The organism is Oceanobacillus sp. NCCP-135 (assembly GCF_059698015.1).
Window position 1 is genome coordinate 1 of record NZ_BAAKSZ010000014.1, and the last position, 57,351, is coordinate 57,351.

63 protein-coding genes (1 of these 63 only partly in view) are annotated in these 57,351 nt (G+C 37.3%); 25 read left to right on the forward strand and 38 right to left on the reverse strand.

Features of this window, described 5'->3' with window-relative positions; all coding sequences use genetic code 11:
- Positions 1–640: 640 nt before the first annotated feature.
- On the reverse strand, positions 641–1,522 hold the full coding sequence (locus tag AC6HVZ_RS11085; RefSeq protein WP_497558228.1) for a nucleotidyltransferase-like protein: 882 nt from the start codon (positions 1,520–1,522) through the stop codon (positions 641–643).
- Positions 1,523–1,685: 163 nt separating this feature from the next.
- Here AC6HVZ_RS11085 and AC6HVZ_RS11090 point away from each other — a divergent pair, with 163 nt between their 5' ends.
- Positions 1,686–2,078 carry a YgzB family protein gene (locus AC6HVZ_RS11090; protein ID WP_497558229.1) on the forward strand — a complete coding sequence of 131 codons (393 nt, stop codon included), beginning with the start codon at positions 1,686–1,688 and terminating at the stop codon, positions 2,076–2,078.
- A gap of 110 nt (positions 2,079–2,188) precedes the next feature.
- On the forward strand, positions 2,189–3,910 hold the full coding sequence (gene pabB / locus AC6HVZ_RS11095; RefSeq protein WP_497558230.1) for an aminodeoxychorismate synthase component I: 1,722 nt from the start codon (positions 2,189–2,191) through the stop codon (positions 3,908–3,910).
- A 61-nt stretch (positions 3,911–3,971) separates the two neighbouring features.
- Here pabB and perR read toward each other — a convergent pair whose 3' ends face one another.
- The 6 genes from perR to AC6HVZ_RS11125 form a co-directional block, all read right to left on the reverse strand.
- Positions 3,972–4,415 carry a peroxide-responsive transcriptional repressor PerR gene (gene perR, locus AC6HVZ_RS11100; protein ID WP_497558231.1) on the reverse strand — a complete coding sequence of 148 codons (444 nt, stop codon included), beginning with the start codon at positions 4,413–4,415 and terminating at the stop codon, positions 3,972–3,974.
- Positions 4,416–4,604: 189 nt separating this feature from the next.
- Positions 4,605–5,162 carry a cob(I)yrinic acid a,c-diamide adenosyltransferase gene (locus tag AC6HVZ_RS11105; RefSeq protein ID WP_497558232.1) on the reverse strand — a complete coding sequence of 186 codons (558 nt, stop codon included), beginning with the start codon at positions 5,160–5,162 and terminating at the stop codon, positions 4,605–4,607.
- Between the two features lie 2 nt (positions 5,163–5,164).
- On the reverse strand, positions 5,165–6,112 hold the full coding sequence (locus AC6HVZ_RS11110; RefSeq protein ID WP_497558233.1) for a D-2-hydroxyacid dehydrogenase: 948 nt from the start codon (positions 6,110–6,112) through the stop codon (positions 5,165–5,167).
- 149 nt (positions 6,113–6,261) lie between these two features.
- Complete coding sequence (locus AC6HVZ_RS11115; RefSeq protein ID WP_497558234.1) at positions 6,262–6,921, reverse strand: sugar transferase; 660 nt, start codon at positions 6,919–6,921, stop codon at positions 6,262–6,264.
- A gap of 114 nt (positions 6,922–7,035) precedes the next feature.
- Positions 7,036–7,503, reverse strand: a complete 468-nt coding sequence (gene bcp, locus AC6HVZ_RS11120; protein ID WP_497558235.1) for a thioredoxin-dependent thiol peroxidase — start codon at positions 7,501–7,503, stop codon at positions 7,036–7,038.
- A gap of 56 nt (positions 7,504–7,559) precedes the next feature.
- The gene (locus tag AC6HVZ_RS11125; protein ID WP_497558236.1) at positions 7,560–7,997 is read right to left on the reverse strand and encodes a potassium channel family protein; all 438 of its coding nucleotides are present in this window, start codon (positions 7,995–7,997) and stop codon (positions 7,560–7,562) included.
- A 169-nt stretch (positions 7,998–8,166) separates the two neighbouring features.
- On the opposite strand from AC6HVZ_RS11125, the gene AC6HVZ_RS11130 reads away from it, so the two are divergent.
- The 6 genes from AC6HVZ_RS11130 (at position 8,167) to AC6HVZ_RS11155 (ending at position 14,287) form a co-directional block, all read left to right on the forward strand.
- Positions 8,167–8,868 (forward strand): response regulator transcription factor, encoded by a 702-nt coding sequence (locus tag AC6HVZ_RS11130; RefSeq protein WP_497558237.1) that lies wholly within the window; start codon positions 8,167–8,169, stop codon positions 8,866–8,868.
- Entirely contained in the window at positions 8,865–9,860 is a 996-nt protein-coding gene (locus tag AC6HVZ_RS11135; RefSeq protein ID WP_497558238.1) for a sensor histidine kinase, read from the forward strand. Before AC6HVZ_RS11130 ends, AC6HVZ_RS11135 begins: the two co-directional genes overlap by 4 nt.
- 155 nt (positions 9,861–10,015) lie before the next feature.
- The gene (locus AC6HVZ_RS11140; RefSeq protein ID WP_497558239.1) at positions 10,016–10,792 is read left to right on the forward strand and encodes an ABC transporter ATP-binding protein; all 777 of its coding nucleotides are present in this window, start codon (positions 10,016–10,018) and stop codon (positions 10,790–10,792) included.
- Entirely contained in the window at positions 10,767–12,686 is a 1,920-nt protein-coding gene (locus AC6HVZ_RS11145) for an FtsX-like permease family protein (RefSeq protein ID WP_497558240.1), read from the forward strand. Before AC6HVZ_RS11140 ends, AC6HVZ_RS11145 begins: the two co-directional genes overlap by 26 nt.
- The gene (locus tag AC6HVZ_RS11150; RefSeq protein WP_497558241.1) at positions 12,683–12,940 is read left to right on the forward strand and encodes a hypothetical protein; all 258 of its coding nucleotides are present in this window, start codon (positions 12,683–12,685) and stop codon (positions 12,938–12,940) included. The genes AC6HVZ_RS11145 and AC6HVZ_RS11150 overlap by 4 nt, the downstream gene beginning before the upstream one ends.
- A 54-nt stretch (positions 12,941–12,994) precedes the next feature.
- Positions 12,995–14,287, forward strand: coding sequence for a glutamate-1-semialdehyde 2,1-aminomutase (locus AC6HVZ_RS11155; RefSeq protein WP_497558242.1), 1,293 nt, complete (start codon positions 12,995–12,997; stop codon positions 14,285–14,287).
- Positions 14,288–14,504: 217 nt separating this feature from the next.
- Here the strand turns inward: AC6HVZ_RS11155 and AC6HVZ_RS11160 are convergent, their stop codons facing one another.
- Positions 14,505–15,020, reverse strand: a complete 516-nt coding sequence (locus AC6HVZ_RS11160; protein WP_497558243.1) for a GNAT family N-acetyltransferase — start codon at positions 15,018–15,020, stop codon at positions 14,505–14,507.
- 514 nt (positions 15,021–15,534) lie between these two features.
- On the opposite strand from AC6HVZ_RS11160, the gene AC6HVZ_RS11165 reads away from it, so the two are divergent.
- Together AC6HVZ_RS11165 and AC6HVZ_RS11170 are read left to right on the forward strand one after the other, a co-directional pair.
- Positions 15,535–16,110, forward strand: a complete 576-nt coding sequence (locus AC6HVZ_RS11165) for a DUF4256 domain-containing protein (protein WP_497558324.1) — start codon at positions 15,535–15,537, stop codon at positions 16,108–16,110.
- 128 nt (positions 16,111–16,238) lie between these two features.
- Positions 16,239–16,496 carry a hypothetical protein gene (locus AC6HVZ_RS11170; RefSeq protein ID WP_497558244.1) on the forward strand — a complete coding sequence of 86 codons (258 nt, stop codon included), beginning with the start codon at positions 16,239–16,241 and terminating at the stop codon, positions 16,494–16,496.
- Between the two features lie 233 nt (positions 16,497–16,729).
- Here AC6HVZ_RS11170 and AC6HVZ_RS11175 read toward each other — a convergent pair whose 3' ends face one another.
- The 3 genes from AC6HVZ_RS11175 to AC6HVZ_RS11185 form a co-directional block, all read right to left on the reverse strand.
- On the reverse strand, positions 16,730–18,502 hold the full coding sequence (locus tag AC6HVZ_RS11175; RefSeq protein ID WP_497558245.1) for an ABC transporter ATP-binding protein: 1,773 nt from the start codon (positions 18,500–18,502) through the stop codon (positions 16,730–16,732).
- Between the two features lie 142 nt (positions 18,503–18,644).
- Entirely contained in the window at positions 18,645–19,172 is a 528-nt protein-coding gene (gene ntdP / locus AC6HVZ_RS11180) for a nucleoside tri-diphosphate phosphatase (RefSeq protein ID WP_497558246.1), read from the reverse strand.
- An 879-nt stretch (positions 19,173–20,051) separates the two neighbouring features.
- The gene (locus tag AC6HVZ_RS11185) at positions 20,052–20,222 is read right to left on the reverse strand and encodes a gamma-type small acid-soluble spore protein (RefSeq protein WP_497558247.1); all 171 of its coding nucleotides are present in this window, start codon (positions 20,220–20,222) and stop codon (positions 20,052–20,054) included.
- A 148-nt stretch (positions 20,223–20,370) separates the two neighbouring features.
- Here AC6HVZ_RS11185 and yfhS point away from each other — a divergent pair, with 148 nt between their 5' ends.
- The gene (yfhS, locus tag AC6HVZ_RS11190) at positions 20,371–20,538 is read left to right on the forward strand and encodes a mother cell protein YfhS (RefSeq protein ID WP_497558248.1); all 168 of its coding nucleotides are present in this window, start codon (positions 20,371–20,373) and stop codon (positions 20,536–20,538) included.
- A gap of 17 nt (positions 20,539–20,555) precedes the next feature.
- Here the strand turns inward: yfhS and mutY are convergent, their stop codons facing one another.
- On the reverse strand, positions 20,556–21,632 hold the full coding sequence (gene mutY, locus AC6HVZ_RS11195) for an A/G-specific adenine glycosylase (RefSeq protein WP_497558249.1): 1,077 nt from the start codon (positions 21,630–21,632) through the stop codon (positions 20,556–20,558).
- 95 nt (positions 21,633–21,727) lie between these two features.
- Between mutY and AC6HVZ_RS11200 the strand changes: the two genes are divergently transcribed.
- Positions 21,728–22,714 carry a metal-dependent hydrolase gene (locus AC6HVZ_RS11200; RefSeq protein ID WP_497558250.1) on the forward strand — a complete coding sequence of 329 codons (987 nt, stop codon included), beginning with the start codon at positions 21,728–21,730 and terminating at the stop codon, positions 22,712–22,714.
- A gap of 142 nt (positions 22,715–22,856) precedes the next feature.
- On the opposite strand, the gene AC6HVZ_RS11205 is transcribed toward AC6HVZ_RS11200, so the two are convergent.
- Positions 22,857–23,192 carry a YfhH family protein gene (locus tag AC6HVZ_RS11205; RefSeq protein ID WP_497558251.1) on the reverse strand — a complete coding sequence of 112 codons (336 nt, stop codon included), beginning with the start codon at positions 23,190–23,192 and terminating at the stop codon, positions 22,857–22,859.
- Between the two features lie 112 nt (positions 23,193–23,304).
- Here AC6HVZ_RS11205 and AC6HVZ_RS11210 point away from each other — a divergent pair, with 112 nt between their 5' ends.
- Positions 23,305–23,964, forward strand: a complete 660-nt coding sequence (locus AC6HVZ_RS11210) for an SDR family NAD(P)-dependent oxidoreductase (RefSeq protein ID WP_497558252.1) — start codon at positions 23,305–23,307, stop codon at positions 23,962–23,964.
- A gap of 179 nt (positions 23,965–24,143) precedes the next feature.
- On the opposite strand, the gene AC6HVZ_RS11215 is transcribed toward AC6HVZ_RS11210, so the two are convergent.
- Positions 24,144–24,419 (reverse strand): hypothetical protein, encoded by a 276-nt coding sequence (locus AC6HVZ_RS11215; RefSeq protein ID WP_497558253.1) that lies wholly within the window; start codon positions 24,417–24,419, stop codon positions 24,144–24,146.
- 110 nt (positions 24,420–24,529) lie between these two features.
- Complete coding sequence (recX, locus tag AC6HVZ_RS11220; RefSeq protein WP_497558254.1) at positions 24,530–25,333, reverse strand: recombination regulator RecX; 804 nt, start codon at positions 25,331–25,333, stop codon at positions 24,530–24,532.
- A gap of 176 nt (positions 25,334–25,509) precedes the next feature.
- Between recX and AC6HVZ_RS11225 the strand changes: the two genes are divergently transcribed.
- The 8 genes from AC6HVZ_RS11225 to AC6HVZ_RS11260 all read left to right on the forward strand — a co-directional run bounded on the left by AC6HVZ_RS11225 (position 25,510) and on the right by AC6HVZ_RS11260 (position 31,311).
- Entirely contained in the window at positions 25,510–26,409 is a 900-nt protein-coding gene (locus AC6HVZ_RS11225; protein WP_497558255.1) for a TIGR01777 family oxidoreductase, read from the forward strand.
- 303 nt (positions 26,410–26,712) lie between these two features.
- On the forward strand, positions 26,713–27,270 hold the full coding sequence (locus AC6HVZ_RS11230) for a GNAT family N-acetyltransferase (protein WP_497558256.1): 558 nt from the start codon (positions 26,713–26,715) through the stop codon (positions 27,268–27,270).
- Positions 27,271–27,329: 59 nt separating this feature from the next.
- Complete coding sequence (locus AC6HVZ_RS11235; RefSeq protein WP_497558257.1) at positions 27,330–27,461, forward strand: YfhE family protein; 132 nt, start codon at positions 27,330–27,332, stop codon at positions 27,459–27,461.
- 435 nt (positions 27,462–27,896) lie between these two features.
- Positions 27,897–28,292 (forward strand): GntR family transcriptional regulator, encoded by a 396-nt coding sequence (locus tag AC6HVZ_RS11240; protein ID WP_497558325.1) that lies wholly within the window; start codon positions 27,897–27,899, stop codon positions 28,290–28,292.
- Entirely contained in the window at positions 28,293–29,402 is a 1,110-nt protein-coding gene (locus AC6HVZ_RS11245) for a DUF1648 domain-containing protein (RefSeq protein ID WP_497558258.1), read from the forward strand.
- A 21-nt stretch (positions 29,403–29,423) separates the two neighbouring features.
- On the forward strand, positions 29,424–29,627 hold the full coding sequence (locus AC6HVZ_RS11250) for a PLDc N-terminal domain-containing protein (RefSeq protein WP_497558259.1): 204 nt from the start codon (positions 29,424–29,426) through the stop codon (positions 29,625–29,627).
- On the forward strand, positions 29,627–30,535 hold the full coding sequence (locus AC6HVZ_RS11255) for an ABC transporter ATP-binding protein (RefSeq protein ID WP_497558260.1): 909 nt from the start codon (positions 29,627–29,629) through the stop codon (positions 30,533–30,535). The genes AC6HVZ_RS11250 and AC6HVZ_RS11255 overlap by 1 nt, the downstream gene beginning before the upstream one ends.
- Positions 30,535–31,311 (forward strand): ABC transporter permease, encoded by a 777-nt coding sequence (locus AC6HVZ_RS11260; protein WP_497558261.1) that lies wholly within the window; start codon positions 30,535–30,537, stop codon positions 31,309–31,311. The genes AC6HVZ_RS11255 and AC6HVZ_RS11260 overlap by 1 nt, the downstream gene beginning before the upstream one ends.
- A 40-nt stretch (positions 31,312–31,351) precedes the next feature.
- On the opposite strand, the gene AC6HVZ_RS11265 is transcribed toward AC6HVZ_RS11260, so the two are convergent.
- The 7 genes from AC6HVZ_RS11265 to AC6HVZ_RS11295 form a co-directional block, all read right to left on the reverse strand.
- A complete protein-coding gene (locus AC6HVZ_RS11265) occupies positions 31,352–32,053 on the reverse strand; it encodes a hypothetical protein (protein WP_497558262.1) in 702 nt (233 codons plus the stop codon).
- A 3-nt stretch (positions 32,054–32,056) separates the two neighbouring features.
- A complete protein-coding gene (locus AC6HVZ_RS11270; protein WP_497558263.1) occupies positions 32,057–32,914 on the reverse strand; it encodes an ABC transporter ATP-binding protein in 858 nt (285 codons plus the stop codon).
- Positions 32,911–33,279 (reverse strand): GntR family transcriptional regulator, encoded by a 369-nt coding sequence (locus AC6HVZ_RS11275; RefSeq protein WP_497558264.1) that lies wholly within the window; start codon positions 33,277–33,279, stop codon positions 32,911–32,913. The genes AC6HVZ_RS11270 and AC6HVZ_RS11275 overlap by 4 nt, the downstream gene beginning before the upstream one ends.
- A gap of 762 nt (positions 33,280–34,041) precedes the next feature.
- Positions 34,042–34,221 (reverse strand): type II toxin-antitoxin system antitoxin, encoded by a 180-nt coding sequence (locus AC6HVZ_RS11280; RefSeq protein ID WP_497558265.1) that lies wholly within the window; start codon positions 34,219–34,221, stop codon positions 34,042–34,044.
- Between the two features lie 14 nt (positions 34,222–34,235).
- Entirely contained in the window at positions 34,236–35,084 is an 849-nt protein-coding gene (locus tag AC6HVZ_RS11285; RefSeq protein WP_497558266.1) for an SPFH domain-containing protein, read from the reverse strand.
- A gap of 69 nt (positions 35,085–35,153) precedes the next feature.
- Positions 35,154–35,585: a DUF4064 domain-containing protein gene (locus AC6HVZ_RS11290; protein WP_497558326.1), complete on the reverse strand. Its 432-nt coding sequence runs from the start codon at positions 35,583–35,585 to the stop codon at positions 35,154–35,156.
- Between the two features lie 100 nt (positions 35,586–35,685).
- Complete coding sequence (locus AC6HVZ_RS11295) at positions 35,686–36,558, reverse strand: ComEC/Rec2 family competence protein (protein ID WP_497558267.1); 873 nt, start codon at positions 36,556–36,558, stop codon at positions 35,686–35,688.
- Between the two features lie 260 nt (positions 36,559–36,818).
- On the opposite strand from AC6HVZ_RS11295, the gene AC6HVZ_RS11300 reads away from it, so the two are divergent.
- On the forward strand, positions 36,819–37,127 hold the full coding sequence (locus tag AC6HVZ_RS11300) for a hypothetical protein (protein ID WP_497558268.1): 309 nt from the start codon (positions 36,819–36,821) through the stop codon (positions 37,125–37,127).
- Positions 37,128–37,558: 431 nt separating this feature from the next.
- Here AC6HVZ_RS11300 and AC6HVZ_RS11305 read toward each other — a convergent pair whose 3' ends face one another.
- The 6 genes from AC6HVZ_RS11305 to AC6HVZ_RS11330 form a co-directional block, all read right to left on the reverse strand.
- Positions 37,559–39,703, reverse strand: coding sequence for an ATP-dependent Clp protease ATP-binding subunit (locus tag AC6HVZ_RS11305; RefSeq protein WP_497558269.1), 2,145 nt, complete (start codon positions 39,701–39,703; stop codon positions 37,559–37,561).
- A 315-nt stretch (positions 39,704–40,018) separates the two neighbouring features.
- Complete coding sequence (mbcS, locus tag AC6HVZ_RS11310) at positions 40,019–41,599, reverse strand: acyl-CoA synthetase MbcS (RefSeq protein ID WP_497558270.1); 1,581 nt, start codon at positions 41,597–41,599, stop codon at positions 40,019–40,021.
- A gap of 145 nt (positions 41,600–41,744) precedes the next feature.
- On the reverse strand, positions 41,745–42,539 hold the full coding sequence (gene pdaA / locus AC6HVZ_RS11315; protein WP_497558271.1) for a delta-lactam-biosynthetic de-N-acetylase: 795 nt from the start codon (positions 42,537–42,539) through the stop codon (positions 41,745–41,747).
- Positions 42,540–42,591: 52 nt separating this feature from the next.
- Positions 42,592–43,902, reverse strand: a complete 1,311-nt coding sequence (locus tag AC6HVZ_RS11320; protein ID WP_497558272.1) for a Na+/H+ antiporter family protein — start codon at positions 43,900–43,902, stop codon at positions 42,592–42,594.
- 258 nt (positions 43,903–44,160) lie between these two features.
- Positions 44,161–44,961 carry a YfkD family protein gene (locus tag AC6HVZ_RS11325; protein WP_497558273.1) on the reverse strand — a complete coding sequence of 267 codons (801 nt, stop codon included), beginning with the start codon at positions 44,959–44,961 and terminating at the stop codon, positions 44,161–44,163.
- A 79-nt stretch (positions 44,962–45,040) separates the two neighbouring features.
- Entirely contained in the window at positions 45,041–45,433 is a 393-nt protein-coding gene (locus AC6HVZ_RS11330) for an OsmC family protein (protein WP_497558274.1), read from the reverse strand.
- Between the two features lie 138 nt (positions 45,434–45,571).
- Here AC6HVZ_RS11330 and AC6HVZ_RS11335 point away from each other — a divergent pair, with 138 nt between their 5' ends.
- The gene (locus AC6HVZ_RS11335) at positions 45,572–46,738 is read left to right on the forward strand and encodes an MFS transporter (RefSeq protein WP_497558275.1); all 1,167 of its coding nucleotides are present in this window, start codon (positions 45,572–45,574) and stop codon (positions 46,736–46,738) included.
- On the opposite strand, the gene AC6HVZ_RS11340 is transcribed toward AC6HVZ_RS11335, so the two are convergent.
- The 4 genes from AC6HVZ_RS11340 to AC6HVZ_RS11355 all read right to left on the reverse strand — a co-directional run bounded on the left by AC6HVZ_RS11340 (position 46,661) and on the right by AC6HVZ_RS11355 (position 49,287).
- Positions 46,661–47,068 carry a hypothetical protein gene (locus AC6HVZ_RS11340; protein WP_497558276.1) on the reverse strand — a complete coding sequence of 136 codons (408 nt, stop codon included), beginning with the start codon at positions 47,066–47,068 and terminating at the stop codon, positions 46,661–46,663. The genes AC6HVZ_RS11335 and AC6HVZ_RS11340 overlap by 78 nt on opposite strands.
- On the reverse strand, positions 47,065–47,229 hold the full coding sequence (locus tag AC6HVZ_RS11345; RefSeq protein WP_497558277.1) for a hypothetical protein: 165 nt from the start codon (positions 47,227–47,229) through the stop codon (positions 47,065–47,067). The genes AC6HVZ_RS11340 and AC6HVZ_RS11345 overlap by 4 nt, the downstream gene beginning before the upstream one ends.
- A 27-nt stretch (positions 47,230–47,256) precedes the next feature.
- A complete protein-coding gene (locus tag AC6HVZ_RS11350) occupies positions 47,257–47,940 on the reverse strand; it encodes an amino acid ABC transporter permease (RefSeq protein ID WP_497558278.1) in 684 nt (227 codons plus the stop codon).
- 450 nt (positions 47,941–48,390) lie between these two features.
- Positions 48,391–49,287 (reverse strand): transporter substrate-binding domain-containing protein, encoded by an 897-nt coding sequence (locus tag AC6HVZ_RS11355; protein ID WP_497558279.1) that lies wholly within the window; start codon positions 49,285–49,287, stop codon positions 48,391–48,393.
- Positions 49,288–49,551: 264 nt separating this feature from the next.
- On the opposite strand from AC6HVZ_RS11355, the gene AC6HVZ_RS11360 reads away from it, so the two are divergent.
- On the forward strand, positions 49,552–51,498 hold the full coding sequence (locus AC6HVZ_RS11360; RefSeq protein ID WP_497558280.1) for a heavy metal translocating P-type ATPase: 1,947 nt from the start codon (positions 49,552–49,554) through the stop codon (positions 51,496–51,498).
- Positions 51,499–51,524: 26 nt separating this feature from the next.
- On the opposite strand, the gene AC6HVZ_RS11365 is transcribed toward AC6HVZ_RS11360, so the two are convergent.
- Genes AC6HVZ_RS11365 through AC6HVZ_RS11375 form a run of 3 tightly spaced genes read right to left on the reverse strand, consistent with a single transcriptional unit; the run spans position 51,525 to position 53,178 of the window.
- Positions 51,525–52,343, reverse strand: coding sequence for a YihY/virulence factor BrkB family protein (locus AC6HVZ_RS11365; RefSeq protein ID WP_497558327.1), 819 nt, complete (start codon positions 52,341–52,343; stop codon positions 51,525–51,527).
- A gap of 49 nt (positions 52,344–52,392) precedes the next feature.
- Positions 52,393–52,689 carry a YtxH domain-containing protein gene (locus AC6HVZ_RS11370; RefSeq protein WP_497558281.1) on the reverse strand — a complete coding sequence of 99 codons (297 nt, stop codon included), beginning with the start codon at positions 52,687–52,689 and terminating at the stop codon, positions 52,393–52,395.
- On the reverse strand, positions 52,690–53,178 hold the full coding sequence (locus tag AC6HVZ_RS11375; protein WP_497558282.1) for a low molecular weight protein-tyrosine-phosphatase: 489 nt from the start codon (positions 53,176–53,178) through the stop codon (positions 52,690–52,692). It abuts the gene before it with no gap.
- 221 nt (positions 53,179–53,399) lie between these two features.
- On the opposite strand from AC6HVZ_RS11375, the gene AC6HVZ_RS11380 reads away from it, so the two are divergent.
- On the forward strand, positions 53,400–54,752 hold the full coding sequence (locus tag AC6HVZ_RS11380; RefSeq protein WP_497558283.1) for an alanine/glycine:cation symporter family protein: 1,353 nt from the start codon (positions 53,400–53,402) through the stop codon (positions 54,750–54,752).
- A 134-nt stretch (positions 54,753–54,886) separates the two neighbouring features.
- On the opposite strand, the gene AC6HVZ_RS11385 is transcribed toward AC6HVZ_RS11380, so the two are convergent.
- From AC6HVZ_RS11385 to AC6HVZ_RS11395, 3 genes are all read right to left on the reverse strand, one after another.
- On the reverse strand, positions 54,887–55,555 hold the full coding sequence (locus AC6HVZ_RS11385; RefSeq protein ID WP_497558284.1) for an SOS response-associated peptidase: 669 nt from the start codon (positions 55,553–55,555) through the stop codon (positions 54,887–54,889).
- A gap of 19 nt (positions 55,556–55,574) precedes the next feature.
- Entirely contained in the window at positions 55,575–56,570 is a 996-nt protein-coding gene (locus AC6HVZ_RS11390; protein WP_497558285.1) for a glutaminase, read from the reverse strand.
- A 422-nt stretch (positions 56,571–56,992) separates the two neighbouring features.
- Positions 56,993–57,351 carry the 3' end of a CAP domain-containing protein gene (locus tag AC6HVZ_RS11395; protein ID WP_497558286.1) on the reverse strand. Its footprint extends 538 nt past the window's final position, so the window shows 359 of its 897 coding nt (coding positions 539–897); its start codon lies beyond the right edge, outside the window — the gene reads right to left on this strand; its stop codon occupies positions 56,993–56,995.

Sequence of the window (57,351 nt, forward strand, 5' to 3'; positions counted from 1 at the left end):
GAAAATAAAATTTGCCTTGTCCTTAACACCTTGGGACACTTGCACTTTGAGACTTCGCAATTAGCTCTACAAATAATTTACATTCCATATTTCCAGAACTTAAAGAAACCAATGATAACAAGGAAGATCTAATAAATTTTAAGCTTCCTTACCAACATTGGAAACACAAACTACACACAATAGCGTTCAAAACTGACTAAAAGAGGCTATTCAAAAAAGCCGATAAAAACAACATTTCGAGATAGGAGATCTTCGACTAAGTACCGATGCGTCCTGAGTCGAACATTGAAATCATCACATTACAAGAGAAGTTAGTTAACGATCGTGGATCTTCTACTTAGACCTACCACATCCCGGAACTGCGGCTATGGCTCGCCCGACCGAAAGCCACTGCGGGCAACGCTGCAGTCAGCACAACACGCAGAAGTCCGTTCCACTCATATTAATTGCATACGTTCCGATCCCTGGTAATGAAGATCACCTTTCATGCGAGCGACGTGAGTTCGGGGAATCTTTCCTTGTACTTAAAGCGCTGGATAGAGCTTCGACGCACAGGACGTGCTAGTGTCGGTGCCTGAATACAGGACTTTATCGACTTTATCCGACCTTGATCCTTTTTATTCCCCTTTTTAAATATGCACTAAAAAGATGCTTCATTATTTACGATATATTTCCGATGATACACACCGCCCCCTTTCGTTTCTTGCTTTTCAATTTGAATAATATCCTTCTCCACTAAGTATGAAATTATCGCTGTTAGATCTAATGAATAGGGAGCTATCGAAGGCAAGGTCTTTAATTCTGCATAGAACCAAGACGTATCTTTTGATTGCATAATATCCAATAAATGCTTAACGGATGTCTTTGCCCTGTTCTTTATAACAAAATCCATTGCAATCAGCATCAATTGAATGCGTTTATCCATTTCTTCAGTACTCTCAATAAACTCTTCATATAATTTATAAATTTCGAGATCAATTTGTTTCACTTGTCTCCATACTGTTACTTCAGGATAATAGCCTTTTTCAATCACTGCTAATCGAGCTAAATAATGCAATGAATACAGTATTTTACTATTTGCATCTTTATATTCATTTGAATCAAATAGCTCTTTCGCTTCACTATAGCTTTTAACGAGTTTTCCAAATTCAATTACTTTACGTAAATCTCGTTTACTAGAAGGAAAATCTCTAAGCTGATCCTTTAAGTTTTTAATATATTCATTACGATCAAAAATTGCTTTTCCATAAATTATCCATTCTACAGCTCTGCGATATCCACTTGTATCAATCCACTTCATTAATAAATCCTCTGTAACCACATGCAGTGCTGCAGTTTTCTCATCAAATTCATAATGCTTCACACGCCAGGATTGATCCGCTCCTTTAACTATAATAAGTAATATCACATCAAAGTTATCTGTAATAGGACTGGTTGGTTTTGTTTTTTCCATTATTAAAACACCTAGTGTATTTGAGTCACTTGCATGTTCCTGATAGATAGGTCTTAGGAAATTTTCCATTAATGATTTCCTCCATTTATCCAAGTTTCGTTTATATTTGGGCAAATACCATTTTTTCATTCAATAGTATATATTTCGTTACATTTACGTGAAATCCTTTTTCTTCAACGAATATTTTCGAATAATATGCTATACTACCTATGTATTATTAAGGAGGACGAATATGGCTCAACTAATGTATTCAAGTAAAATAAATAAAATAAGATCCTTTGCATTGATTTTAATATTTGCTGGAATTCTTTTGATGTATGGAGGAATATTATCAAGAGGTATTGAATGGCTAGTGGTTATATTTTTTATACTCGGCATCCTAATGATTCTTTTTAGTCTAGTGGTGTACGTCTGGATAGGGACATTGTCACTAAAAGCAATACCAATTATATGTCCAAATTGCGAGAAACCAACAAAAATGCTTGGGCGTGTTGATGCATGTATGCACTGCAAACAAACGTTGACACTAGATAAAAACTTAGAAGGTAAAGAGTTTGATGAAAAATACAATACTCGAAAATATAGAAGAAAATTGAAAGAAAAACAAAAAAATGCTAAAAAATAAAATCCGTCAACTATTGATGGATTTTTTTTGCTATAATTACACGAATAGAGATCATTTTAGCTCTTGAAAAAGCTCAATATATTCACCAATCAATGAGGGAGGCAATCTATTTGAATCCAATACTGCAATTTGATTTCGCTAATAAAAAAAAGCCAATTATCTTTAAAAATCCGCAAGCTATAATAACTGCATCGGCAATAGATGAAGTTATTCCTGCATTAAAAAAAGTACAGGAAGCAGTCAATTCTGGTTTTTACGCTGCTGGTTATGTTTCCTATGAAGCATCACCAGCATTCGATCATAAATTTCAGGTTAAGTCAAATCCCAGTATGCCCCTGCTCTGGTTCGGAATTTTCGATAACCCTCTTGAAGATTCATTAACAAGCGTAGAAGCCTTTCAAACTACTGAATGGATTCCAAAAACAAATGAAGATCAATACAATTCCAGTATTGATAAAATCAAAAATTATATAGAACAAGGAGATACAAACCAAGTAAATTATACGATCCGTATGCAGTCACATTTTTGTGGGGATACAATTTCGTATTACAATCAATTGCAAAAGCTTGGATCAGCTAATTACTCAGCCTATCTTGCTATTGACAAATTCACTATATTGTCTGCTTCCCCAGAATTATTCTTTCATTTAAAGAATAAAAAAATTACTACAAAACCAATGAAAGGAACGATTGGCCGCGGGGTAAATGATGAAGAAGATAGAGCAAATGCCGAGTGGCTCTACCTTTCTGAGAAAAACAGGACAGAAAATACCATGATAGTCGATCTAATGCGTGATGATTTAAGAATAATTGCCAAACCTGGCACAGTTGAAATTCCACATTTATTCACGATTGAAAAATACCCAACTGTCTATCAGATGACTTCAACAGTTACTGCTGAAATTTCAGCAAATAGTGGGATAGCAGAAATTTTCAAAGCCCTTTTCCCATGTGGTTCAATAACTGGTGCGCCTAAGATTAGTACGATGAGTATAATTGATGAGCTGGAAGATGATCCGCGTGAAGTATATTGTGGAGCAATCGGCTATATTACACCGGATCAGGAGGCAATATTCAATGTGCCGATTCGAACTGTCTTGATAGATAATAATAGGAATATAGCACAATATGGTGTAGGTGGTGGCATAACCAAGGGATCGAATAAGAAGGAAGAGTATGAAGAGGTTTTAACAAAGACAAAAGTATTAAATGTCAGGCATGAAGATTTTCAACTATTGGAATCCCTTGGGCTACACGAAGGAAAATATTTGCTGCTTGACAATCATTTAAAACGATTGCAGCAGTCTGCGGCATACTTTCAATTTGATATTGACTTGGATGCAATCAAGGAAAAACTGCTGATTTTCGCAAAAAAGCATGCAGATAACCAATGGAAAATTCGTATACTCGTTAATAAAAATGGAAGCTGTAAAATTGAGGGCAATGAAACCCTCCCTTTTCAACATCCATTGGAAATAACCATAGCGAATACGCCAATAGATAAGGAGGATATATTTCTATATCATAAAACGACAAACAGGGAAGTATACAAAAACAGACTTGAGCAGCATCCAGGGGTTTTCGATGTCCTTCTGTGGAATCAGAATCATGAAATAACTGAATTTACTATGGGGAATGTAGTAGTAGAAATGAATAACAAGCTTTTTACTCCACCAGTTGAATGTGGATTATTAGCTGGAACATACAGAGAAGAATTACTACAAAATGGAATCATTACCGAAAGAAAAATAATGCTGGAAGAGCTTGAATTAAGTTCTGGAATCTGGCTGATTAACAGTGTGAGAAAATGGGTTCCCGTACAAATTCAATAAGGTCAATTATTTGTACTAAAAAAATCCAAATGCCTAATTAACCGCATTTGGATTTTTATAATTAATGCTTTATTGTTTCCATATTCTGACATTCCTCACATGTGCCGTATATTTCCATTCGGTGACGACTGACGTCAAAGCCGGTTACCTGTTCAGCTAGTGATTCCACTTCTTCTAATGACGGATAGTGAAAATCAACTATTTTTCCACATTCATCACAAATAATATGATAATGTTCTGTCGTGTTACAATCAAATCGGCTCGAGGAATCGCCATAGGTCAATTCGCGAACAAGTCCAATTTCACGTAACACACGCAGATTATTATAAACTGTAGCAACGCTCATGTTAGGGAATTTCCCTTCAAGTGCTTTATAAATTTCATCAGCTGTAGGATGAACACCCGCGTTAAGAAGATATTCAAGAACCGCATGACGTTGTGGTGTGATCCGGACGCCTGATTCTTTAAGTGTGTGAATAGCATCATTTAAACGTTTTTCAGACATCATCAACACCTCACTTTCAATAGTTTATCTAAGTCAAATAGTGTTATTATCTTATAATCTCTATAATTAGTTTACTTTGTTTCAAGGCATTGTGTCAATATAAGTATATTATCATCCTTGTTTATTTATAACCTGCTATTTATCATATAAAATGAAAATGCCCCTAAACGAGAGGAGCATCTTAGTTTCTTATATATCTGCTTTCAATGGAATTTCTTCTCCATTCAGCTTTTGATTTACATATCGCGCGGCTACAAACAAGAAATCCGATAGCCTGTTCAAATAGGAGACAACCAATGGATTCACCACGTCCTCCCCAAGTCCAACGGCAGTTCGCTCCGCTCTTCTTGCAACCGTGCGCGCTGCATGCAGTGCACTTGACGCACTATGCCCGGATGGTAAAATAAAGTTTCTTAAAGGGGACAAATGCCCATCCCATGCATCGATTTGTTCTTCCAATTCCTGGATATGTTCTTTTTTCAGCTTCCAGGTTACTTCTTTATCACTTGGTGTAGCCAGTTCAGCACCAACATGAAATAAAATGGTTTGCACACGGTGCATTTTTTCCATAAATTCTTCCTTTTCTTCCCATTGCTCTTGTTCAAGAAAGCTTAGTGCCAATCCAATCATCGAGTTTGCTTCATCACATGTGCCATATGCTTCGACACGTAAATCATTTTTCGCAACACGCTTTCCATAGATTAAAGATGTTTTCCCCTTATCACCTGATCGTGTGTAAATACGCATATTTAATACCCCCTGGATAAATCTATTTTATTCACCATTTCATCTTTTCCTTGCACATACCTATCCAGATTTTTCTTAAAGATTTCCAATGCACGAGTCGTATACAATTTGGACATACCTGATAAATGTGGCGTTATGGTAATATTCTCTTCCTGCCAAAATGAATGATCCTCCGGCAATGGCTCTTCTTCAAAAACATCCAGAACTGCATGAGAGATCTCCTTTTCACGTATCGCCATTAATAAATCCTCGCTATGCATTAAATCTCCCCGACCCATATTTAAAAATACAGCATTACCTGGCAGCAATTCAAAATGTTCATATGTGAAAAGTCCTCTTGTTTCATTCGTGCTTGGTAATACGGATACAACGAAATCTGCATGTGGCAATACATTTTTCATATCGCTTACCTTATGAGTCTCATCAAAATATCTTACTTCCCTACCACTTCTTGATACACCAATTGTCCGCATCTGAAATGCTTTTGCCAATCGCGCTACTTCCTGCCCGATAGAACCTGTTCCAAGCACTAGCATAGTCTTCCCAGTAATTTCCTGCATATGGACAGAACGATCCCAGTGTTGTTGCGCTTCACTTTTATATAACGCTTTTGCCTGACGATATACTTGCAAAAGCATGCCAATCGCATATTCAGCCATTGGAACTTTATGAATTCCCCTTGCGTTTGTGACAACAATATTCTTTTCCTCAATCGCCTGAAGCGGCATTTTTTCAAGTCCTGCAGACATCACCATGATCCATTTCAATTTGACTGCATGTTGCACTAATTCAGCTGTTAGATCATTTCCATACGTTACTAAAATCTCTGCATGAGGTAAATGTTCTTTGGCCTCATCCATGTTATTGCAAAATATAAAAGTTTGCTTCGAATGATTTGCTATTAATATTTCCTGGTGTTTTTTGGCTATTTTTGCAGAAAAAAGAATCAAGTAGATTCCCTCCCTCTTCTAATTCTTACTTCTATCGGACGTTCGAAAAGTCTCCATTTTCATATATAGAATATGAGAAGACATGGAGGTTTTGAACACGTACTTCTATAGTAAACGTTTTTATAATTTTTGAACAATGAAAAGGAAACTTAATATGATTTTGTTAATCGTTTCAGGATGATTTTTAGATCCATCCAATAGGAGCAATTATCAATATAATAAAGATCATCATGTATTTTAATCCTATAATTCTTAGAAGGATTTGGTTTTATTTGTGCATAACCCGTAATGCCCGGCTTTACTTTTAACCGCTCGATTTGCCGCTTATTATAATAATCGGCAATTTCCGGAAGCTCGGGCTCTGGACCTACCAAACTCATATCTCCTTTTAATACATTCCATAATATTGGTAATTTCTGTAGCTTATACTTCCTAAGAAACATTCCTGTAGGTGTTACCGTACGATTCACATCTCTTTGGAAAACAAAATTATCGGGTACACCATTTCTCCAATAGACAGGGATTGGATGTGGTGGTAATGCGTATATGACTCGTGATGGATTTGTCATTGTCCGAAAGCGATACATTATAAATGTATGATTATTCCTGCCGACACGTATTTCACGGTAAAAGATTGGTTTCCCTTCTTTTTTGTATAGTTGAAAACCTATAATAAACAAAAGCGGCATGAGCAGCAGCAACGCCATAAAACTCACCACTATATCAGACAGTCGCTTCACAAAATGATATAATTTACGTTGGCTGATTGACTTAGCACCTGTCCTTGTTATATTTTCCTCAAGCTTCATCGTAAGCACCTCATTTAATAGAATTGATAGTAATCAGATACTACAATCTATTCATAAATGAGAGAATCTAGAACGAAAAAAACAGCCCTATGAATAGGACTGCTTCATGCCTAATTATAATTCTTCCCGAATGAATTCTAAAGCTTCTTCCACATGCCCTTTTACACGTACTTTTCGGAATTCCTTTTGCAGCTTACCCTCTTTATCGATGATGAATGTTGACCGTTCAATTCCGTAATACTCTTTTCCGAAATTCTTTTTCAATTTCCATACACCAAAATCCTCAGCTACTTTATGGTCTTCATCTGCTAATAGTAAGAATGGCAGATCATGCTTATCGATGAATTTCTGATGCTGCTTTACTGGATCCGGGCTAACGCCAATAATCACTGCATCCAGATCGCCAAATTTTTCATGATTATCTCTGAAGTCACAAGCCTCTGTCGTACAACCTGGTGTCATGTCTTTCGGATAAAAATATAAAACAACATGCTTCCCTTGAAAATCTGACAGGCTCACCTTCTCTCCCTTTTGACTAGGTAATGTAAAATCCGCTACGTGTTTTCCAACTTCTATTGTCATTCATCCTACCTCCAAACAATTATTCTATCTTTACTATATCATATGAAAGTCAATAATCATTCCTCATTGTTTCTCTGGCCAGATTGAACGAGCTTTAATACAAATGCAGTTGGCAGAATATATCCAATAAGTGCTTGAATTAAGGCGATCAACCGCCCAATTCCAATTGGTGTAATATCACCATAGCCAATCGTTAATAAAGTAACTCCACTAAAATACATCGAATGAATCATGGAACCTAACACATTGACCTGCCTTAATTCACCATCCTCCACCAAAATAATCCCTTGAAACGAAAGAATAAAATAAATTAACCCAAATCCGATAATAACGATACTGTATAGGATCAATAATATATAAAAAAGCTCAACAGAAAAACGGCTGTCACGCATCTCCATACGTATTCGGATTTTCCCACTGCGAATAAATTCACTCAAACTCTTTAGGACAATAAAGCATATGACAGCAATAATAATCCATGGAATGATATTCATCTGCTCCTTTTCCTCAAAATTCTCTATAAGCCTGTTTAAAACGGCGGATTAACCTTTTTTTGAACATCTACTTTATCTATTTATATGCTTCTTTATAGACAAGCTTGCCATTTATTTTTCCAGTAGAATACGATAGGATAAAACGAGAGTGAAAAAGGCGGTGGATTAGTTGAAAAGAATTTACCTGATTGAAGATGATGCAAAAATTGCTCAGCTATTAAAAGACGATCTGGAGCGCTATGAATACAAGGTTAAGCTTGTTGATGCGTTTGATAAAATCATGAATGAATTTAAAGAAATAGAGCCACACCTTGTATTAATGGATATAAATCTGCCTCGCTATGATGGATTTTATTGGTGCAGGCAAATCCGCAGCATTTCAAATTGCCCAATTATTTTTATTTCTGCCCGTGATTCCGGGATGGATCAGGTCATGGCAATTGAGAATGGCGGTGATGATTATATAACAAAACCGTTTAATTTTGATGTGGTACAAGCCAAAATCAAAGGAATTATGCGTAGGATTTACGGGGAATATGCCGTCAGTAAACAAGCTGACTTTCTTGAAATAAACGGCTTTTACCTGCATCTCACTGCAATGGAAGCAGAATACGATGGCAAGACAGTCCCCCTTACTAAAAATGAATTTGTTTTACTCAAGGCCTTTACAGACCGACTAAACCAGGTTTTATCTAGAACCTACTTATTGGAAATATTATGGGATGATGAGCAGTTTGTTGATGATAATACACTTTCTGTAAATATTACGCGACTACGAAAAAAACTGGAAGAAATCTGCATCCAGAAAAGCATCCAAACAGTTAGAGGTGCCGGCTATAAAATGATTGATACATGGAGCAGTACAAAATGAGAGATTTTTTAAAGGACAGCCTGCCATTTATTTTATTCTTTTATACCCAATGCCTGCTAATTATCGGTATAGCTCAGCTGGGGGCTGTTATTGCTGAAGCGACACTTGGTATGGATATTATTATTTATTTGATCGTGCTTCCCACAAGCTGTCTGATCATTTTTCTGTTGTTTCGATACTATAAACTGCGTGAGTTTTATAATGTGTTTCATCAAACAGGCACGAGCCTGCCCGAATCACCAAATCGACTTTTGGATAATGTAACAGCACAGTATGAACTACAAACGAAACTCTATGAAGATGAAATTGAGCAGCTGGAGCAGCAAAAGCAGTTGGAATTTAATTTTATGCAGCAATGGGTTCACCAAATGAAAACCCCTGTATCTGTTATCGATTTAACTTTACAGAAGGAGAAGGAGAAGCTGCCTGAGGATTTTCTTCACAGTATGCAGGAAGAAATGGAACGGATTCAGCAGGGCTTGGATCTCGCCTTGTACCAGTCCCGCCTGCAAAAATTTGACCGTGATTTTTATGTGCAGCAGGTTTCCCTAAAAGAATTGGTTAAAGATGTAATTACAGAATTTAAGTCAAGCTTTATACGAAATAATGTTTTTCCGAAAGTGGCCATTGATGAGAAAGTAATCATAGCAACTGACCCGAAATGGTTTCGTTTTGTACTCATGCAAATTGTTTCCAATGCGATTAAGTATTCAAAGAAAACATCGGACACCATTTATTTTGAAGCAAGCGAAGAATATAAATTGCTCACTTTAAGAATTCAGGATACTGGGCATGGAATACCAACACAAGATGTGCCCAGGGTGTTTGATCCATTTTTTACTGGTATCAATGGGCGCACATTTCGTGAATCAACAGGAATGGGACTCTATTTATCAATGGAAATATGCGAGAAATTAGGACATGGTCTAAAAATAAATTCGGAAAAAGATGTTGGGACAACTGTCTCTATCATCATTGAAAAGGCGTTGTAGCTTACAATATTCTAAGCTTGATTCTTCATTTTGCAAGTAAAGACAATTGAAATCAGATGAATTCGCAGGGTGTACCCACTGTACAAGCAATTGGAATGAGATGGATTTGCAGGGTATACTCCTTGTACAAGTAAGAAAGCTCAGGAGGAATAAACATGACAGTATTAACAGCTGAAAATCTAACCAAGGTTTATGGGAGTAAACGAGGCGTTCAATATGAAGCACTGCAGCATTTTAATCTTACTGTAAATAAAAATGAATTCATTGGGATAATGGGGCCATCCGGCAGTGGGAAAACAACGATATTAAACCTTTTATCAACCATCGACTCCCCTACATCAGGGAAAGTGCGGATCAACAATCAGACGGTAACAGCTTTATCCAAACATAAGCTTGCCCTATTTCGACGCAGGCAAATGGGGTTTATTTTTCAGGATTATAATCTTCTGGAAACATTGACAATTGGAGAAAACATCCTGCTCCCGCTCACATTAAATAAAGTAAAAATAAAGGAAATGGATAAAAAGCTTGTAGCTGTTACAAAGCAATTAGGGATTGATCAACTAATCCACAAACGCATATTTGAAGTATCCGGCGGACAAATGCAGCGTGCTGCAATCGCCCGTGCCATCATTCATGATCCAACCATCATATTTGCTGATGAACCGACCGGGAATCTTGACTCCAAGGCCTCCCTTCAGGTGCTGGAGGCGCTAAGCAGTTTGCAGGAATCAGAGAAAACCACGATATTGATGGTTACGCATGATCCTTTTGCTGCAAGTTATTGTGGACGAGTTATTTTTATTAAAGACGGAAAATTATTTAATGAAATACACCGTGGGGATAATCGTCAGTCCTTTTTCCAGGACATCTTGAATGTACAGTCACTGCTGGGAGGAAATATGGATGACTTTCACTCAGTTCGCATTTAACAATGTAAAACGAAATACACGTGCCTATTTAAGCTACTTTTTAAGCTGCATGTTTTCTGTTATGGTATTTTTTATGTATGCAGTGGCGGTTTTTCATCCGAATATTGCCGATTATGAGTTCCGTGATATTGTTCAGCGTGGAATCGTTTCTTCTGAGGTGATCATTTACGGATTCTCTTTTTTATTTGTGTTATATTCCACAGGCTCCTTTATAAAATCCCGCAAAAAAGAATATGGCTTGCTAACAACACTGGGAATCAGCAGGACACAGTTGAATGTTATGCTGATTTTAGAAAATACGATTATTGGGATAGCTTCGATTATTGCCGGCATTATCGCTGGTGCATTATTTACAAAGGCTTTTTTAATGTTTTTCTCTGTTGCACTTGGACTCGATGACGTATTGCCATTTTATTTATCCTTAAAAGCGATAGGTCTTACCGCAGTACTATTCTTCATTATGTTCGAACTGAATACACTTGCTGTCATATGGACACTTCGGACTAAATCAATTATGGAAGTCTTTTGCGGATCTAAATCACCAAAAAATGTGCCGCAATTTTCCTGGATTTTAAGTATTCTTTCTCTCGCAGCAATTGGAACAGCCTATTATTTAGCTTATACCGCAAACTGGTTAACGATTTTCACGCGTATGTTTACGATACTGCTGTTTATTATTCCGGGCACTTATTTTCTTTTCACCCAGTTCAGTATCGCTTTTACCAATGGTTTGAAACGAAGGAAAACTTATTACTACCAGAAATTAAATTTGCTAACAACATCGGATTTAACCTTCAAATTACGTGATAATGCCAGACTGCTGTTTTTTGTTACTATCCTGAGTGCAGTAGCCTTTACTTCATCCGGTGTAATGTATGGATTATTTCAAGGTGCGGCAATGGAAGCAGAGCAATTCTCCCCACAGGATGCCACATTGATCAGTAAGGGGGCAGAAAATAAGCAAGCTTTTTTGGATGAAGTTAATGATGTCGAAGAACACTTTGAAAATGAAAACATTTCATATCAGTCGATAATGGTAAATTCAGTCGGTGTGCAGATCTACTCAGATGTTAGTGAGTGGAATGATTTAGAATTATTAATTTATGCTTATTCCGATTATAAAAAAATGCTAGAAATGAACGGTGAAAGGATTGGATTCGCACCATCTGAACAAGCAGTATATTTATTACTACCTGAGATGGTGCATGCTGAAAATGAAATGAATTCACCCAAAACAATTACATTTGATTCAAAAAACAATAGCAAGCATTACACTGTGAAGACTGCTGAATCCAAATTAAACAGCAATATATATACTTCCTCACCCGTCATCGTACCGGATAAGGAGTTTGAAAAGTTTTATCAAACTTCTAATGGTGATGATATTTATTACAATTATATAATGGATATTGCAAATTGGATTACCCATGCAGAGGAAATTACAGAAATTATGTCTCATGAAAATTTTACAACCGCTCATCCCGATTCACAGGCTGATTTCTATATCGCAACAAAGGAAGGCATGTCATATTTGTTCTTTTTTGGTATATTTATTAGTGTTCTATTCTTTTTAGCTGCTGGATCTATACTCTATTTTCGGATGTATCAAGACATCGACAAGGATTTGAAGCATTTTCACTCCCTTTACCGGATTGGCCTGACGGATAAGGAAATGAAAAAAATTGCTACAAGAGAATTGGGTCTATTATTTTTCATTCCATTTTTGGTGGCGGTAATTCATGCAGGTTTTGCATTTAAAGCCCTGCAAAACTTACTCTCATCATCGGTTATATTACCTACAATCATTGTGATCGGTATTTATTTTATCATTCACTTTGCAAATTTCATCTTTATCCGGAATATCTATACGGCAAAGCTAAAGAAGGTGATGTGAAGGCTATTTCCTGGGAAGTTGAGAGAGAATGGGAAAACTTGAGAGAGAATGCGCCTAAGTTGAGAGAGAAACCAGATATTCTTTATTATCTCTCAACTTCAAGAAAGTATCTCTTAACTTTAGGAAATATCTCTCAACTTCAGGAAATATCTCTCAACTTTAGAAGATATCTCTCAACTTTAGGAAATATCTCTCAACTTCAGGAAACATCTCAAGGGCACAGGCGGATTTTTCAACTGTATCATCCCAATTGATGAAAATTACAAGATCTTAACCAAACAAAGCAAAAATAAGGAGGCAATTTTTCCATGAATTTTACAAAATCAGAAGAACTCCATAAAGAAGCACTTGAACATATTGTTGGGGGTGTCAATTCACCATCCCGCGCCTATAAAGCAGTTGGTGGAGGATCGCCGATTTATATGGAACGTGGACAAGGGGCTTATTTCTGGGACGTTGATGGAAATAAATACATTGATTATTTAGCCGCATATGGTCCGATTATTACAGGGCATGCACATCCTCACATTGCTAAAGCGATTGCTAATGCAGCGTCAACCGGTGTGTTATACGGTACTCCAACACGGCTGGAAAATCAATTTGCAATGATGCTGAAAGAAGCGATTCCTTCCCTGGAAAAAGTTCGCTTCACCAACTCTGGTACGGAAGCTGTAATGACGACAATTCGGGTTGCAAGAGCATATACAGATCGCACAAAAATAATCAAATTTGCCGGAAGCTATCACGGACACTTTGATGCCGTGCTGGTTCAGGCTGGGTCAGGTCCTGCAACTCTAGGCACACCAGATTCCGCCGGTATCCCGCGTTCTGTTGCAGAAGATGTAATTACAGTGCCGTTCAATGATTTGCATGCTTTCAAGGAAGCTTTGGATCATTGGGGAGACCAGATTGCTGCCGTTCTAGTTGAACCAATTGTTGGGAACTTTGGCATTGTTGAGCCGCATGAAGGATTTCTAAAGTCTGTTAACGACGCAACCCATGATGCTGGAGCTTTAGTTATTTATGATGAAGTGATAACGGCTTTTCGTTTTACATATGGCAGTGCCCAGCAGATTTATGGAATTGAGCCTGATATGACGGCAATGGGCAAAATCATTGGTGGCGGTCTGCCAATTGGTGCTTATGGTGGTCGCAAGGATATTATGGAACAGGTTGCCCCTTTAGGTCCGGCCTATCAAGCAGGAACCATGGCAGGAAACCCTGCTTCGATGGCATCCGGGATTGCTTGTCTAGAAGTTTTACAAGAGGATGGAATTTACGAAAAACTGGAGCAACTTGGGGATCGATTGAAGACAGGAATTTTAGAAAAAGCGCATTTAAACGGGATTCCAATTTCTATCAATCGTTTATGTGGTGCTTTAACAGTCTACTTTGGTGATGGAGTGATTACCAATTATGATCAGGCTGAAGCTAGTGACGGCGAGGCATTTGCAATTTTTTTCCGATTCATGCTGGAACAAGGGATAAATCTTGCGCCATCTAAATACGAAGCATGGTTCTTAACAACGGAGCATACAAAAGCTGATATTGATGAAACGATTGAAGCTGCAGGAAGAGCTTTTGCGAAAATGGCTAAATAGATGTTAGATCATGGCAGTACATCCTTTTTAGGAAGGATGTATTTTTTTTATTGAACAAAGCCTGAAATGTAAGGGGGACACTTGAGATACTACTAAAGTAACTCACCCTATACCACATGAAAGTGATAATAAATATTGTGGTTATAATATAATGGGAGGTTTAAATGTTTAAAATAAGAAGGGCTGATCCAACATCATTGTTGGTCCAGCCCTTCTATTATCGCTTGCTCACATAATCCTCCCGAAACAAACTCATAATATACGCATCATGATAGCTGCCATCCACGAAGAAATGCCTTTTCAGCTCTCCTTCAATTTGGAATCCGACTTTTTGATAAATGTGAGCTGCTTTTTCATTGATCTTATCCACATATAAGAATAGTTTGTTTAAGTTCAATTGATTGAAGCCATACTCGACAATCAATTGTGTGGCGTCAGTTGCATAACCTTTACCTTGCTGTGCAAGAGCAATCATAATTGCAAATTCTGCGTTCCGGTGGCGATCATCAATATCGTAAAGACCTAGATAACCGACTTTTTCTTCCAAATGATAAAGCATGAATTGTCTATGTGAATCACTGTCTATTCCTGCCTCATAGGATTTCTTCATTTTTTCCATTGTTGTATAAGGCTCTTCAAACCAGTAATCCATCACACTAGGATTCGTGCGCATTTCATAAATGAATTCCAAATCTTCTTTCTCAAGTGGTCTTAGTTGTAATGTGTCCCTCATTTGTTTTGCTCCTTGTCTTATCGGAATATTTATATGGTAACAAAAATGTTAATTTATTTCACCAATATGCTGTAAGGCACAGGGTAATTACTCTATTAAATTAAAAAAATCAGGTTCAAACACATTTTGCGGGGAAGGTTGAATCAGTTGGTTTATTCGGAACCGGTATAATGTGTATTTAAAGAAACAACCCTATTATTTTTCCCGTACTTTATGAAAGATACTGAAAATTATAAAAATAACTTACATCTTAATTATTATGAGGTTTATCCTCGCTGATATTCAAATCAATGTACAATGCTTCGTCAATATCATTTATTTTCTCTGCTGGTAGTTTACCCATACAAGTTACTCAAGAATCATTAATACTTTTTAATAACGTGTAAGTTTGTGAATATTCGATATAAGACGTTTCCCATAATTGGATTGGGTACCTTTAATTGAAATGATTTATTAAATACAAAAATTTATATATACTTAAACCATTATGAGTAAAAACAAGGAGGAAACTAACATGACAAATGGAAATAAAACCGGCAATATAAAGGAGTTATCACTAGAACAACGTGAGGAATTACTCAGTTTATTGAAAGACCGTTTTGAAAAAAACATGCACCGGCATGAAGGTCTTGAATGGGCTAAGGTCCAGGCAAAGCTGGATGCCAATACTGAAAAACTGTGGTCACTCAATGAAATGGAGGTAACTGGCGGTGAACCGGATGTTGTAGGTCATGATAATGGCGAATATATCTTTTATGATTGTTCCCCGGAAAGTCCTAAAGGTCGCAGAAGTGTTTGCTACGATCGCACAGCGCTTGAGTCAAGAAAAAAACATAAACCGGAGAATAATGCGGTTGATATGGCAACTGCCATGAGCATTGAAATTTTAAGGGAAGAACAATACCGAGCGCTGCAGGAACTTGGAAATTTTGATAAGAAAACGTCGAGTTGGGTGCAAACACCTGCTGATATTAGAGAACTCGGTGGTGCCCTTTTTTGTGATTATCGTTTCGGGCACGTCTTCGTGTATCACAACGGTGCGGACTCCTACTATGGCGCAAGAGGATTCCGTGGCTCGCTAAGGGTTTAAATTTTGCAGAGATAGCTAAATTGAATTTGTAAACCTGGAGAGAAGCTTTAATTTCATTGCTAGTGAAACTTTTAGTTGGCCAGTTTGTACGTAAGGTATATTGGACAAAATAACAGGGAGTGTCAACAGTGAAAAAATATATTATTTTTGCAATTAGTTTTATATTACTATTTACACTATTCCAGGTATTGTCTGGAGTGTTTCTTACATTCACATATACTCCAGACATAGAAGAGGCTTGGAATATGAGTGTTAATTCACCTCAAGAAACTAGTATTAAAAGTAGCCATAATCCATTTCTGTTAACATTATTTATTGGTTTTATTTCTGCTTCCATTGCATATTTTATCCCGAAAAAAATCACAGCCACCAGCAGCACCAAATAATTTTTGAGTTAAAGTGAACTTTAACACGGGCAATGACTAACATCACCATTATGGCGGTCTTTTTGTGCGACTGCCCGTTGCGCACAAAAAGACTTCGATAAATTTCTCTAAGCCTTGTTAATATAATGACTTAATCAAAAACCAATATACTTTCTGCTTATGATTTAATCAGCATTCTATCATTTCACACCAAGTAACCCGTTACTACATTCGGGATAATTCCACAACAAAACCTATTTCCCAACAACCTTTTCACTTCCATCATCCAAATCCTGCACCTGATACAAATCATGATAGCTTCCTTGCTTTCGCATCAGCTCATCATGTGAGCCCATCTCAACAATCTCACCATTTTCGATAACTACGATCCGATCAGCATGTGTAATGGTTGCCAGGCGGTGGGCCACGATAAATGTTGTACGTTCCGATGCTAGTTTTTCAACCGCTTCCTGAATCGTATGCTCACTTTCTAAATCTAATGCTGATGTTGCCTCATCAAAAATTAATATTGGTGGATTTTTCAAAAATACTCTTGCAATGGCAATCCGCTGTTTTTGCCCACCTGATAATTTCACTCCACGCTCCCCTACTTGAGTATCATAGCCATTTGGTAGATTTTCAACAAACTCATGAGCATTTGCCGCTTTTGCTGCAGCTATAACCTCTTCGTCTGTTGCATCAGGATTGCCCATTCGTATATTCATGGCAATGGATTCACTAAATAATGTATTATCCTGGAGGACCATGCCGATGTTATTTCTGAGTGATCGTGCCTTTACATCACGAATGTCAATGCCATCAACCTTTATTGATCCACCTGTAACATCATAAAATCGGGGAATCAAACTGATTAATGTCGATTTTCCTCCACCACTCATGCCAACAAAGGCAATGGTTTCCCCACGTTTTACATTCAAACTAATATTCCTTAAAACCTGATTTTCTTCTTCCTCATATCGAAAAGAGACATTGGAGATTTCAACAGATCCATCTACACGCCCAAGCTCTTTCGCATTTTTTTTATCAAAAATATCATATTTTTCATTTAAAAATTCAAATACACGATCAATTGACGCAATCGATTGTACTAAAACCGTTGACGAATTCACCAAGCGTCTCAATGGACTGTACACTCTTTCCATATATCCGACAAAAGCTACCATTGTCCCCATTGAAATATTGCCATTTATTACTTGATACCCAGCAAAACCAATAACGAGGAGTGGGGCTATATCTGTAATTGTATTTGTTACTGCAAATGTTTTTGCATTCCAAATTGTATGATTAATCGATTTTTCCCAGAAATCATCATTTCGATTACCAAATTGATCCTGTTCATATTCTTCCAAAGCAAAACTTCTTGTTACAGGCATCCCTTGAACTCGCTCATGTAAATGCCCTTGTACTTCAGCTAATGATTGTGATCGATCACGAGTTAGTCTTCTTAATTTTGCATAGAAATATTTTACTGAAAAGCCATATAACGGGAACAAAATTATTGCAACAATTGTTAAGGCTACATCCATTGTCAGCATGATTGCAATAGCAATTAGAATCGTGATTAAATCCAGCCATACGTTCATTAACCCAGTAACCACGAAAGTTTTCGTTTGTTCGACATCATGTATTACCCGGGAAATAATTTCCCCGGTTTTTGTCTTCGAATAGAATCTCAGACTTAACTTCTGAATGTGATCAAACAGCCTGTCCCTTATATCATATAGGATTCTGTTACCTACCCATTGCGCTAGGTATTGTCGAATATATTCTATTGGAGGACGTAATAAAAGAAAAATCACAAATGCAATTCCCATCAACCAAATAAGCTCTGTTATTTTTTCTGAATTATTCATGTTTTCTGCATCAATAATATTATCAATCACATATTTTATTATTAATGGCATTAGTAATGGGATTCCAAATTTCAAAATACCAATTAGTATCGTCCAAAAAATTTTCCATTTATATGGTTTTACAAATTCCAAGTATTGCTTAACACTGCTCATAAATTAATCTTCCTTAATAATTAATAGAAAAGCCTTGCTACAGGTAGTAACAAGGGGTTTTTGATGGGACGAACAACGTGAACTCCCAAAGGATTTTGACGGGATGAACAGAGTCTGCAGTCCCAAAGTTTCTTGCTTAAAGTTATCGGTATGTTAAATACCGTTCATACCACCCATCGACAAATTCTGGTGCGAATGGTCCTTTATTTTGGCGAACCCATCGTAATAGATAATCAATATTATTATGCAAAATACGATCCAAAACTCTTGGGTAATTCATTTGTGCACTATGTTCTCTGTATTCATCTTCATCCAATAAATCATAAGTCATATCCGGATATACCTTCACATCTAGATCATAATCAATATATTTCAATGCTTCTTCATCATAAACAAATGGAGAGCTTATATTGCAGTAATAGTAGATGCCATCATTTCTCAGCATTCCGATAATATTAAACCAATGTTTCGCATGAAAATAACAAATTGCCGGCTCCCTTGTTATCCATGTCCTCCCATCGCTTTCTGTCACTGTTGTTTTGTCATTTGCCCCGATAACTACTGTTTCCGTTCCTTTTAGAACTATACTGTTTTCCCAAACACGATGTAAGCTCCCATCATGTTTATAGCTTTGTATTTGCATTTTAGATCCTGGTCTCGGAGCAACCATACTATCTTCCTTTCTGCTACATTTTCATCAGCCGTTTCTAATCCTGCATATATTATAATGCCAACAAAAAGAAATATAAAGTATTATGACTGTATGTAATGTGGTGATATAGTTTTAGAAAAAAGATATTACCAAAATCTAGTGCGATTTATTCAATAGAATCCCTTACTATTACCGAACCGATAAAACCCTGGTGCAAACTGTACAATAGAACGCCTCTCACGGACAAAAACGCTCATTATTTAGCCCAAACTGTCCATGTGAACGCCTCTCACGGACAAAAACGCTCATTATTTAGCCTAAACTGTCCATGAGTGCGCCCCTCACGGACAAAAACGCTCATTATTTAGCCTAAACTGTCCATGTGAACGCCCCTCATGGACAAAAACGCTCATTATTTAGCCTAAACTGTCCATGTGAACGCCCCTCATGGACAAAAACACTCATTATTTAGCCTAAACTGTCCATGAGTGCGCCCCTCACGGACAAAAACACTCATTATTTAGCCTAAACTGTCCATGAGTGCGCCTCTCACGGACAAAAACGCTCATTATTTAGCCTAAACTGTCCATGAGTACGCCCCTCACGGACAAAAACACTCATTATTTAGTCTAAACTGTCCATGAGTGCGCCTCTCACGGACAAAACCTCTCATTATTTAGCCCAAACTGTCCATGTGAACGCCTCTCACGGACAAAACTACACATAACCTAGCCGGGCTGTTTATCCCCCACCTTCACGTTTGGGATTTCTCACGCTTGGAAGTGGGGGTATTACAGCCCGTTAATCCGTGATAAACCAACAACCTTACAGAAAAACTATAAAAAGAGCTTCCTTGGAGAAAGGAAGCTCTTTTTGCTTTGTTAACGGGGTAGGTAATTACTTTTTCTTGGCTTGAGACTTTTGATTTTGTTTTTTAACTTGTTGAGCATCTGTCTCAGAAGCAAATTCAGTACCGTACTGACCTTGTCCTTGAGCAGCTTGTTGATTTTGTTGCTTTACTTTTTGAACGTTTGTACCTGCAGCTGACTTATTAGGTTTTTTAGCCATCAGTATCACCTCCGCAATAATTAATTTATCCATTTTACTAATTGTTATCCATTATTTTTAAAATGGGAAAATATACCACAATTGAATAAAAACCAGTAAATTAACATAAATTATTTGCAAGCACTCAAATGCATTGGAGGAGAAATCCATGAACATCAGAGACTTCACTGAATTGTCAATGATCAGCAAAACGAAATGGAATAATGAAGAATTAGATTATTTTCAGCATGCATTGTCACAGCTTTTGCCATATATAAATCCGGAAGGCCTGACGATTCTGCATGAGATCAATAAGGAAATGCAGCAAAGGGATTAGAATCTTCCATAAAAAACTTATTTCTCTTCAAGATATTGCATCATTTTCTGGTGAGATACAGGGAATGGGTATTTTTTAAAATTATCTTTCCCTACAAATAATAGCCGCGCATCTTCTAAATCTTGCTGAGAAGTTTCGGCTTCAAAAATATCCATTTGCCATATAAGATGTGAAAAAATATGCTTTAATTTACCTTTTTCTTCATTAATTTTTATATCTAATCCATATTCACTGTAAATCCAATTTCCAACATGATCCCAGTCTACTTCATCCATTGGAACCATAGGAAACTGCCATAAATTTGCTAATAATCCTTTTTCTGAGCGCTTCTCTATGATGTATTCACTTTTATCATTTTTTATAAGCAGAACAACATATGCTTTTGTTTTTTGCTTTTTAGCTTTTGCTTTAATCGGGAGGATTTCTTCCATTCCTTCAGCAAAGGCCAAGCAGTGTTCCTGGACCGGGCAAAGTAAACATGCCGGGGATTTAGGTGTACAAACTAGCGCACCCAGTTCCATGACTGCCTGATTAAATGATGCTGGGTCTTCTTCACTAATCAGTTCACGAACATAAGCATCAACTATTTTTTTCGTGCGTTGCTCAGCAATATTTTCTTCGATTTTTAAAATACGTGAAAAAACGCGCATTACATTACCATCTACTGCTGGTTCCGGTTTATCATAAGCAATGGACAGGATAGCTCCTTTAGTGTATGGGCCAACACCTTTTAATGATTCTAATTCCCTTGGATTATCAGGTACCTCTCCCCCGTAGGAAGCAACAACTTCACGAACTGCGTTTTGTAAGTTTCTTGCTCGGGAATAATAACCTAGACCCTCCCATGCCTTTAAAACGTCCTGAGGATCAGCAGCAGCTAATTCATATACCGTTGGAAATTTGTCAATAAAACGAAGAAAATAAGGAATAACCGTATCAACCTTTGTTTGCTGAAGCATAATTTCTGATACCCAAATCTTATATGGATCCTGATCTTTACGCCATGGTAAATCACGTTTATTGGAATGATACCAATTAAGTAGCTCCTGTTGAAATCTTGAAGTGTTAAAATATTGTAACGTTTTTTCAGTCATAATAGCACACCCTTTATGATACAATAAGCAAAATAAGTAAAAATTTTATCGAACTTTATAAAAATTAATTGAAAACCTAAGGAGGACCTATTTCTATGGATACCGGAACACACATAGTGATGGGTGTTGCACTTGGAGGACTCGCTACATTAGATCCTGTTGTGCAAAATGACCCTGCACTATTCAATGCAGTACTAGTCGGAACAATCGTTGGTTCTCATGCTCCTGACTTTGATACCGTATTGAAGCTTAAAAATAATGCAACCTATATAAGACATCACCGCGGTGCAACACATTCCGTACCTGCAGTTATCCTTTGGGGAATACTGATTGCATCGATTATTTATATGTTTGTTCCACAGGTTAATTTTCTACATCTATGGATATGGACGTTTTTAGCAGTGATCATCCATGTGTTTGTCGATATATTTAATGCATATGGCACACAAGCCTATCGACCATTTACCAGTAAATGGATAGCCCATGGGTTTATCAATACGTTTGATCCTTATATTTTCATGCTGCATATCGCAGGTATTGGTGTATGGGCACTGGGAGCTAACCCGGGATATACGTGGCTGATTATTTATGCAGTAATTATCCTGTATTATATCAAACGCTTTATCGATAAACGAGAAATTGTCAAAAAAATCAAAGCCCATTTTCCAGATACTGAACAAATCGCAACATCACCAACCCTTAAACAAAATTATTGGCGGGTTGCAATTACAACTGATTCAAAATTTTATGTTGGTGCTGCAGAAAATGGTCATATCGAAATTGTTGATGAATATAACAAGGTTCCATTACCTAATTCAGCCATCATGGAATTAGCACAAAAAGATAAAAACATTTCAGCTTTCTTATCATTCTCACCAGTTTATCGCTGGGAAGTGAACGACTATGATGATTTTACAGAAGTCCGCTTCATTGATTTACGATATCGTTCCAAAGGCTATTACCCATTTGTCGCAGTTGTTCAAATTGATGACAATATGCGGATTATGAGTTCCTATACGGGATGGATTTTCTCAGAAAACAAGCTGCAAAGTAAATTATATGTAGAAGAAAGCCCAATTTAAATCCTCCCTGGCAAAATGTGGCACCTAATGTGGTCGATTCGGGCATTGAGAAGCTCTCTACTGAATAGCTTCGGCTGCGTTTTCGAGCGTTGTGGAGAAGTCCACGCACAAACAGCAGGAATCATCGCCTGCTGTTTGTTTATTATTTTTTCAGTCTATCACCTAACAGCGATATCGGAATCGCTTCTTCTTTTTCATACACTTCATTTAAAAGATTTATCCGATGGCCCCAGGCAAATACTCCATTTACGTAATTAATTTTGAAGTTATAACCAGGTTCCATTTTTAACTTATATTTTTTCCCATCCTCAAAATCCCTTGGGTTAAGTGTGTATGCTAAAGCAACCTGCATTTTTCTTTCATTAATTGCAACCTCACTAATATTGCCAAGTTGTTCAGCCTTCTGTGCCTTTTCTTTGAGCTTCCCTATTTCTGTACGTAATTGCTCAATGGAATAATCACTATATCGATAATTCATTTTACACTCTCCCTTCAACCTATCATTTTACATTTTATCAATTGTTTAAGACAATAGAAATGAAGTTACCATAAATTTATTTAAATTTTTATAAGAACAGGGGGGAAAATTCATGCCAAATATTGCTATTACTGGGGCTGGAAGTGGTCTTGGACGTGCTTTAGCACTTCAATATGCAAAAAATAATTATCAAGTGTTTTTACTTGGACGTACAGATAGTAAATTACAAATGGTGAAAAGTGAAATTCTTGATATTAATGGACATGCTGAAGTTATTTTATGTGACGTTAGTGAAGAAGCTTCTGTTAGTATTGCCTTTCAACAGATTGGTGAGCTTGATGTATTTATTAACAATGCAGGAATTGGAATATTTGGTCCATTGGATCAATATAAAATTAATGAAATTGAAACAACATTGGATACAAATGTGAAAGGTACGATTTATACGGTTCAGTCTGCGCTTCCCTTAATTAGAAAAAGCAATGGGAGAATTTTAACAATTATTTCCACTGCAGGTCTGAGAGGAAAAGTAAATGAATCCATCTATTGTGCGAGCAAATTTGCTGTAAGAGGCTTTACGGAGAGCCTTCAAAAAGAGTGGGAAAATGAACAACTCTCGATTACTGCAGTATATATGGGGGGAATGAATACACCATTCTGGAAAAACTCCACACATGTGGATGAACCCGAAAAATTAAAAGGACCGGAAATTGTCGCAGAACAAATTTTCAATGAAGATGATGGAAGAAAGGAAATTTTTGTAGATCGTTAAAATTTGGAAGGCAGTGCTCTAAAGATATTTTGGTGCACTACCTCCTTTTTTCTTATATTAATTCTTCGTATTGGATATAAAAAACGACGTAAAGGGATAGAAGGACATTCTATGGGACTGTCTATACCTGTTTCGGCTTCTCTTGAGAACAATAATTTGAATTATACAAGGTTCCCAAATTATAATACATCACTATTATTCTGCTGCGCTTCCTGCACCTGCTGACGGGCATCATGCAATTGTTCAAAAGCCTGCTGAAAATGGGCGTTTTCCGTTGCTTTTGTTCCTGCTTGGCCTTGAGCATTTTCAAGTACTTGTTCAGCTGACTTGAGCTGCTGTTCTGCTCGTTCAAGCAACTCGGAATCTGACCCTTGAGCATGTCGGATATTTTCCCCGGCATCTTGTATTTGCTGGCTTGCTTGTTGTAATTGCTGATGTAGATTTTGTTGTATCATGTAAGTACCTCCACTAGTTCATTATTCAATGATAATACATATCTATTATCCCTAATGGATGTCAGTTTTATGCCAGAATTATTTTTAGATAATAATTAATCCCCTCTAACTCATTGTTCATCCAAAAATCGATTAATCAATTCCATTGGAAAACCCTTGCGAAATAATCCTTCCTTCAGCTTATTACGCAGTTCATAGCCATCAAATTTTTGTTGGTATTTTTTTAGCAGCTTTTCACCTTGATAAACGAGTGCATCCCATTCTACGTCATCATCCTTTGCTTCATTTATATTTGCTAAAGCCTCTTTCACCACATCTTGTGTAAAGCCCTTCTGAATCAATGTTGCTTGTAGATTTTGTATTTGTTTACGAAAAGATTCCTTTTTACCTCTATTTATCTTTTTTTTCACCCATTTTAATACTTTTTCATATTGAATTTCGTATGGGTAGTTTTCAACTGCATTACCCGCTACCCTTGCTGAAACCCCTTTTTCCAACAGTTCTTTCTTGATTAGCAATGGTCCTTTTGACGAAGTGTTCATCCTTGTTCGAACAAACATTTCCGCAAATAGCTTATCATCCAGCAGATTTTGGTTTTCTAATTTTTCCATAATTTGTGTGATATGCTCTGGTTCTACTTCCTTTTTCACTAAATAATCATAAATTTCCTTTTTTGTTCGCATTCGGTAGCTTAGAAAATGGATAGCTTGGGTATATGATTTATGTACATTATCTTTTTTGATGAGTGTAGCAATCATGGAATCGTCCAATTCAAGACCTTTTCGAAGCTTATATTCAATTAATATAGTTTCATCTACACTAAAGCCGTACTTTTCGTCCGTGCCTTCATTCAAAAAGATATTATACCGATTCTTATATTTCTTTTGTGTAGTGATCCGGGCAATTTTTTTCAAAGTTTCTCACCCCTTTCCCTTATATTAACAAATCAGTGGCAAAAGTTCCTGCTTCGAGAAATATAAAAATCGTCAAGGAATGAAGCCATTCGATGAGAAAAATTCCCGGGCACTACTGTAAGAATCGTTATTAATTGCATATACTAATTATAGATACTATTAGATAGGAGGGATGAATGTTGAACATATTAATTACTGGTGGAACAGGATTTGTTGGAAAAAACCTCACATCCTCACTACTTGAGAAAAATCACCATATTTTCATACTAACAAGAACTTTGGATAAATATACAAACACCGAGAAAATCACATACATAAGCTATGACTACCCAGTTGAAAGCTTACCCGTTATACATGCTGTCATTAACCTTGCTGGTGAATCACTTTTTGGCTACTGGTCAAAATCCAAAAAAGAAGCGATCTTAAACAGCAGAATTGAAACAACGAAAAAAGTCCTTAATATCATGAAAAAATTAGATAAAAAGCCAGACGTATTCATTAGTGGATCAGCGGTTGGTTTTTACGGTATTTCTGAGGACATCATATTCACGGAAACTACAGAAACAGCGGGTATGGACTTTTTGGCAAAGGTATCTGTAGAATGGGAAAAAACAGCAAAACAGGCAGAGGATCTTGGTATTCGAACAGTATATACAAGGTTTGGTGTTATTTTAGGTAATGAAGGAGCCCTACCCTACATGAGCCTTCCTGTAAAAATGTTTGCTGGTGGGAAAATTGGTAATGGGGAGCAATGGATTTCATGGATCCATATAGAAGATGTTGTTAATTTAATACAGTTTTGTTTGTTTAACAAGCATATAAAAGGTCCGGTTAATGTTACTTCTCCAAATCCAAAACGGAATAAGGATTTCACTAAAACGTTAGCAGCTGTATTAAAACGACCTTACTGGTTAACGACACCTTCCCCATTAATACGTGTTGCTATCGGAGAAATGAGTCAACTTATAAGAAAGGGACAATACGTTCTCCCGAAGAAAGCCATGGATAATAATTACCAGTTTGCTTACCCCTATTTAAAGGAAGCATTAAGAGCAACAATGTCTAAAAAAATGTAGAAATTTGTCGAGAAATTTTATAGTAAAAAAATAAAAAAATGATTCCCTTTTAGTAAAAATGATTGTAAAATATAAATATCAAAAGACGAAAGAGCTGAAGAAAATAGTAGTTTTACTATATCAAAGAATTAAATAGGGAAGGCAAATGGTGCGCCACCAGCTATGACTGGTTCTAGTGGGTTCGATTCCCACCCCGAATTTTTTTGTTGAACGTTAACTGAAAATTCGCGGGTGGGTACTGACTAACTAGATTTCCTTATGGATATTTAGGTACTCTCCTGTGTCAATAAGGAGGGTATTTTTATGCTGAAAGCACGTGATTTACATGAGGTGCCGGTATTATTTGAACTGTTATTACATCCAGAAGTATTTCCCTATGTCAGACAAAAAGCTGCTACGTGTGATGAGTTTTATTTTATAACAAAACAAACCATGGAAGCTGAAGAAAATGGGGAGTTAATTTCCCGAACGATAGTCGATGAATATTATCATCCAATTGGCACGATTAATTTATTTGATATCGATAAAAATCACGGTTTTCTAGCTACCTGGATCGGCCAGCCTTATTTTGGAAAAGGATATAATAAGCGTGCAAAGGAACAATTTTTTGATGAATTATTTTTTACTCACGAAATTGATGGTATTTTCATGAAGGTACGAAAAAACAACACAAGGTCTATGAAGGCAGTATTAAAATTGCCATATGTAGCATTTGGAAACACTATCTACACGGAAGTTTATCAACAAATTAATAAGACGGGAGAAGTCTATGATCTATTTATAATTACGAAGGAACATTATCTGTCCTATCAGCAATTTGCATCCATTGAACCTGCACCAACAGGAGAAGAAGTTTCGTGAAGTAACGTATAATCCGCTATTGATGTGGACATCCTAAAACCAAAAGTGAGGGATGGAAAATGAGAGGAAAGTCGAAACTGAACCACAGAGAAAAGTTTTTATCAAAAACACAGGAAGTTCGTTATCAAAAAGAATTTAAACAGGCAGACAAAATCTATAACGAGTTGTCTCAAAAAGGAAATCGAAGCTGAAGTGCTTTCGTTTCCTTTTTTTATTGACCTTTTTTGCATAGATTATTGTTATGTGCTTCGTGGTGGATGTAAACTTTGAAGGTTAAAAAGCAACAAATTATTCCGGTGGGGCAAGTAGCGCGCAGTCCCAGTATTTTGGTGGGATGAGTAACCGCGGTTTCAAAGTTTGGGAAAGGAGTCTTTTTATTTGAGCAAAAATTATCCACACTAATCCACAAGCTGTGCGTAAGTTCCATAAATACTTTTACAACAAGACTTACTTATGCACAGGAGATTGTTGCTTAACCTGTGGATACTGTGGACATATAACGGAAGTCTAATGGATATACACTTTTACCTGTTAATAAATTTAATATTATATTGTATTGACATCATGTGTCATCTGTTATACTATAACTATAACAGATGACACATAAAAAGGAAGTGCAATTGAATGTGTTTATAAGTTTGGATTTTGAATCAAAGCAACCAATTTACGTTCAGCTTATCCATCAAATCATTGAAGGCATTGCAAAAAAGAAAATTCACCCTGGCGAAGCATTGCCATCTGTCAGATCTTTAGCTGCTGACATCGGAATTAATCTTCATACCGTCAACAAAGCCTATCAGCATTTAAAACAGGAAGGATTTATTTTAATCCATCGGCAAAAGGGTGTGGTGGTTAACCCTGAAGGTGTGCCTGAAGCCGATAAAGCGTATAGGGATCAGCTCAAAAGTAAGCTACATCCCCTAATTGCTGAATCTATATGTCGAAATGTTTCAGAGGAAGAGTTTTTAGAGCTTTGCAGTCAATTATTTACTGAATTTAAAAAGGAAGAAGGTGACATGTAGATGAGTACAATGATGATTGTTTTATTATTCCTGATATTGACCCCGGTTTTTATTTTTTTGATGTTTACTCCCTATTGGACCAGAAAAACAGAAAGCTTTGGAGTTTCGATACCAGAGGAAGTCTACGATAATCCGAAACTAAAAGCGATGCGAAAACAATACGCAATGATTACAGGAATTCTTAGTATTTTAGTGATGGGAATCTTTTTACTGCTTGGCACCTCCATTGAAAATGATGAAAATACAATCAGTATCTTATTTGGCATCATAATCGCTGTATATATAATCAGTAGTTTTCTCATTTATTTGAAGTTCCATCGTACTATGAAAGCACTGAAGGCAAAGGAAAATTGGGCGAAGGAGAAATCACAGCAGGTATTTATTGATATTCATTTTCGGGATCAGAAGATAACCTATTCAAATCTATGGTTTATATTTTCATTTATCATCGCATTCGCAACTATTGCTTTCACATTTCAGTCCTATCATCAAATACCGGATCGAATCCCTATGCAGTATAACTTTCAAGGCGAGGTCACAAATTGGGCAGATAAGTCCTATCGATCTGTGCTTATCATGCCGATCATGCAACTGTATTTAACATTGCTCTTTTTATTTGTAAACACAATCATTGCCAAGGCAAAACAGCAAATCAATGCAGAGAAGCCCAAGGAATCCATCCGGAGGAACATCATTTTCAGACGAAGATGGTCGCTTTATATCATCATTACAGGTACTGCTTTAACATTAATGTTTTCCTTTATTCAGCTATCATTCATCTATCCAATAAATCAGCAGCTGTTGACGATCGTACTACTTGTATTCAGTCTTGCCGTCACGCTGGGCGCCATTGCCCTTTCCATCACTACAGGCCAGGGTGGCAGTCGTATTAAAACAAGTTCAGGGGAAAATGGAAATATTATTGATCGTGATGATGATCACTATTGGAAGCTTGGCCAGTTTTATTTTAATAAAAATGATCCTGCCCTCTTTTTAGAAAAAAGGTTTGGAGTAGGCTGGACTATTAATCTGGCAAGACCACTGGCATGGATAGTTTTTCTGCTCATCATTTTATTAGCTGTAGGCATCCCTATTTTACTGGGAGCTTAAATTGAGATGGGAGGTTTAAATATGCAGGAATTTTTCGATGCGATTAATTGGGCAGTTGTCGCACCTGTTCTTGTGATTCAAGGTATTTTAATAATTATTGCAATGATTGATTGGGCGAAAGCTGACAATACAAATGGTCCAAAATGGATGTGGTTTTTCATCATTATCTTCGTAAATATTTTCGGGCCAATATTATATTTCATTTTCGGAAGGAGCCAGCGTTAATGACTTTATTAACAATAAAAAATCTTTCTAAAACATATGACAGCAAAGCAGCAGTTAAACATATCAGCTTTGAATTTCAGTCTGGTAAATGTATTGCACTAATCGGGCCAAATGGTGCTGGAAAGACAACTATTTTACGAACATTAGCCGGCCATCTGAAACCTTCTTCAGGAACGGTAAAATTTACGGATATGAAAGAAAATGACGATATTAGAAAACACATCGGCTATCTGCCGCAATTTCCTGTTTTTTATACATGGATGACAGGTATGGAATTTTTAGTTTACAGTGGACAGCTTGCCTTTCTCTCAAAAACTGAAGCCAGTAAACGTGCAGAGAAACTCCTCATAAAAGTGGGAATCTCTGAAGCAAAACATCAGCGTATCGGAAAATACTCCGGTGGGATGAAACAGCGGCTGGGTATTGCGCAGGCAATCATTCATAAGCCAAAGCTATTAATGCTTGATGAACCTGTTTCATCACTGGATCCAATTGGCCGCCGTGAAGTTTTAACACTAATGGAAGAACTAAAGAAGGAAATGACGATACTCTTCTCCACCCATATTTTAAGTGATGCTGACGAGATTAGTGATGAGCTGCTGCTACTAGGTAATGGGGAGATTATGGAATCTGGTTCCATGGCCGAGTTGCGTCAAAAATATCAAACTTCCAGGATTGAACTGCAATTTCAGAATGATCTGGATGGCTATCAATTAAAAGTTAATAAGCTTACTAGTGTTATAGATAGTTATATTGAAAGAAATATACTACATGTAACAGCAACCGATATTATCAAGGCAAGACAGGATATACTAACCGCTGCTGCAAGTGGAAACTGGCCGTTATCAAGCTTTACGCTCAATCGTGCTTCCCTTGAGGACATGTTTATGAAAGTGGTGAATAACTAATGCAATGGTCTACATTATTCAAAAAGGAAATGCTGGAAAATTGGCGTAATAAAAAATGGATCTGGGTACCTTTAGTTATCATTTTAATTGCGATTTTAGATCCGATTTCCAATTATTATTTACCACAAATCATTGAATCTGTCGGAGGCGTACCAGATGGAACAGTAATAGAACTACCGGAATTCACTCCAGCAGAAGTTGTGATGATGAGTCTCGGACAATTCAGCAGTCTTGGTGTTTTAATTATTGTCCTCATGTCTATGGGTACAATTGCAGGCGAGCGAAAAAGTGGTGTTTCGGAGCTTGTCTTAGTAAAGCCTGTTTCCTATAAAAATTATATAAGCGCTAAATGGGCTGCACTACTTGTCATTGTATGGGGATCATTGTTTGTTGGAATGCTTGCAAGCTGGTATTATACGAACATTCTTTATGGCGAACTAGCTTTTACAGCTCTCCTGCAAATTGTATTTTTCTATGGTTTATGGTTTATGCTTGTCGTTTCACTTTCCATTTTTTATAATACATTATTCAAAACGCCAGGGTTGGTAGCTTTTCTAACTATCATAACGATCATGCTGATGAGTGTTGTAACACAAGTCTTCGCCCATGTACTCGAGTGGAGCCCAAATAACCTATCCAGTCATATATTTGACATGCTGATGACAGACACAATTTCTTCAGATCTGATAGGTTCAGCGATTGCTACGATAGTGATTTCGATTATTTTAGTTGTAGCTTCGATTTTTATATTTAAGAATAAGGAGCTTGCAAACTAAAAAGGGACCGAAGCTATTTAATAAGCTTCAGTCCCTTTTTTTATTTCACCTTAACAGTCGTTATCCTTCTTACCAGCAGGAATGACAGAATGTATATCCCTATCCCCACACCGAGCATTTGAAAGAAGAAGGTTACCTCTAAATCTGAGATCAGTTCGACAAAAAAGTCAAAGATCCAACCCTGTGCAATCCCAAGAAGTAATACAACAACACCTATCCCTGCTACAGTTCCACCACCTGCTAATCCATACCTATAAAATAACAAACCAACAATAAACATGACTGCGAAGAAAAAGAACGCAATGGATGTATCCACGAAAACCCTTGTTAACCATGTATCCTGTAACAGTGATGCAGCATGTATAAAATGAAACGTGTGAATATCAGTAGCCTCTGTAAATAATAATGTTAGGGCATGTAATGTATTGGCGATAATAGATTTTACAAATGCCAATCCTAAGAAAAACAAACCAATACTGATAAATATATTTTTTCTGGTTGCACCTATTTTTAATGCAAAAGGAATACTGTCCTTAACAGTTAAAAAGCCGACAATAGCACAATAAACATAGATTGGAATCGTGAATGCAAAAAAGATTTTTCCATCTTCAACACTTAGTAAGAAATAGGAAAAGGCTAGTGAAACGACTAAAATACTTAGCAAAATCGTCCAAAAAATCATCAATGAATAGCGAATGTCTGCAATAAAGAAATAAAGTAATCCTTTTATTTGTCTAGCCATAATCTAAGCCCCCTTCTTTCTTTCCGTTAAATAAATCATTAATTCCTGAATTGGTACACCTTCCACGTTCAGCCCACGCAGTTTCGCCTCTTCCACATTTCCATACACATATGCTGTCATCATCCCTGCAAGTTGTTTCTTCTCAATCACTTCTTTGTCGGAAAGAAATACTTCCACTTCCTCGATGGTTCCGGATACTGCGATTGTATTATCTCTAAGGATTTCTGACTCTTCTTGCAGGATCAATGACCCATCACGCAATATCAAAACTTCCTCAAATAATAAACTCACCTCATCAATTAAGTGTGTCGAGAAAATAATGGTGCGCTTTTCTGCTTGGTATTCCTCCAGCATGATTTCATAGAACTTTTTTCTTGAAGGTGCATCAAGCCCAATATATGGTTCATCAAAGATGGTAATTGGTGCTTTACTTGCTAACCCAACGGTAATTCCCAGAGCTGATTCCATTCCTTTGGATAGTGTTTTTACTTTCGAATTAAGATTGAGATTGTATTCTTTAATTAACGCCTCTGCAAGATCCTTATCCCATTTTGGGTAAAAAAATGAATAAATTTTGAGTATATTCTTCACTTTTAAATCTTTCCTGAAATTATTCCCTTCTTTTATTAAACAAATGGACTCCGTTAAACGCTGATTATCAAATGGGTTCTCCCCATCGATTAATATTTGTCCGCCACTTGCTAAAATTTGCCCGGCTAAAATATCCATAAAGGTTGTTTTCCCAGCACCATTTCTCCCAAGCAAACCGTAAATTTTCGGTTCTTCCAAGGTAAATGAAATGCTTTTTAGTGCATGATTATCCTTGTATTTCTTGGATAGGTTTTTCACTTCAATTTTCATTGGTTATCCTCCCTTTTCACCATTTCCATTAATTCATTTTCATTAATTCGTAGCTTATTAGCCTCATTTTTTAATGGAAGCACATAATTGTTGTAAAATGATTTCTTGTGCTTTTCGATTAGAATTTCCTTCGCATCTTCTGTGACAAACATTCCAACACCCCTTTTTTTGAAAAGAATTGACTCTGTAACAAGCTCATTGATCCCTTTTGCAGCAGTGGCTGGATTGATATTATAATAGGCTGCAAATTCGTTGGTCGAAGGAACTCTTTCCCCCGCTTTTATATTTCCATCGATGATTGAGTCCTCTAACTGTTCTTTTATTTGAAGGAAGATTGGTTTGTTTTCGTCTAATGATTTTCTCATCATAGGCTCCTTCGTTAATTGGTTAATTACTTATGCGACTAACCATATAACCATTTGTTATTTTTGTCAATAGTTTTTTCGAAAAAAAGGCCTTTTTTAAAATGTGGGACTACACTTCGTTCGCGCCACCAGATTACTATTGCTTTTTTAACTTTCGTAGTTTCTATAATCTGCGACGTAGTCTTAGCGTGACTTCTTCTCGGTCTTTACAAGATGAGTGCTAGTCCAGCGCTCCGGAAACACATTTCGCTTTCCGCGGGCGGCTGGTGAGCCTCCTCGTGCTACGCACTGCGGGGTCTCACCTATGCCTTTCCTCCCGCAGGAGTCTACATGTGTTTCCTCCGCTGGGATAGTGCTTCTCTCTAAAAAAAGATTTAGCATTTGATTGCATAAAACTTTAAAGACAGTCTCCACTAGCGTAGGCAGAATACGAAGACTCCTGCGGGAATAGCACGTGTCCGAAGACCCCCAGAGTGGTTTTCTCGAGGAGGCTGAGGCCATGCCCGCGGAAAGCGAAGTATTCTGCCAAAGCGAGTTTTAGAACTCAACCAGCATTCTAATGAGTGAACACGTCACACGAAAGAATTTTACTCTGTCGCATTTTCTATCAACTATGGTGTAGAATAACAACAAGTCTTTTGGTGGGGCGAATAATCGCAGTCCCAAATCACTTCGGTGGGACGAGCAGTGCGCAGTCCCAATCTCTGCGAAAAACAGCCTTTTCAAAAAAAATAAGGATTAGCACAATTTAAATGCTAATCCTTAATCTTCTCCGATCTTCTTATCTTCTTTTTTTGGTAATCGACCAGCCTTTTTAGCTGATTCTCTTAATAAAAACTCCACATGGCTATTGACACTGCGGAATTCGTCTTTTGCCCATGATTGCAGAATATCATATAATTGTGGGTCGATACGTAACGGAAAATTCTTCTTCTTAGCCATAAAAACCCTCTTTGTTATTGATATAATGATCCAGTGTTGATTACTGGCTGTGCTCCATGATCAGAAACAATGGCTACAAGTAAATTATTTGCCATCGCAACCCGACGTTCATCATCAAGCTCGACTAATCCGTCATGTTCCAGTTGTTCAATTGCATCCTGTACCATTCCAACAGCACCTTCAACGATCTTTTTTCGGGCAGCAATGATCGCACTGGCTTGTTGACGTTGCAGCATGACTTGAGCAATTTCGGTGGAATAGGCCAGATGTGTAAGTCTTGCTTCAATTACCTCAACTCCAGCTACTCGCAAGCGTTCCTGTAGCTCTGTCGTCAGCTCATTAGAAACCTCTTCGGCATTGCCCCGAAGTGTCAACTCCACATTTTCGTATGTATCATAAGGATACTTTGTAGCAACAGCCCGGATCGCTGTTTCACTTTGAATTTCGACAAATTGTTCATAGCGATCCACATCAAATACAGCCTTCGCTGCATCAATAACCTTAAATACTATTACAGCAGCAATTTCAATCGGATTTCCATTTACATCATTTACTTTTAGCCTTTTACTGTTAAAATTTCGCACTCTTAATGAAATTGTTCGTCTCACTGAAAATGGAACGGTAACGATAATCCCTTCACGGCGAATCGTTCCCATATATTTCCCCAGAAAAATGACAACAATTGATTGATTAGGCTGAACGAGCGTTATTCCACTACCTAATGTAATTGCCACAATTAAACAAATACCACCTAATACAAATTGGAGCTGTAGGAAACTAAAAACCGTACCAGCTAATAACAATGCAATGATAATAATACCTAGAAAGCCATTCATTCCCCAAGCCTGTTTTTCCTGGATCATCAGATCTCCCCTTCCTTATTTCAAAAAAAGGCTGCACATTACACATTCAACTAAGTCCTTTCCATTACCCTATATTCCTTCATTAGCTGTCTTGTCTTTCCGAGCTAAACACATAATCCCTGCAATCAGATAAAAGATACCACCCATAACTGCCAGACCTATATTCGCAAAAGCAGCCAAAACAACTGCTGCAATAAAAATGATTCCAGCAGCTTTAGGCTTTTTATTTCCTTTGAGTAAGATCATCGCAATAATGCCTAATATTATTGCAATTACTGAAGCTATCGTAATTTGCCAGCCAAACTCTCCCATGAAATTGATAAATTCATTAAAATCCATCATAGCAATCTCGGGAAATTCTTCTGCAGTACCCTCATTTAAAATTTCTTGTACGAGATCTTGATTATTGTGTAGCAAAATCATGGCAATACCCATAATTGATATAAAAGTAAATACTACTGCTCCAATTATTCCTAGTATAACTTCACCTGTTCGTTTAATAACAAACTCTCCCCTTTTGAATTCATTTTTATATCATTATGATATCATTTTTATATATATTTGTACATATTTTTTTAGAAAATGATTAATGAAAAATTATTCATCCTGTGTTTTTTTCTATATTATTGATTGGATCTCTTTCTGGGATAATTAAATAATCCATCCCATTTGTTCTAATTTCCACATTGCCAAAAGCCGCTGTCGAGTATATCGTAGCATTTACTTTGTATAAATTTTCAACAACCCGATCTACTGGATGCCCATAATCATTCTCCTTACTATAGGTAAGTATAGCTATTTGTGGATTGACTTCCTGAAGAAATTCAAGTGATGTACTTGTATTGGAACCATGATGAGCAACTTTAATAATTTCTGATTGCAGATCCTGTTTCTGCAGGAGTGATTTTTCCTGCTCTATTTCCACGTCACTCATTAATAACATATCAAATTCGTTATAGCTTATTTTTAATGCAATCGAGGATTGATTATTACTTTTATTTTTTTCATACGTATTTAATACTTTTATTTTCAGCATCGAATCAATGGTTATATGCTCATTTTGTTTAGCGATTTTAATTGGTATATTCTGTTTATATATTTGATTAATATATCTGGCATAGGTTTTTGTTGAATGTAGTTTTCCGGAATCGAGTATTTGTTTAATCTTAACCGACTTCATGACCAGTGGTAGCCCGCCAATATGATCAATATCCGGATGTGTAGCAATGAGGAGATCAATTGTTTCTATTTGCTTACTTTTCAGGAAAGAAACTACCTTTTTTCCCGCTTCAGGTGGGCCACCATCAATAAGGATCGTCTTCTTTGGTGTTTGAATAAGAATGCTGTCACCCTGTCCAACGTCGATAAAATGCACATGCATTTCCGGTAAAGCCTCACTGTAACTGTATGCTGGTGCAGTAGTAAATATGGAAAGGATCATAATAATAATGATCAGCTGTTTATTCTTACACATGGAAAACATCCTTTGTATGTTAGAAGTTCCCCTTAGTTTTGCACTTTTTTTGTTAAATATTTATAAAGCAATTGGTAAAATGTGAGTGAGATGGGATGAGTTCGAGGGTAACCTGAACAGGATCTTATAATAAGGGATCTTTAAAGTGTACAGTAGTATTTCGCAAAGATTTCATTTAGAATTTAAATTAAAGAAGTTTAAAAATACATTTTGAATTATCTTTCTCATATAAATTTCATTAGTAAAGGAGGCTACCCTTCATGAAGATACACGTAAAGAATGATGACGGTGCTATGTATGAAGCCTTACAAACGGACGAAAACATGTACACTTTTACAACAGAAGGGAAGACATATAATCTTTCACTTTCGGAATCTAATGGTAATTTATATTTCAGCGACTTTACTGGGACGCAAAAAAAGCGAATGATAAAGGCGATATTTTTAAACAAAGATATTTTAGAACAATTGAGGGACGCAAGAAAAAATCGGTATCAAGATTTATTATATTACAGTGGGGATGAAAAGGAATTCGATAAGTTAGTTGATGAGGTCAATAATGACAGATAGTGAATTCCATTATGAAGTAATATGGGTACTTAAAGCTAGAGTCTGACTTGCAGAAATGAAACCATTTAAAATCAATCGTATGTTCGTGTTTCTTAATTCAAAAAATACCCTTTCTGTGAGACCACATGAAAAGGCTGTAGATATTGTAGTATATCCCGGTTTTAATTTAATGGGTATTATTGGATCTATATCAATAATGTTTTTGTTGTTTATACCGTACTTGATAGAGAAAAAAAGGTTTTGATCGATGCCTGTTATTCTGCTTTAACAGGTTTTGCTCTCAAATCATTTTTGGTGAGCACAATACAAACCCACTATAAAAACATAAAAAACAATAAAGTTTTTTACGCTAGATGACAGCTGCACATTCAGTAGCCATTAGAAAAACCCGCTGAGCACATTTGCCAGCGGGTTTCATCTTATATTATATTTTATAATTTTTGAACAACAATTTTATCTTCTACAACATCTACATGAACATTTTCCACTTCGTCTTCTTCTTCTAAAATCAAGTCAGTAAGCTGATCCTCGATTTTATCCTGGATGACTCTGCGTAAAGGTCTTGCACCAAAACGCTTATCATAGCCAAGTCGCACTAATTCATCCTTTGCTGCATCTGAAATGGTAATGTTAATATTATTTTCTTCAATTGTGTTTTGTAATTCTTCAAGCATAAGGTCTACGATTTCAAGTAGGTTTTCCTCAGTCAGCTCATTGAAATTAATGATTGAATCAAAACGATTTAGGAATTCCGGTTTGAAATAGGCTGCAAGGTTTTCCAGTGTTGTTACAGATTCATGTGTTTCACTGTTAAATCCAACATTTATTGGTTTTACACCTGTACCGGCATTACTTGTCATGATAATCACCGTTTCCTTAAAGCTTACTGTTCGCCCATGAGAGTCTGTCAGATGTCCATCCTCCATAATTTGCAGGAACATGTTTTGTACATCCGGATGTGCTTTTTCAATTTCATCAAGCAGAATAATTGAGTATGGGTTATGGCGTACACGCTCTGTTAACTGACCTGCTTCCTCATGACCAACATATCCAGGAGGAGAACCAATTATTTTGGACACTGCATGTTTTTCCATATATTCACTCATATCCAAACGAATCATTGATTCACGAGAGCCAAATAACTCTTCCGCAAGTGCTTTCGTTAACTCTGTTTTACCAACACCGGTTGGTCCAACAAATAGGAAGGAACCAATTGGACGGTATTTTGATTTTAATCCTGCACGGCTGCGACGGATTGCTTTTGCAACTTTATCAACCGCCTGATCCTGGCCGATTACTTTTGCACTTAAACTTTCAGTGATATTTTTCATTTTTTGCTGTTCATCTGTTTGAAGTTTTGTTACTGGAATACCGGTTTTTTCTTCTACAAGCAATTGAATGTCAGAAATATCCACATCAATCACCTGTTCTTCCCCTTTTGCTGCTTCCAATTGTTTTTGCAGCTGGATCTCCTGATAGCGAAGATTTGCAGCTTTTTCATAATCCTCTTTTTCCGCAGCTGCCTCTTTATCCTTAATAATTTCTTCCAGTCGCTGATTAATGGAATTTGAATCTTTGACTGCATTGGCTAAATTCAAGCGTGAGCCAACTTCATCCATCAGATCAATTGCTTTATCCGGCAGGAATCTATCCTGGATATAGCGACTTGAAAGTGTTACAAAAGCTCGAATTGCCTCATCAGAGTATCGTACCTCATGGAATTTTTCATAACGATCCTTTATACCATTTAAAATTTGAATAGCTTCTTCAGCAGATGGCTCTTTTACGTGAATTGGCTGCAAACGTCTTTCAAGGGCAGCGTCCTTTTCAATTTGACGGTATTCTTTCAATGTTGTTGCACCAATTAATTGCAATTCGCCACGTGCGAGGGCTGGTTTTAAAATGTTTCCTGCATCCATCTGTGAGCTTTCTGCAGTTCCGGCACCAACCAACAGATGGATCTCGTCCACAAATAGAATAACATCCTGACGCTCCTGCAATTCTTGAATCAATTGTTTCATTCGTTCTTCAAATTGTCCGCGAATGCCTGTGTTCGCCACTAATGATGCGACATCCAGGAGATATAGTTCTTTGTTCATCAGTTTTGTCGGAACATCGCCTTCCGTTATTTTAACAGCTAGTCCTTCCGCAATTGCCGTTTTACCAACACCAGGTTCACCAATTAATACCGGATTGTTTTTGTTTCTTCTATTTAATGTTTCAATAACACGTTTTACTTCGTGATCACGGCCAATTACAGGATCGATTAATCCTGCTCTTGCAGCACCAGTAACATTTTTTGCTAATTGGTCGATCAAACCATTTCCATTGTTCCCTTGTTTTTGTTTTGTCTTGGTTGTTGCTTTATTGGATCCGTTACCTTCAAAAAAGTTATTTGCGAATGCTTCATTAGCATTTCCGAATGGTGAATTTGAGAAAAAGTCATTTGAATTCATCATTTTACCTTGGATTTCCCGAAAGCAATCATTACAAAGATGCATTTGAATCTTCTCATTATTCATTTGCATTGCCATATTAATATTGGCTGGATTTACTTTACAATGTTGACATTGCATTTTCCATTCCTCCTTGAATTTTTCAATTATATTAATCAATGTTTGACTTTGACTATCTTTGACCTTATGACTTTATTATACTCTGACCTTTTTTGACTTTCAAGTGTTTTGGGCTAAAAATTTTAAAAAAAGTTTATTTTTTATGTGGGGAATTGTGAACTTCGGCTTATTCATTGTGAACTTCGGCTTATTCATTGTGAACTTCAGCTTATTCATTGTGAACTTCAGCTTATTCATTGTGAACTTCAGCATTCAGTCAGATTACGCATAAAAAAAACAGTTGAAAGTCACTTAGACTCTCATCTGTTTATAATTTTATTTAGCAGCCAACTTTTCCTTATTACGCAGTTCCACACGCCTGATCTTTCCGGACGTCGTTTTCGGAAGCTCCTCCAAAAACTCAATTTTCCTTGGGTATTTATATGGTGCCGTTAATTTTTTGACATGATCCTGCAGTTCCTTGACCAAATCGGGATTTGTAGTATCTACACCATCACGAGCTACAATAAATGCTTTTACAATACTGCCACGCACTTCATCTGGACTTGCGACAACGGCACATTCTTGAACATAGGGATGTTTGACCAAAGCATCTTCTACTTCAAATGGTCCGATCGTATATCCGGAACTGATAATGATATCATCACTACGACCTTCAAACCAGAAGTAACCATCTTCATCCTTATATGCCTGATCACCTGTTACATAGTAATCGCCTCGCTGGGACATTTTCGTTCGCTCTATGTCTTTATAATACGCTTTGAACAATGCTGGACTGTCAAGTTTAAGTGCAATATCGCCTACTTCATTTACAGCCACTGGCTTTCCTGATTCATCGATAATCTCCACTTCATTTCCTGGCGTTGGTTTCCCCATGGAACCAGGCTTTACCTTCATCCCTTTCATGATCCCAAGCAATAATGTATTCTCAGTTTGACCATAGCCATCACGTACAGTAATATCGAAATACTTGCGGAATGTATCGATAACCTCTACATTCAATGGTTCCCCTGCAGAAACGGCACTATGAAGGGCTGGCAGCTGATAATCATCCAAATTATCCACCTTTGCCATAATCCGATATTCTGTTGGTGTACAGCATAATACATTAATTTCATAATTTTGTAGGAGGCTTAAATAGGTTTTCGGATCAAACTTCCCGTCATAAATAAATCCGGTTGCACCTGTACCAAGAACAGATAGGAATGGACTCCAAATCCATTTCTGCCAGCCAGGCCCAGCTGTTGCCCAGACTTTATCCCCTTCATTGATGCATAACCAATTTTCAGGTGCTGTCTGTAAATGGGCAAAGCCCCAGCCATGTGTATGTACAACACCCTTTGGATTTCCGGTAGTACCGGATGTATATGGCAAAAATGCAATATCGTCCCGTGTTGTTGCAACCACCTGCAGCTCTTCTGACGCATTCTCTTGCAAACGATCAAGAAATAGCCAGCCATCTGCAGGCTCGCCAACTACAAATTTCCTTAATTGATCATACTCTTTAATTTCCTTATATTGATCCACAAAAGGGAAATAACTAACAATACCACTGACTTCACCATGTGTTACCCGGTACTGCAAATCCCTTGTTTTCAGCATTTCCGAGCTTGGTATAATAATAATTCCCGTTTTTAATGCGGCCAGATACACCTCATACACATCGATCAATCTTGGTATCATGACGAGTATTTTATCGCCTCTTTTTAAACCATTTTCCAGGAAAGCGTTCCCGATCCTATTGACATTATTCAATAATTGTTCATATGTAATTTCCTTCGTATCCCCGGCTTCATTTTGCCAAATCAATGCTTTTCTCGAAGAATCTAATGCGTAACGTTCCATTTCCATTGCAATATTATAATCCTTCGGTGCAATTAAATCCTCTCTATTCATCACATCATCCCCTATAGCTAGTGTATTAATTTATTATAGCAAAGATTAAGAAAGTTTTAAATAAAAATCATTCAATGTATGTAAACTGACAAAAAGAGGCTGACCCAGGCTGCAATGCGCATACTGAGTAAACCTCTCATTTTCATTAAAATCCATATATTCCTTCTGGCAATGTGTCTTTTAAGACAAGGTCATCTAAACTCTTAAAGCTATATCCTTGTTTTTTCAATTCAGTAATTAGGTTCTGCAGTGCTTCTGCATTATCTGATGATACGGTGTGAAGCAATACAATTGCCCCTGGATGAACCTGTGCCATAATTTGATCAAATGCGTACTCCCAGCCTTTTTGTTTACTTGTTTCCCAGTCAATAAAAGCCAATGACCAAAATATGTGAATGAGTCCCAGGTCATTCGCCCATTTCAATGTTTGCTCATTAAAAATCCCTCTAGGTGGTCTTAAGTATTTCATTTCCTTTTGGCTTGATACCTCTGCCACTGCTTCTTCCAATGTTTCTAACTCTTTTTGCATGGCATCCTTTGAAAGTATCGAAAAATCAGGATGATGATAGGAATGATTTCCAATAATATGCCCTTCATCTGCCATTCTTCGTACAAGGTCAGGTTCACTATCGACATAATGACCTGTTACAAAAAAGGTTGCTGGCACCTCCTCTTTTTTTAAGACATCCAGAATATCTGCAGTATATCCTTGTTCATAGCCATTATCAAAGGTTAAATAAATATTTCTTTCACCTGAAAAATCAGCATAATAGGCACCATACGTATCCAATAGTTCCCGGTACTTACCTACATCTGGAATTTGATGATCCGCATTTTTCTTATATCCCCAGCCATAACCTCCGGAAGCCTCAGAATCTGTAATGCCAATAAAAAAGATAAGAAAAGCGATGATTGGTAAAGCTACAATTCTTGTCAGCATAACACCCCACCTTTTTTCTTACCTTTTCCTAAACAAGCCGAATTTATTCGGATTATAAAATAATCGCAGCAATCCATCCAAAGATAAATAATGGAATATTATAATGGATAAATGTTGGAACACATGTATCCCAAATGTGATTATGTTTTCCATCAGCATTCAGGCCAGATGTTGGCCCAAGTGTACTATCAGATGCTGGAGATCCGGCATCTCCCAATGCCCCTGATGTACCAATTAATGCAGCAGTTGCTAATGGAGAAAATCCTGCAGCTAAGCAAATAGGGACAAATAGGGCTGCAATAATCGGGATAGTACCAAACGAAGATCCAATCCCTAACGTAACGATTAACCCAACTAGTAGTAAGATAAATGCAATAATTGCTTGATTATCTCCCAATATTCCTGAAGATACTTCCACAAGTGCTTGAACTGCTCCAGTTTCTTTTAAAATATTTCCAAATCCAGATGCAACAAGCATTACAAACGCAATTGTTCCCATCATTCCGATGCCTTCAGAAACGATGTTGTCCCCTTTTTTAAACGGAACGACGAGGAACAGGAACATGATTACGAGTCCTGTCAGGGCACCTGCGATTAGATTTCCAGTAATTATTTGGACTATCAGTGCCGCTGCAATTGCAACAATTGTCAGCATATGCTTTTTATTAAATGTAACTTCTCCTGTTTGAGATGGAATTATTGCTGCTTCAGTGCCACCTGCTCCGGAAACAGCATCCCGATCCTTTCTATACGTGATAAATATAGCAATAAATAATCCTACAATCATTCCTGAACCAGGAATTAACATTGCCAAAGCAGTTTCTCCTGTAGTTATTGCTGCACCGTTTTCCTCCATACCTAACACAATTGTTTTGTGAAAAATAAGTCCAAAACCTGCTGGAATCATTACATACGGCGCTTTTAAACCAAATGTCAATGCTGTTGCAACAGCCCGGCGATCCATACGCATGTTATCAAAAAGCTTTAATAATGGCGGAATTAAAATTGGTATAAATGCAATATGCACAGGTACCAGATTCTGTGATAAAGATGCCACACCGGCAATTGCCAATAGCATCATTGTTTTCTTTCCTGTCAGTACACGAATTAAATAGTTTACTAGAATTGTGGTAATTCCCGTATAGCTAATTGATACGGCAAAAGCACCAAGCAAAATATAGCTTAACGCTGTATTCGCCTGACCTCCCATACCTGCAACCAACATATCAATGGAATCCACTAATGAAAGTCCTGCCAATAAACCAGCAGTAAGTGCTGCAGCAATAATTGCAATGATAACATTCACTCGTAATAAACTAAGAATTGTCATAACTAATACGGATATAACAACGACCCATTCCATTCTCATTTTCCCCTCTCTATATCTATTAATTATTATTATTAACTTTAATACTTTACTATGATAAAGTATTAAAGTGTAAAAATCAACCCTTTTTTAAATAAAAATAAAACCCTGCCGGTACAAACAGGGTTTTCACTTTTATGGATCTTTCACAAAGTACTGGAAAATTAATAGGTTTGTTTCTTTAAATACACATTGTACCGGTTCCGAATAAACCAACTGATCCAACTTTCCCCACAAAATGTGATTGAACCACTTTTATTTTAGATTAAACGAAAAGGATACATGATCCTGTATGGGAATCCAGGCTCCAATTCCTTGCTTTGTTACATTTTTAATAACAATTGACTTTTTAGAGCCTTTTAATTGGATGTACACCTCTCCAAAAGTAACCTGACCTTTTTCATTCACTGCTGGGGCAAACGCTTGTAAGGTAGCGGTTTTTTTTGCTGGAACATTATATGAATTATCTTTTTTTGTATTTTTTCCGATTACTGTTTGATACGAGAGAGGCAAATCGGTTTTAGTTTTTGATTTTAACAACATCATTTTTTTAATGTCATCAGGATTATTTATTTTATTCGTAAGTGCACCTCTGATTTCCTTTTCTTCTTGTTGATTGTAATTCATTTCCTGATTGCTTTCTCCACCCAAATTATTCAGTTCATTTAGATTGATTTGCTGATATTCCCAGTTAATTGTTGTTTCATCAGATTTATAATTTAGCGGCCAGCGCCCAATGTACACCATCCCCCTGTAACCAAATGCGATGGGTGATGGCTTGATGGATGTTTCATTTAAAAGTTTAATTAAATCGGGATTATCAATCGGCGTATCCATTGATTCCATTAGTTCCTTTGTTGTTTCACTTGGTTCAATAACCTCTTGATCCTCTGTTGAGTTTGGATACGTATTTTCTTTGGATATTGTCAATACATGGCTCGGGATTTCATATTCGCCCTTAGGCTTTTCCTTTTCTTCGCTGAGGCCATTTATCGGAAATAAGAAAATAAACACTAATACCATAAATGCTATGCTATAGATTCTTCTATTATTCATGTGTCCCATTCCTTTCCTTTTTCCATAGTTTTTTCGGACACAAGAATTTTATACCTGTATTTTTCTAAGGTGTATTTATTTACATACTTAATTCAATTGTTTCAATGCTTTCCTCAATTTTGATACTATCTTCAACTGAACGAATCATCGAACAGTTACGTCTGGATATTTCTAGGTTCTTAGATAATTTTTCCGGATCCAGATGATAGCCTTTAATCACATATTTTAAAGAAATGCGTTCGATTCGATTTGCTTCTTCAGCATTTCGCTCCACATCTGCATATATAATAAGATCCGCAACTTCTGTACGTTGTTTTTCCAGTATTTTCCGAAAAACAGACCCGCTACATCCCGCTATCGATGCTACCATTAGCTGAAAAGGACGGTATCCATGATCTTCATTTCCGGAAATCGATAATTCCCCATAGTCCAGATCAATACGCATCCCGTTTTCTTTTAAGTGAAATTCCATGATTAACCCCTCCATTTTTTAATTTACTACTTTTACTATTACCTATATTGAATTTAGTTAATCTACTTTTTGTATAATTGACCTATAATATAAAAAGACTTACATTTAGTTATAGAATAACACAAATGAGGGAATAAAATGGTTTCTGTTAAAACAAGGTTTTGGATTTTAATAGCACTTGTAACAATTTCAGGTTTCTCCCAAGGTATGCTTTTACCCTTACTGGCAATTATTTTAGAGCAAAATGGCATTTCTTCATCTGTAAATGGTCTTCATGCAACCGGATTGTATATTGGAGTACTTCTTGCTTCACCATTTATGGAAAAACCAATGCAGAAGTTTGGCTTTAAACCAATTATTGTCACTGGAGGATTGCTTGTCTTTATCTCTTTGGCTTTATTTCCATTTTGGGAAGCGCTTTGGTTTTGGTTTATCCTGAGAATGATGATCGGAATCGGGGATCAAATGCTGCATTTCGGTACGCAAACCTGGATTACTACAACAGCGACAAAAGAAACAAGGGGCAGAAGTATTGCTTATTATGGATTATTTTTCGGGTTGGGATTTGCACTAGGACCATTAATGACCAGACTTTTATCTATAAACGAAGCCCTCCCCTTCTTGTTGTCTGCCATTCTCAGTATGCTCGTATGGTCGACCATGCTATTTGTACGAAATAAATGGCCCCAGCAGGAAATGGATACCATTCATGCATCAAGCTCTATAGGGAGATTTGTACAAACAGGTAAAATTGCTTGGGTTGCTCTCCTTCCAGGCTTCGGTTATGGATTTTTAGAAGCATCCTTACATAGTATTTTCCCTATTTACGGGTTGAGAATCGGACATGATGTTGGTATTTTATCATTAATTATCCCCTGTTTTGCGGCAGGCAGTCTAATTACCCAATTGCCGCTCGGGATATTAAGTGATAGGGTTGGTCGGAAGCCTATTTTACTTTTTGTATTAACTGCCGGAATAGGCTGTTTTATTTTGGCAGCAATATTTGAGATCTCTGTGCTTGCATTATTTATCCTGTTTACTTTAGCCGGGATGTTTGTCGGGTCACTGTTTTCTCTCGGTATATCCTACATGACCGATTTACTCCCTAGCAATTTACTTCCTGCAGGCAATTTGATGGTTGGGATCACCTTCAGCATTGGAAGTATTAGCGGGCCATTTTTAGGCGGAATCTATATAGAAGCATTTCCCGGGATATCATTTTTCTATTTAATCGTTGCAGTGCTGGTAGTTATCGTGGGCGCTATCTTTTTTCAAAGTGGTAAGAGAGCTGTGCTTGAAGGATGAGCTAGCTCTTTCTAGATGAAAAACCTGCTTTCCGGGCGATATCTGCGATCTCCGGGCGATATCCTCGATCTCCGGGCGATATCCGCACGCTCCCGGCGATATTCTCGCGCTCCCGGCGATATCTTGCGGTCTCCAGGCGATATTCCCGATCTCCGGGCGATATCTCCGATCTCCCGGCGATATTCTCGCGCTCCCGGCGATATCCTCGATCTCCGGGCGATATCCGCACGCTCCCGGCGATATTCTCGCGCTCCCGGCGATATCTTGCGGTCTCCGGGCGATATCTGCGCTCTCCCGGCGATATCTCGCGCTCTCCGGGCGATATCTCACGGTCTCCAGGCGATATCCCCGATCTCCAGGCGATATCCCCGATCTCCGGGCGATATCCGCACGCTCCCGGCGATATTCTCGCGCTCCCGGCGATATTCTCGCTCTCCGGGCGATATCTGCGGTCTCCAGGCGATATTCTTCACCCGAACAACAAAAGACACTCCGAATCTACGAGGAGTGTCCTTTTCCTATAAAAATCTGCTATAACGTTCTTCCAGCCTATCCTGCATAAATCCAATCACAATACAGATCGGCCAATAGATAAATGCAACTAGTACATACATCGTCATGGCATCGAATTCTCTTCCAGCCACAATTTGTGTTTTTTGGAAAAGCTCCGGAACAGTAATTACCGCTGCCAGTGACGTCGCTTTGACAATATCCATAAATACATTCGTTAATGGTGGTATGGCAATTCTTGTTGCTTGTGGTAAAATTATCTTTCTCAAGGTGATCCAATATTTTAAATTTAATGCTTTAGCTGATTCCCATTGACCACGATCAATACTATTCAGTGATGATCGATCTATTTCAGCAATATATGCTGCGCTGTTTAGGCCAAAACCAAGGATTGCTGCAACCAATGCTGAGAATTCAATTCCGACATAAGGAAGTCCAAAGTATAATATGAATAGAAATACAAGCATTGGTGTTCCTCGCATGAATGATATATAAATGCGAGCCGGCCACCTTAAAATAAGTTTTTTCGAGCCTCTTGCCAAAGCTAATAATAAACCTAATACTAATCCGATTACCATACCAGCTATTGAAACAAGGAGTGTCATCGGCAACCCGCCAAGGACAAATGGCAGACTTTCAATAGCCAGCTCCATATCAAATAACCCACCAAAATCAAAACCATTAAAGTTCATCATGTATAACTCCTTATAGAGGTTGTTCAAAAAGTCCGATAAAAATGACACTTCAGGATGAGGGATCTTCGACTAAGGATCGACACGTCCTGGAGATGCACTAAAGCTCGTCCCACTGAAAGCTATGGGACTATGCTAAAGTTCGCCTACCGGAAACCATGGAGCTGCGCTAAAGCTCGTCCCACCGAAAGCCTTTGTGTCGTACTTCGAAGCGACCACATCACACAAAAAGCTCATTCGCTTGCTTTTGTGTTCCTTGTAAAAGAAAAACACTTTTTCTGCGCACTAGAACATTTGCTCACTTATTAATTGCATACGTTCTGGTACGGGAAATTACGCCGCCTCGAACTTCTCGGTCCTTAATATCCTCCTCTTGGAACATGCACTTATATTCGGGTTTATAAAAGGATCAGGAAATTCAATATCCCCAGCGATCTTTTTGAACATCCCTTAAAGATCCAAGCCTTCAATCTCCTGAATTTCACCTTCTGGTTTTTGTGAAGCATCTTCCTCATAGAACTTTGTTGCAAGTTCAGAAAGGGTTCCATCTTCACGCATCTCCTTTAATACATTATTAATTTCTTCTGTTACCTGATCTGCACCCTTTGGAATAACAATAGCCTGCTCAGTTGGATGGAACTTTAGTGTTGGATGAAGGTGTAAGTCAAAATCTGGAAATGCCCCTACACCAAATTTTGTTAAATAATAGTCATTGATAACTACATCCGTTCTTGCATTACTAACATCACTAAGGTAAGCCTCATTTGGTGCATTACCATATGTAACTACCTCTGCACCAAAGTGTTCGGCAATTTGGCTGTAGATTGTAGTTGCTCCACCGCCAGCTTTTTTTCCTTCTAAGTCTTCTAATGTTTCAATCCCTGAATTATCCGATTCACGAACTGCCATTGTCGAATAGGAATATTTATATGGTTCACTAAAATTAAATTCCTCTTTTCGTTTCTCTGTTGGTTCTATATCATTTGCAGCAACATCTATTCTACCACTTTGGATCGCAGGGAGCATGCTATCTATTCCCATAATCTCAAATGAAATATCTAGATCAAGACGATTTGCAATCTCACGCATTACTTCCACATCATAACCTGTTAATTGATCTTCACTTTCTTCTTCCCCATCATAATAAGAAGCTGCAATTAATGTTCCAGATGTCCCAACAACTAGTTCGCCTGCTTTCTGAATTTCTGCCCATCTTTCATCAATGGCGCTTTCAGTTTCAGCATTATCATTCACTTCTTCACTTGCAGTACCTTCATCAGAATCCCCACAAGCACTCAAAATGATAAGCATTACAAATAATGCCAACAACAATTTAAAACCTTTCAATTAAAAAACCCCTTCCTCTTTATATATTGTTCTATTAATTTATTCATAAAGATTGTAACAGTTTAATATTATAAAATCAATATAAACTAATCTGTTATTCTACTTATAAATTAACTGTACTACCTAAAAAGAAATCCTTCACTTAGCAAATAATATTTCTATATTGACTTTATTCATTATCATGATATTATAATAACAAATACTAAATTATAATTATTATAAATAAGAAGCATAATGACTGTAACTAACATAGCAATAATATAAATGGGGGTGTTAAAATTGGCAGCAGATACAGAAGCCGTAAATCAATCCAAGCTAAATCACTTTTCAAAAAGCAATAATCTCTTCCCTAAAATAATGGAACACAAAGAATTAATTGCAGCACTGTTTAGTGGTTTTTTAATTCTTTTCACATGGTCAATTGGTGATCATATATCCGAGACGCCTTGGGTTACCCTCCACCTGATTGCCTTTGTGATTGGTGGTTATGCAAAAGCGAAAGAAGGAATTACAGAAACCATCCAAAACAAAGAGCTGAATGTCGAAATGCTGATGATTATAGCAGCCATTGGCTCTGCAGCAATCGGATACTGGACAGAGGGAGCTATACTTATCTTTATTTTTGCTTTATCCGGGGCACTTGAAACATACACAATGAATAGAAGTAATAAAGAAATATCTTCACTCATGAATCTTCAACCGGAGGAAGCTTTATTACTAAAGGGAGCCCAAGAAAAGGTTGTACCAGTATCAGAGCTTAACATCAATGATACAATTCTTGTGCTTGCAGGGGAAAGAATTCCAGCCGATGGCCAAATTATAAAAGGATTCACCGCAATTGACGAAAGCGCAATTACGGGCGAATCCATTCCGGTCAGCAAATCAGATAGCCATGATGTTTATGCAGGTACTGTTGCACTTGATGGTACCATTACCATAAAAATCACAACACAGCCCAGCGAGACTTTATTTCAAAAAATAATCCAATTGGTGCAATCTGCACAGGATGAAAAATCCACCTCCCAATTATTTATTGAAAAATTTGAGGGAACCTATGTGAAAGTCGTTTTAGCAGTTGTTACAATCATGATGTTTTTGCCTTATTTTTTATTTGACTGGACATTGTCTGAAAGCATCTACCGTGCAATGATATTACTTGTAGTCGCATCACCTTGTGCGCTAGTTGCTTCGATTATGCCAGCTACTTTATCAGCCATCTCCAACAGTGCTAAAAGCGGGGTACTCTTCAAGGGTGGTGTGCATATTGAGAGCCTGAGCCATATTAAAGCAATTGCCTTTGATAAAACAGGAACGTTAACAAACGGAAAGCCGATCGTAACAGATGCTTATTATCATCCCGATGTTGATGAAAATGAAACACTGGCAATTGTTGGGGCAATTGAACATGAATCAACCCATCCCTTGGCACAGGCAATAACAGCATATAGTAAGTTAAAACTCAGTCATCCACGAAAAATAAACGTAACTAACATGAAAAACATAAGCGGAAATGGTGTAACCGCACAAGTCGACAACAACCAATGGGCTATCGGCAAGCCGGATTTTGTCGGGAAGAAAAATGCAGCAGTTTATCATAAAGGAATTTCCGAGAAATTAGCAGCTCATGGAAAAACAATTGTATTCGCAAAAAGAGATGAACAAATTGTTGCCGTTTTTGCCTTAAAAGACACCATTAGAAAAGATACAAAAAAAGCGATTAACCTACTAAAAAAACGTGGTATACACACATTTATACTTACCGGTGATAATGAAATTACTGCTAAAGCTGTGGCAGAAGAAGCTGGAATCGACCATTTTATCGCAAACTGCCTGCCAGAAGAAAAAGTTCAGCATGTAAAAGAGCTTAAAAAAAAGTTTGAGAATATGGCAATGGTTGGTGATGGAATTAACGATGCACCAGCATTGGCGACTGCCAATATTGGAATAGCAATGGGAGAAGGAACAGACGTAGCTTTAGAAACAGCAGATGTTGTTTTAATGAAAAACGACCTATCTAAAATTACAAAAGCGATTAGCTTATCAAGTCGAATGAATAAAGTTGTCAAACAGAATATTATATTCTCATTAAGTGTCATTTTAATTCTGATCTTTTCAAACTTCATTCAAGTTTTGGATCTGCCATTAGGTGTAATTGGGCATGAGGGAAGTACCATTTTAGTTATATTAAACGGATTGCGATTATTGAGATAAGGTGTTCCATCAGCGAAACACCTTATTCATCGTTTAGTTTCAACTGATTTATACGCTCTGATCGTAGCATTGATAACGCCACCTATCATAATGATTATTCCAGAGAGATAAAACCAGATCATCAGTACAATAACTGTACCTAAACTCCCGTAGGTTGCCGAATAATTACCGATTGTGCTTACATAATACGAAAAACCCAAAGAAGCAATTTGCCAAAAAACTGTGGCAAATAGTGCTCCCCAAATCGCATTCCTGAAATAGATTTTAACGTTTGGTGTGAGCTTATATAACGCAAGCAGCACAATAAAAAATATAACGGAGGAAATCAACCAGCGTAATGCTTCCCAAATAGCGATAAAATTATCTGACAGACCAAAAAAGGAAAATAAATAAATCCCAATCATTCTACCAAAAATAGGAAGCAGAAATGCGATGCAAATGATAGTAACCATCCCAATCGTTACAATAATTGCAATTAATCTGGCAACAATAAATGACCTGTCTTCCTCTACTTCATAGGCATGGTTGAATGCACGTGTAAGGGCATTAACCCCATTAGATGCTGCCCATAACGTACCAATGATACTAATGGACAGCAGACCGCCATTTTGATTATTAACAAGTTCGGCAACATTTGTATGAATCAAATCCATTATTTGTGCAGGTGCATAGGTAGCCAATATATCGATAACACTTTGATCATCGATAGGTAAATACCCTATTAAAGTAAGCAAAAACAGTAAAAACGGGAATAGTGATAATAGGAAAAAATAAGCTAATTGGGCAGCCAAACCAAAGACATCTGTTTCCATAACTCTTAGATAAAGCCGCTTCCCAAACATCATTGCTATTTTCACGTCAGCATCCCCTATTTGAAAGTTTACGTACCTCGTCTTATTCTATTCTTTTTGATTCACTTTTATTAACAACCTTTTCTATTGTATTTTCAACCTGCTCCAATGCATTGATAGCACTTTCAGCTCCACTTGAAAAGTTTTGGTTAAATTTATCGAATGCGTTTCTGATCTTGCCAACTGCCTCTGACGGATTTTGGATAAAGTACGTTGAGCCTGATTTTGCATCATTTAGTTTATCCACCGTATAATTTCTTGTATCTTTATCAAATAATGTAACCAACCCTCCAACTGCTGCGCCAATTGCTATGCCTAAAAATAATCTGCGTTTTCCCATTTACATTCTCTCCTTTAATGTATGCTCATGTTTTTCTTTGATATGTTGAAGTAAATTAATACATCCTTCAGAAATAAGTTTATACGTGTAATCAAAATCACCTGTGAGATATGGATCTGGTATATTTATATCTGTTGGTTCTTCTACAAAGTCCATTAGTTTAGCAATGGTAACTTTCGTATCCATGTCCATGACATATTTTAAATTATCTATATTCTGATTATCCATAACAATAATATAATCATAATCTTCCCCGTCATTTTCATGAATCTGTCTGGCCACCATTCCTGCATATGATATCTGCTTTCGATCGAGCAAATCCCTCGTTCCTTGATGTGGTTGTTTTCCGATATGCCAACCACCAGTCCCTGCTGAATCAGCTTCGATTCTATCGGCTAGGTTTTCATTATTAACAAGCTCACGAAAAACTGCTTCTGCCATTGGTGAGCGACAGATGTTTCCCAGACAGACGAACAATACACGAATCATAACATAACACCTACCGTGATTTTACTTCTATTATAATCAATGATCCAAGAAATTAGCAAAAGATTACCCATAATATACGTATTTTCTTCCCTATCAATTAACAAAAACTGACAAAACATCAAATTTAATTAAAGGAATTTTTAAAAATGCCTTGACTTTTGAAGGTAATTTTCGGAATATTAGTTATAGGTAGAATAAAAATAATAAAGGGGGATGGGAAAATGCTCGATATGCTAAATGATATTAGCGCCTTTGTTTGGGGCCCGCCAACACTTATCTTGATCGTTGGTACGGGGTTATACTTAACGTTTAGACTTGGATTTTTGCAAATTACTGCACTGCCTTATGCCTTAAAGTATGCATTTAGTCCAAAAAAACAAGATAAAAAGTCAAAAGGTGACATTAGCCATTACCAAGCATTAACTACTGCGATGGCTGCCACGATTGGTACAGGTAATATTGTTGGGGTAGCAACCGCTGTCGTATTGGGTGGTCCAGGGGCAGTCTTTTGGATGTGGATTACCGCAATATTTGGGATGGCAACCAAATATGCCGAAGCAGTTCTTGCCGTAAAATATCGGGTAGAGAATAGCAAAGGAGAAATGTCTGGGGGACCAATGTATTATCTTGAAAAAGGACTAAAACAAAAATGGCTCGGTGTTTTATTCGCCATATTTGGTTCGATTGCAGCATTTGGAATTGGTAATATGGTTCAGTCCAACTCTGTTTCAGATGCATTGGAAGCATCATTCAGTGTCCCTACCTGGATCACAGGTATTGTCCTTACCATTTTAACTGGTTTGGTTATTCTGGGTGGAATCAAAAGTATTGGTAGAGTAACCGCATTTTTTGTTCCGATCATGGCATTATTTTATATCATTGGCGGTTTAGTCATTATGGTAATTAATCTTGATTTAATTCCGGCTGCTGTCAGCCTGATTTTCACAGACGCATTTACAGGCTCTGCCATTGGGGGCGGTATTTTAGGAACCGTAATCAGGTACGGTGTGGCACGTGGTGTATTCTCCAATGAAGCTGGTCTTGGATCTGCACCGATTGCAGCTGCTGCAGCAAAAACAGATTACCCTGGGCGTCAAGGACTTGTTTCCATGACACAAGTGCTCTTCGACACGATAATCGTTTGTTCAATAACAGGGATTACCATTGTTATGGCAAATATGTATGCTGGTGGATTAGACGGCGCTCCTTTAACAAGTGCATCATTCTCAGCATTTCTAGGTGAAACAGGTGGTTACCTTGTAACGATTGCCGTTGTTTTCTTTGCCTTTTCAACACTTGTTGGTTGGTCATATTATGGAGAGAAATGTTTCAGTTATCTATTCAAAGATAAGGCCATTCCATATTATCGCCTCGTCTTTGTACTCGTCGTATTTTATGGTGCAATCGAAGTAATTGATGTCGTTTGGTTGATGGCTGATATTATGAACGCATTAATGGCTATTCCAAACTTAATAGGATTATTAGGTCTATCAGGTGTCGTTGTTTATGAAACAAAGAAATTCCTGAAAGTTGCTAAGGAAGAGAAAAAACAGGAAAAAGCTAAATCTGCATAATTGAGTAGAACGCTAAAACGTCTTTCCAGAGGTCAGATTTGAAGAAATCGGCGAAAAAGCCGATTTCGTTTATACTTTCATACTTCTCTAGTAAACGGAAACCCTGAAAATAAATTCAGGGTTTCCATATTTTATCAGTATACAATTGGAGCAATGCAATTTTCATCATTATTTTTAGCTGAATTCACGTAGCTGTGAACCGTATATGCTTTAAATTCATTATCCTGTACAGTCTGCAGAAATTCATACGCTTCTGCTGGGTGCTGTTTACGTGGAGTGATCCACTCGTCTTCCATATTTTTAGGTAAAATTATCGGCATTCTGTGATGAATATCCTGCATAAATACATTTGCATCTTTTGTCAAAATCGTACATGTGAATAGCTCTTTGTCCTCATTCACCCATTTATCCCAAAGACCGGCAAAAGCAAATAATTTCCGACCTGAAAGCTGTATTCGCTTCGGCTGTTTATCCCGATCAATCTTTTTCCATTCATAAAAGCTGTCTGCTATAATTAAGCATCTTTTTCGGGACATTAAATTTTTAAAGCTTGGTTTTTCATGTGCTGTCTCACTTCTCGCATTGATCATTTTATAGCCGATCTTTTCATCCTTTGCCCATGATGGTACAAGCCCCCAGCGTAAATACCCCGCTCGCTTCTTTTTTCCATCGTGAATAATTGCCAGCACATTTTGCCCTGGTGCGATATTATAGCTTGGCTGATAGGAATCAATCGGTTGCTCCAGATCAAACTCATTTATTATTTCTAATTCGTCGGCAAGCAATGTATAGCGGCCACACATAATTTCACCATCCTTTCACTTAAAAAATACTAAGATCCCATTGACTCGCAATATGACGCAACAGACGAATTCCCGCTGTGCTATTTCCTTTATCATCTAGTGCTGGGCCATAAACACCTATCCCGCACCCTTTAATAAACGGCAATTCTTCATCACGCACTCTTGGGGGGGATAACGCTATGATACCACCTGAGACACCACTTTTAGCTGGTATTCCAACATATGCAGCAAACTTTCCGGAAGCGTCATACATCCCACATGTAAGCATCAATGCTTTTGCTAGCCTAGCCACCTGTCGCGGAATTATTTCCTCCCCGGTTTCGGGTTCCATACCATCATTTGCAAGTACTACCCCCATTCGGGCAAGATCATCGACAGTGATTTCTATAGAGCATTGTTTAAAATACGTTTCTAACGTAATGTTTAAATCTGACTCCAGAAATCCGGTTTCCAGTAAATAATAGCCGATCGCTCTATTTCGCATGGATGAATCTCTTTCAGATTCATAAACATCAACATTCAAAGCTGGACGATAGCCAAGCATTCTTTCCATTAAATCAAAGATACCCATCAGCTTTGCATCAGATGTATTTCCACTTAACATGGAGCTTACAGTTATTGCTCCAGCATTTATAAGTGGATTGAATGGTTTTTTCAACTGCTTCATTTCCAAATGCATAATTGAATTAAAAGCCTCACCTGTTGGCTCTACATCAACACGATCTAATATATAGGAAACCCCTCGATCCATGCATGCAGCGATAAAGCTGAAGATTTTTGAAATACTCTGAATCGTAAAAGGAACGCCGACATCTCCGGAACTGACTCTCATACCATCATTGCCAATTATCGTAATCCCTAAATGCCCAGGGTTAGCCTCCCCTAAGATTGGTATATAAGAAGCAACCTCCCCATCTTTGGTATGTTTACGATAAAACGACACCCAGTCATCCACATAATTTTGCAGCCATTCCTGTGTCGATTCAGTATTCCAATTTACTGCACCTTGTACCATAGCAATCACTCCACTACTTATATGTTTATATTACATCTGTTTATTTTGGTTCATTTGAAGTTATAAAACTTCCCTGCTTGCATAAGCGCAACTATGGCATTCGCCAAAAGGCTTGGCGATAAGCCACTATTTCTAAACTCTTTTTCAATAATAATTACTATTTCCCTATTTTTACTTTGATAGTCCACCATGTTTAAAACAATAAAGGATAAGTGCATTTGTCGCAATCAATATGCGAAAAAAGTATTTTGAGCAGAATAGCTAAAGAAGTATGGTATTTTTAAACTTACTTTTTAATGAGAACAATAACTGTTCTTTCCCTTCTTTCCCAAGAAAATTATTCTGTATCGTCCATTTTTCCCCAGTAAATAAATTAAAAGGGACCAGCAAAAGTGCTGATCCCTTTTATAAATTGTTTCATCTTATTTTCCAATAAATTGTTGTGTCCAATGGTTACCTTGCTCTACAAAACCTACACCGATATGCGTGAAGTTACCGTTTAAAATATTTGCACGGTGACCGTCACTGTTCATCCAGGCATTTACTACTTCTGCTGGAGTACGTTGCCCTTTCGCAATATTCTCACCAGCAGTTCTGTAAGAAACACCAAATTGTTTCATCATATCAAATGGGGAACCGTATGTTGGGCTGTTATGTGCAAAGTAGTTATTTGCAGCCATATCACGTGACTTTTCACGTGCAACTTTACTTAAGTTTGTATCCATTTGCAATGCTGACAGGCCATGTTTTGCCCGTTCTTGGTTTGTTAATTCTACTACTT

Bases quoted from the DNA above. Each gene is read 5' to 3' on its own strand.
- AC6HVZ_RS11085 (WP_497558228.1), bottom strand. From the start codon at position 1,522: ATGGAAAATTTCCTAAGACCTATCTATCAGGAACATGCAAGTGACTCA.
- AC6HVZ_RS11090 (WP_497558229.1), top strand. From the start codon at position 1,686: ATGGCTCAACTAATGTATTCAAGTAAAATAAATAAAATAAGATCCTTT.
- perR (WP_497558231.1), bottom strand. From the start codon at position 4,415: ATGTCTGAAAAACGTTTAAATGATGCTATTCACACACTTAAAGAATCA.
- AC6HVZ_RS11105 (WP_497558232.1), bottom strand. From the start codon at position 5,162: ATGCGTATTTACACACGATCAGGTGATAAGGGGAAAACATCTTTAATC.
- AC6HVZ_RS11115 (WP_497558234.1), bottom strand. From the start codon at position 6,921: ATGAAGCTTGAGGAAAATATAACAAGGACAGGTGCTAAGTCAATCAGC.
- bcp (WP_497558235.1), bottom strand. From the start codon at position 7,503: ATGACAATAGAAGTTGGAAAACACGTAGCGGATTTTACATTACCTAGT.
- AC6HVZ_RS11125 (WP_497558236.1), bottom strand. From the start codon at position 7,997: ATGAATATCATTCCATGGATTATTATTGCTGTCATATGCTTTATTGTC.
- AC6HVZ_RS11135 (WP_497558238.1), top strand. From the start codon at position 8,865: ATGAGAGATTTTTTAAAGGACAGCCTGCCATTTATTTTATTCTTTTAT.
- AC6HVZ_RS11140 (WP_497558239.1), top strand. From the start codon at position 10,016: ATGACAGTATTAACAGCTGAAAATCTAACCAAGGTTTATGGGAGTAAA.
- AC6HVZ_RS11145 (WP_497558240.1), top strand. From the start codon at position 10,767: ATGACTTTCACTCAGTTCGCATTTAACAATGTAAAACGAAATACACGT.
- AC6HVZ_RS11155 (WP_497558242.1), top strand. From the start codon at position 12,995: ATGAATTTTACAAAATCAGAAGAACTCCATAAAGAAGCACTTGAACAT.
- AC6HVZ_RS11160 (WP_497558243.1), bottom strand. From the start codon at position 15,020: ATGAGGGACACATTACAACTAAGACCACTTGAGAAAGAAGATTTGGAA.
- AC6HVZ_RS11165 (WP_497558324.1), top strand. From the start codon at position 15,535: ATGACAAATGGAAATAAAACCGGCAATATAAAGGAGTTATCACTAGAA.
- AC6HVZ_RS11175 (WP_497558245.1), bottom strand. From the start codon at position 18,502: ATGAGCAGTGTTAAGCAATACTTGGAATTTGTAAAACCATATAAATGG.
- ntdP (WP_497558246.1), bottom strand. From the start codon at position 19,172: ATGGTTGCTCCGAGACCAGGATCTAAAATGCAAATACAAAGCTATAAA.
- AC6HVZ_RS11185 (WP_497558247.1), bottom strand. From the start codon at position 20,222: ATGGCTAAAAAACCTAATAAGTCAGCTGCAGGTACAAACGTTCAAAAA.
- yfhS (WP_497558248.1), top strand. From the start codon at position 20,371: ATGAACATCAGAGACTTCACTGAATTGTCAATGATCAGCAAAACGAAA.
- mutY (WP_497558249.1), bottom strand. From the start codon at position 21,632: ATGACTGAAAAAACGTTACAATATTTTAACACTTCAAGATTTCAACAG.
- AC6HVZ_RS11200 (WP_497558250.1), top strand. From the start codon at position 21,728: ATGGATACCGGAACACACATAGTGATGGGTGTTGCACTTGGAGGACTC.
- AC6HVZ_RS11205 (WP_497558251.1), bottom strand. From the start codon at position 23,192: ATGAATTATCGATATAGTGATTATTCCATTGAGCAATTACGTACAGAA.
- AC6HVZ_RS11210 (WP_497558252.1), top strand. From the start codon at position 23,305: ATGCCAAATATTGCTATTACTGGGGCTGGAAGTGGTCTTGGACGTGCT.
- AC6HVZ_RS11215 (WP_497558253.1), bottom strand. From the start codon at position 24,419: ATGATACAACAAAATCTACATCAGCAATTACAACAAGCAAGCCAGCAA.
- AC6HVZ_RS11225 (WP_497558255.1), top strand. From the start codon at position 25,510: ATGTTGAACATATTAATTACTGGTGGAACAGGATTTGTTGGAAAAAAC.
- AC6HVZ_RS11230 (WP_497558256.1), top strand. From the start codon at position 26,713: ATGCTGAAAGCACGTGATTTACATGAGGTGCCGGTATTATTTGAACTG.
- AC6HVZ_RS11235 (WP_497558257.1), top strand. From the start codon at position 27,330: ATGAGAGGAAAGTCGAAACTGAACCACAGAGAAAAGTTTTTATCAAAA.
- AC6HVZ_RS11245 (WP_497558258.1), top strand. From the start codon at position 28,293: ATGAGTACAATGATGATTGTTTTATTATTCCTGATATTGACCCCGGTT.
- AC6HVZ_RS11250 (WP_497558259.1), top strand. From the start codon at position 29,424: ATGCAGGAATTTTTCGATGCGATTAATTGGGCAGTTGTCGCACCTGTT.
- AC6HVZ_RS11255 (WP_497558260.1), top strand. From the start codon at position 29,627: ATGACTTTATTAACAATAAAAAATCTTTCTAAAACATATGACAGCAAA.
- AC6HVZ_RS11260 (WP_497558261.1), top strand. From the start codon at position 30,535: ATGCAATGGTCTACATTATTCAAAAAGGAAATGCTGGAAAATTGGCGT.
- AC6HVZ_RS11265 (WP_497558262.1), bottom strand. From the start codon at position 32,053: ATGGCTAGACAAATAAAAGGATTACTTTATTTCTTTATTGCAGACATT.
- AC6HVZ_RS11270 (WP_497558263.1), bottom strand. From the start codon at position 32,914: ATGAAAATTGAAGTGAAAAACCTATCCAAGAAATACAAGGATAATCAT.
- AC6HVZ_RS11275 (WP_497558264.1), bottom strand. From the start codon at position 33,279: ATGAGAAAATCATTAGACGAAAACAAACCAATCTTCCTTCAAATAAAA.
- AC6HVZ_RS11280 (WP_497558265.1), bottom strand. From the start codon at position 34,221: ATGGCTAAGAAGAAGAATTTTCCGTTACGTATCGACCCACAATTATAT.
- AC6HVZ_RS11285 (WP_497558266.1), bottom strand. From the start codon at position 35,084: ATGATCCAGGAAAAACAGGCTTGGGGAATGAATGGCTTTCTAGGTATT.
- AC6HVZ_RS11295 (WP_497558267.1), bottom strand. From the start codon at position 36,558: ATGTGTAAGAATAAACAGCTGATCATTATTATTATGATCCTTTCCATA.
- AC6HVZ_RS11300 (WP_497558268.1), top strand. From the start codon at position 36,819: ATGAAGATACACGTAAAGAATGATGACGGTGCTATGTATGAAGCCTTA.
- AC6HVZ_RS11305 (WP_497558269.1), bottom strand. From the start codon at position 39,703: ATGCAATGTCAACATTGTAAAGTAAATCCAGCCAATATTAATATGGCA.
- mbcS (WP_497558270.1), bottom strand. From the start codon at position 41,599: ATGAATAGAGAGGATTTAATTGCACCGAAGGATTATAATATTGCAATG.
- pdaA (WP_497558271.1), bottom strand. From the start codon at position 42,539: ATGCTGACAAGAATTGTAGCTTTACCAATCATCGCTTTTCTTATCTTT.
- AC6HVZ_RS11320 (WP_497558272.1), bottom strand. From the start codon at position 43,902: ATGGAATGGGTCGTTGTTATATCCGTATTAGTTATGACAATTCTTAGT.
- AC6HVZ_RS11325 (WP_497558273.1), bottom strand. From the start codon at position 44,961: ATGAATAATAGAAGAATCTATAGCATAGCATTTATGGTATTAGTGTTT.
- AC6HVZ_RS11330 (WP_497558274.1), bottom strand. From the start codon at position 45,433: ATGGAATTTCACTTAAAAGAAAACGGGATGCGTATTGATCTGGACTAT.
- AC6HVZ_RS11335 (WP_497558275.1), top strand. From the start codon at position 45,572: ATGGTTTCTGTTAAAACAAGGTTTTGGATTTTAATAGCACTTGTAACA.
- AC6HVZ_RS11350 (WP_497558278.1), bottom strand. From the start codon at position 47,940: ATGAACTTTAATGGTTTTGATTTTGGTGGGTTATTTGATATGGAGCTG.
- AC6HVZ_RS11360 (WP_497558280.1), top strand. From the start codon at position 49,552: ATGGGGGTGTTAAAATTGGCAGCAGATACAGAAGCCGTAAATCAATCC.
- AC6HVZ_RS11365 (WP_497558327.1), bottom strand. From the start codon at position 52,343: ATGATGTTTGGGAAGCGGCTTTATCTAAGAGTTATGGAAACAGATGTC.
- AC6HVZ_RS11370 (WP_497558281.1), bottom strand. From the start codon at position 52,689: ATGGGAAAACGCAGATTATTTTTAGGCATAGCAATTGGCGCAGCAGTT.
- AC6HVZ_RS11375 (WP_497558282.1), bottom strand. From the start codon at position 53,178: ATGATTCGTGTATTGTTCGTCTGTCTGGGAAACATCTGTCGCTCACCA.
- AC6HVZ_RS11380 (WP_497558283.1), top strand. From the start codon at position 53,400: ATGCTCGATATGCTAAATGATATTAGCGCCTTTGTTTGGGGCCCGCCA.
- AC6HVZ_RS11385 (WP_497558284.1), bottom strand. From the start codon at position 55,555: ATGTGTGGCCGCTATACATTGCTTGCCGACGAATTAGAAATAATAAAT.
- AC6HVZ_RS11390 (WP_497558285.1), bottom strand. From the start codon at position 56,570: ATGGTACAAGGTGCAGTAAATTGGAATACTGAATCGACACAGGAATGG.